Origin of the sequence: Thermosynechococcus sp., assembly GCF_046299635.1 — a bacterium.
Taxonomy (GTDB): Bacteria; Cyanobacteriota; Cyanobacteriia; order Thermosynechococcales; family Thermosynechococcaceae; genus Thermosynechococcus.
The window spans coordinates 1-56922 of the sequence record NZ_JBKBHV010000006.1; the positions used below are offsets into that span (position 1 = coordinate 1).

Genomic DNA, 56922 nt, shown 5'->3' on the forward strand with positions numbered 1-56922 from the left:
AAGCGCTGTCGGGCGGCCAGTGCTGAAAACGCCCCTGGAGAGGTTCTGGCGGGGGTGTCCTTCGGGACATCTAGCCAAGACTCGGTGAAGGGGGAATCTCCCGCTATACGAGAAGCGTTAGCGGGATGAGCGTCAATTTCCCTGTGTGACTGCTATCACTGCCTTGAGTGTGAGCCAAATTTGCCACTGGCAGTTCTATCATTGGGGATTAGCCATGGGGGTCGTGGGGGGAGCGATCGCCGGCACGTGTATAGCCGCGCGGTCACAATTCGGCAACTACAACGGGATTTGGCTGAGGGTGGCCTGTGACTGACTTTGGACGTGTGATTACCGCCATGATTACGCCATTCACAGCTGAGGGCGCGATCGCCTACGATGTGGCGGCAGAACTAGCACAGTACCTTGTGGCCAATGGCTCCGACGGCATTGTGGTCTGCGGCACTACCGGGGAATCCCCCACCCTCACTTGGGAGGAGGAATTTCAACTCTTTCAAACGGTGCAGCAGGCGGTGGCGGGCAAGGCCAAGATTATTGCAGGAACCGGTTCCAATTCCACCCAAGAAGCGATTCAGGCCACGGCCAAGGCGGCGGAGCTGGGTCTCGATGGTGCCCTCTTGGTTGTCCCCTACTACAACAAACCGCCTCAGGAGGGACTCTACGCCCATTTTCAGGCGATCGCCAAGGCGGTGCCGGACTTTCCCCTCATGCTCTACAATATCCCCGGTCGCACAGGGCAAAACCTCCTCCCGGAAACAGTAATTCGCCTTGCGGAATACTCCAACATTGTGGCCATTAAAGAAGCCAGTGGCAGCCTAGAGCAAGCCAGTACCCTGCGCGCTGCCCTACCGCCAACATTTCGCATTTACGCCGGCGACGATTCCCTGACGTTGCCACTCCTGGCCGTGGGTGGTTATGGTGTAGTCAGTGTGGCCAGTCACTTGGTTGGCTCACGCATCCAAGAAATGATCCAAGCCTTTGTCCAAGGAGAGACGGCCAAAGCTACCGCTATTCATTGTCAACTATTGCCCCTGTTCAAGGTTTTATTTGTGACGACAAATCCGATTCCGATTAAGGCGGCTCTCAGCCTCCAAGGTTGGCCCGTGGGTGAACCCCGACTACCCCTCACGTCTGCGAGTGACGCTGTGATCGGCCAATTGAAGACCGTTTTAGATCACCTTGGCCTACTGAAGTCTTAAGACAACGCTGGGCATGTCCCAAGCGACACCTTTTTTGTTCGTTTCATTGTAAGGAGACCTATGAGTCAATCCGCTGCAACTGCTGCCCTAAAAATCATTCCCCTCGGTGGGCTGCACGAAATTGGCAAAAACACCTGTGTCTTTGAATTCCAAGATGAAATCATTTTGCTAGACGCAGGGCTAGCCTTTCCCACCGATGGCATGCACGGGGTAAATATCGTGCTTCCTGATATGACCTACTTGCGGCAAAATCGCGAAAAAATCAAGGGAATGATCGTCACCCACGGTCATGAAGATCACATTGGGGGCATTGCCTTTCACCTCAAGCAGTTGGATATTCCCGTCATCTATGGTCCTCGCCTAGCAATGGCCTTGCTCCAGGGGAAACTTGAAGAAGCGGGGGTGGCCGATCGCACCGAACTTCGCACAGTCCAGCCTCGAGACATGGTGCGTTTGGGTAAAAACTTCCTTGTGGAGTATATCCGCAATACCCACTCCATTGCTGATAGCTTCTCGGTGGCGATTCATACCCCCATTGGCGTCATTATCCACACCGGGGACTTTAAGTTTGACTTCACCCCCGTTGATGGCGAGTGTTTTGACATTCAGCGGCTGGCGGAGCATGGAGAAAAGGGCGTTCTCTGCCTCATCAGCGACTCCACCAACGCAGAAGTCCCCGGCCACACTCCCTCGGAGCGATCGGTGTTTCCCAACTTGGATCGTGCCTTTAGCCAAGCCAAGGGGCGGATTATCTTTACCACCTTTGCCTCCTCGGTGCATCGCCTCAGTATGGCCTTGGAATTGGCGCAAAAATACAGCCGTGTGGTCTCGGTGTTGGGGCGATCCATGCTCAATGTCATTGCCCATGCGCGGCAGTTGGGCTACATTCGCTGTCCCGATGACCTCTTTGTGCCCCTGCATATGATGCACAAGTACCCCGATCATCAGGTGATGTACTTGACCACCGGCTCCCAAGGGGAACCCCTCTCTGCCCTAACGCGGATTTCTAAAGGGGAACATAACAAAATTAAAATTCGCCCCGGTGATACCGTCATTCTCTCGGCGCACCCCATTCCGGGGAACACGATTGCTGTGGTGAATATGATCGATCGCCTGATGATGCAGGGCGCCAATGTCATCTACGGTCGTGAACAGGGCATTCACGTCTCCGGCCACGCCTGCCAAGAGGATCAGAAACTGATGCTGGCCTTGACGAAGCCCAAGTTCTTTTTGCCCGTGCATGGCGAGCACCGCATGTTGGTAAAACACGCCCAAACAGCTCAAAGCATGGGCATTCCCCCTGAGAACATGGTAATTATTGACAACGGTGATGTGGTGGAACTCACCCGTGACTCGATTCGCGTGGTAGATAAGGTGCCCGCAGGAATTGAACTCCTAGATCACGGTGGCATCGTCAAAGCCCATGTGCTGCAAGAGCGGCAACAACTGGCGGAGGAAGGGATTATCACCGTGGCGGTAGCGGTGGGGACAGATGGGATGCTAAAAGCCACGCCCGAAGTGCACCTGCGGGGAGTAGTCACGGCCATTGAGCCACAGGCTTGGCAGGCTTGGGTGCATGCCACCGTCGAAACCGCCTTGAGCGATCGCTGGAGCGAGTACGCCCGCAACGGCGACATTGATTGGGCAGGGGTCAAAGCCCACATTGAGCGGGAACTCGTGCGACTGGTGCGCCGTGAACTTCAGGGCAATGCCTCAGTCCTGTTGCTCCTGCAACCTATCGAAGTCACCCCCCCTGTGACCACAGGAATTCGACGGCGGCGCAGCACCGCTTCTGTGGTGGGCTAGCCCCTCAGCCTTAGCCATGGCTGCTTCTTTTCCTCTGCTCTACACGGGGGTTGCCGGTTCAGTTTTCTCTGGCCGCAGGGAACAACGCTCCCTGTCCTTAATTTTGCCGGCTGCTCCCTAGCACCTCTCTAGAAGAGACTGGAGGGCACAAAAGCGGACTTTTCCTTGGGGGGTGCGGGGAATGTGGGGCACAGCGATCCATTTCTTGGGGCATTTGTAGGCACTGCATTGCCGTTTGAGCCAGGTGCTGAGTTCCTCAGGGGAGGAGTTTCCCACATAGAGGGCAATGACCTGTTCGCCCCAAAGGGGATCGGGTGCCCCATAGATGTAGATATCCTGGACAAGGCCGCTGTCAAGGAGTAAAGCTTCTAACTCTTCGGGGTAGATATTCTCGCCCCCACTGATGATTTTGCGGCTTGTGCGTCCCAAGATGTAGAGGCGATCGCCCCGCCATTGACCGCGATCGTCGGTTTGGAAGGGTTGGTCAGGAAATAATTGGGGATAGTAGCCGAGGGCAAGGGAGGCTGCCTGAATCTGAATCTCACCCGTAGCGCTTAAATCAATGCGGGCATGGGGCAAGACCTGACCGCAGGAGCGATCGCCCGCCAAAAAGTCTCCCCGTCGCTGGGCACAGATCATGCCGGCGGTTTCTGTCATGCCATAGCTGAGACACAAGGGCAATCGCTGCGCTGCTGCTTCCTCCAAAAGTTGCGACCAAGTGGGGCCACCGCCAATAAAAATCCCCCTTAGCTCTCTGAACCACGGTAGCGGCTCTGTGAGCACCTGTTGCAGTTGCCGAGGCACCAGCGAGAGCCAGAGTTCCAGATTAGGGGGTGGAGCCGTTTGCCGTAGATGCCGTAAATGGCTTGCCAGATAGAGTTCTCCCCCCGTCCAGAGCGATCGCACCACGGGCATCAGGCCACTGACATGGTACAAGGGCAAAATACTCAGACAGTGAATCGTCCCCTCTTGCAAATGGCGTTGCAGCCCCATCACTGCTGCCTGAAGGGTCGCCACCGTGTGAATTGCCCAACGCAACCGCCCCTGCGTCCCGCCGCTGGGAATGAGAATCCAGCCCGGCGGCAATGGTTCTGCGGTACCTTGGGGGTCTAGGGGGGGCACCGTTCCCCACGCCATAAAATTCCGGGGCAGGATTGCAGCCACCTGTTGCCACTCGTGGGACTGCCATTGGGGATTGGCCAGCAATAAGGGCGTGCCCGTGGAGAGCGCCGCCAGAAAACCCCGCAGAAAAGACAGGGGATCGGCTTCGGCCAGCAGGAGGAGCGTCGGCTGCCGCTTTTGGAGTTGTTCTTGATCGCCGGCCACTTGTTCGAGGACTTGAGCGGTCGCCGCCTGCCATTGTCCGTTGTGGGGAGACCACAGCCAGCGGGGGGCAATGCTTGTAAGGTTTTGTAACAAACTTCTCCTGCGCCTCCCTAGACCAATAGATAAAATCAAAGGAGAAAGGAGTGCGTTTAGGAGACAGCAGCCTGACTATTCCACAGATGCAGCGGGTAGCCGAAATTACCGACCCTAGCCTTAAACTAGCATGGACCGCCGCCTATGCCGCCGACGATCGCAAGGGAGTGGACATTTGCCTTTTGGATGTCAGTGGCGTGTCCTACCTCACCGATTACTTTGTGATCATTACGGGACTGTCAAAAAACCAAGTGCGCGCCATTTACCAAGGGATAGAAGAGGCAGCCCGCGAACATTGCCAGCGCCAGCCCCAGCATATTGAAGGCCAAGCAGACTGTTCATGGGTGTTGATGGACTACGGCGATGTCATTGTCCATGTCCAGTTGCCCAAGGAACGTCAATACTACAACCTTGAGGCCTTTTGGGGGCACGCCCAACGCATTCCCTTTGAGTCCTTGGTGACCCCCTAGCCGATGCAGTCCGCCGGCAGGGCAGGGAGTCTTTACCCCTGTCGTCACCCCTTAGATAGCAGCCGGCGGAGGTGGGTGGAGGGAAGAGCTTGCTTGCCAGATGTTTTGTACCCCTAAGGGAAGGGCAGCGTCGGCCCCATGGGTCGCCATTAAAGACACAATGAAATAGAGTCCCTCTTTTTACGAACATGACTTCTTTTCCTCCTCCTGCCAAAATTGAGCTTGAATCGGTGTGGCATGCCCTTAGTACTGATGAAGTTATCAGCCGTCTTGGGAGCGATCGCCAAGAGGGGCTAAGCCTTGCAGAGGTTCAACGGCGACAGGCAGAATACGGTCGCAACGAACTCATGGATAGTGGCCGCCGGGCGCGCTGGCAGATTTTGCTCGATCAGTTTCGCAATGTGATGCTGATCATGCTCTTGGTGGTGGCCGCTATTTCGGGAACCTTGGATATTCTCGATGCCCTAGAGGAAAACACGGTTTCCGTGCCCAAGGATGCAACGGCCATTCTTATTGTTGTCATCCTCAACGCCATTTTGGGCTATGTCCAAGAATCCCGTGCCGAAGAGGCCCTAGCAGCCCTGAAAAATATGGCTGCTCCCAAGGTGCGTGTCCTGCGGGAAGGAAAAGTCATGGAAATTGATTCCCCGGATCTTGTCGTCGGGGACATTTTCTTTCTGGAGGCCGGGGTGAAAGTCGCCGCCGATGGTCGTCTGCTTGAGGCTGTGAATCTGCAAATTCGCGAAGCTGCCCTCACGGGGGAGGCAGAGGCCACCAGTAAAACCGCCGAGAAAGTGCTGCCCATTGATACAGAAGTGGGCGATCGCGTCAATCTGGTGTTTGCCGGTACGGAAGTCAATCAAGGGCGAGGGATGGCCGTCGTTACGGCGATCGGCATGGACACCGAGCTGGGGAAAATTGCCGCGGCTCTGCAAGGGGTAGAGCAAGAACCCACGCCGCTGCAAAAACGGATGACGGAACTGGGCAATCGCTTGGTTGCCATTGCCTTGGTGCTGGTGGGCATTGTTGTGGTTGCCGGCAGTCTCTACGATCTTTCCCTCCTAAGGGAACTGGTTGAAGTGTCCCTCAGTATGGCGGTGGCAGTGGTGCCCGAAGGCTTGCCCGCCGTCATTACCGTCACCCTCGCCTTGGGAACGCAGCGGATGGTCAAGCGCCACGCCCTGATTCGTCGGCTGCCGGCCGTGGAGACCCTAGGAAGTGTCACGACCATCTGCTCTGACAAAACGGGTACCCTCACCCAAAACAAAATGGTGGTGCAGGCGGTGGCCACCAGCTCCTATCGCGCCAAAGTGAGCGGCAATGGCTATGAACCCAAGGGAGAATTTTACGACGCCAATACCGACGAGGCCTCAGCCCTCTACGAACGGCAACTGCTCCTGCTTGCGGGGGCGCTGTGCAACGATGCGCTGCTCAAACAACACGCAGCCGAATGGGTAATTCTCGGCGATCCGACGGAAGGCGCCCTGCTGCCCTTGGCCGTCAAGGGGGGCATTGATCTTAAGGTGTTGCAGGAAAAGGCTGAGCGGGTGGTGGAATTCCCCTTCGATGCCGATCGCAAGCGGATGAGTACGTTCTACCGCAGTGAGTCGGTGTCTGAGATTCCCGCCACGGCACCCTACTGGATGATTACCAAAGGCTCACCGGAACTGACACTGGAACGCTGCCAATGGCGACAGGTGGGGCACGCCATTCAACCCCTGACCCTCACAGATCGCCAAGAGATTCTTGCCGAAAACGATCGCTTTGCCGCTCAGGGGCTGCGGGTCTTGGGCATTGCCCATCGCTACTGGTCAGAGCTACCGGCGGCGGAGAGTGTAGAGAGTAGCGAGCAGGACTTGATTTGGCTGGGGTTAGTGGGCATTCTCGATCCCCCTCGTCCGGAGGTGCTGGAGGCCGTTGCCACCTGTCGCACAGCGGGGATTCGCCCGATCATGATCACCGGAGATCATCAACTGACGGCGCAGGCGATCGCCAGTCAAATCGGCATCTGTGGGTGGGGCGATCGCGCCCTTACCGGCCGTGAGATTGAGAAGCTAACGCCGGCAGAATTGGATGCCCTCACTCCCCAGATCAACGTTTATGCGCGCGTCTCACCGCAACACAAGCTGCGCATTGTCAAATCCCTGCAACGCCACGGTGAAATTGTGGCCATGACCGGGGATGGCGTCAACGATGCCCCTGCCCTCAAACAGGCGGATATCGGCGTAGCCATGGGAATCACGGGCACCGATGTCACCAAGGAAGCCAGTGATATGGTGCTGTTGGACGATAACTTTGCCACCATTGTGGCCGCCACCGAGGAAGGGCGGGTTATTTACAGCAACATTCGCCGCTTTATCAAATACATTCTCGGCTCCAACATTGGGGAAGTAATCACCATCGCCTGCTCTCCTCTGGTGGGATTGGGGGGAGTACCTCTCACGCCGTTACAGATTCTCTGGATGAATTTGGTTACCGACGGCTTGCCTGCCCTTGCCCTTGCCGTTGAGCCGGGGGATCCCGATGTCATGAAGCGTCCACCTGTGAAGCCAAATGAGAGCATTTTTGGGCGGGGCTTGGGGTCTTACATGATTCGCGTCGGTTTGATTCTGGCGATCGTCGGCATTTCCCTAATGGTGTGGGCCTACAGCTACACCGCCGACCATGTGGAAGGGGGACTTGAGCCGCAGCGTTGGACAACCATGGTGTTCACCACCCTCTGCCTAGCCCAGATGGGTCATGCCCTGGCCGCTCGTTCCAGCACACGGCTAACAATTGAAATGAACCCCGCCTCCAATCTCTTTGTTTGGGGGTCAGTCATTGTGACAACGATCCTGCAACTGTTGCTGATTTATGCTCCACCTCTGCGGCGGTTCTTTGGCACCTATCTGCTTTCGGGAACTGAGCTAGCTGTGTGTATTGGCTTTAGCACCCTTGTCTTTGTGTGGGTGGAGCTAGAGAAGCTGGTGTTGCGGCTATTCAATAAAGACCATGCCCTGAAATTGTTAGAGTAACGTCCCTAGACGGACTCAAGGCCGGGGTGGATGCGCATTCTTTTTGCAGAAGATGACCGAGAGCAACTAGAACCCCGGCGGCAGGGGGTGGATGGGGTACAGGACGGGCAAACAACCCAATTGCTGATCTTGGAGTGGATGTTAGCGAACGTGAGTCGTCTGGAGCTGGGTAGCCGCTACCGCCGGCAGGGTAAGCGCACGCCGATTCTGTGGCGGATGGCCAAGGACACCACGGCTGACAAGGTGATGGGGTTAGATGCGGTAGCTGATGATTATTTGATCAAGGCGGTGGATGGGATGGAACTGTTGGCACGGGTGCGTGCCCTTGGCCGCAGATGCCCACAATGGCAAGGAGATCAATTGCAGCTGCAAGATGGGGTTTTAGGTTTACCTTCCACGACCCTCCCACGGGGTGATCGCGCTCTCCCCCAAGGAATGCCGGTGTTTGAGGTTTTTTCTACGCCAGCCGAGGCAAGTCAGTTGTCGGCAACAATTGGAACTGAACCTTTGGGAGTGGGACAATCAACCAAAGGGCACTGCCGTGATCAAGGCTCGCGACTCTGCCCCTAGCAGCCTAAAGTCCCTGTGGTTGCTATTCTTGGGGTATCGGCGCTAGAGGTGCAACCTATGCTTCGACAATACCGCTCTCTTTTAGGGGCAACCCTTGCTGCCTTTGTTTTGCCCTTGGTCGTGGTGCCCACTGTAACTGCCCGTCCTCGCTTTCCAGGGGCAGCGGTGATGGATCGTGAAGCGGAAAAAGCAATTCGCGATTTATCCAAAGCCCAATATGAAAGGATGCGGGCAAAATCAACCCCCAATGCCGACGGCGAGCTTCTACAGTTGGGCGATCGCCTGCTCGCTTCAGCCCAGCAATTCCAGCAAAGCGGCAACCACTTCCAAGCCAAGGAAACAGCCAAGGCGGCCACCCGCGTCTATGAAGCCGATCGCAATCTTGGTGGAGCCCGCACAGGTCAAGCGGCTCTCTCTCGCAGTTACTTTGATGCCCCTTTCCAAGTGAGTCGTGAGTTAACCCGCACCGAAGCAGAAATAGCTTACTTTCGTGGGGGGAATCCCACTGTGCGCGATTTGTTTAGCCGTGCCCAGCAGCTCGCCCAACCCGCCGACTTAACCGCACCTGCCCCCACTACCGCTAATGTTGCCAACTTAGCCACTAATCGAGCTGCCGTCCAACTCTTGAAAGCCAGTCGCCACCTGATGCGCGCACAGCGCGGCTTCTAAAAGCCCATCACCTTGGCCACGGTTTGCTCTGTGGGTTCAATGTGGCGGTGAAAGCGATCGCTCTGTTGCTGGAGTGCCGTTTCCGGATCCTTGAGGCCATTGCCCGTGAGCACACAGACCACCGTGGCACCCCTCGGCACCTGATCGGCCAGTTTCAAAAGCCCTGCCACCGAAGCTGCACTGGCGGGTTCACAGAAGATCCCTTCCTCCGAGGCCAGCAGGCGATAGGCATTGAGGATTTCTTCATCTGTAACGGCATTAAAAGCCCCTTGGCTGGCCTCCTTGACGGCGATCGCCCGCTGCCAGTTGGCAGGATTGCCAATGCGAATTGCCGTGGCAATGGTTTCTGGATGGGTGACAATCTCACCCTTGACAAGGGGAGCCGACCCCGCCGCTTGAAAGCCCATCATGCGCGGCAGGCGATCGCAACGATTTTGTTCCCGATACTGGCAAAAGCCCATCCAGTAGGCAGTGATGTTCCCTGCATTCCCCATCGGGATGCACAGCCAATCGGGAGCATTGCCCAAGCTATCCACCACCTCAAAGGCGGCGGTTTTTTGCCCTTCCAGCCGATAGGGATTGACCGAGTTCACCAGCGTTACAGGATAAGTTTCCGCCATCAGCCGCACGATCTCCAGCGCTTGGTCAAAATTGCCCTCAATGGCAATGACTTCAGCACCGTAAAGAAGCGCTTGGGCGAGTTTCCCTTGAGCAACATAGCCTTCGGGCACCAAGACATAGGCGCGCAGTCCGGCCCGTCGTGCATAGGCGGCCGCAGCGGCTGAAGTATTGCCTGTGCTGGCACAGATGACGGCTTCGGCGCCCGCTTCCTTGGCCTTGGAAATGGCCATTGTCATGCCGCGATCTTTGAAGCTCCCCGTCGGATTGAGGCCATCGTACTTGACATAGACCGAGACATTACGGCCAATCCGAGCAGCAATCTGAGGCACGGGAATCAGGGGGGTATTGCCTTCATAGAGGGTGACCACCGGCGTGCGATCGCTCACGGGCAAAAAGTCGCCGTAGGCATGAATCAGGCCATGCCAAGCAGGACGGATGGGGGGAGCAGAGAGTGTTACAGGCACAGGTACGCAGTCAAGAAATATGAATAAATTTGAGGCTGAGGATAGAGTGCAGCCACGCAGTACGATAATTTTAGCGATCAGGGGTTGCACTTGCCAATTGCTGCCTTAGGGGAGGCCAATAGATGCGTTTAATTTTGATCCGCCATGGTGAAGCCGTTGGGAATGCCTCAGGGGTGATGCTGGGACGGCAAGATGTACCCCTCACCGAACGGGGACGGCAGCAAGCCCTTGCCTTGCGCGAAAAACTCCCGCCGCCAGATGCCATTTACACCAGTCCCCTGCAGCGCTGCCGCGATACGGCAATACTGATGAACCCCTGTCCTGACCTGAAGATTCAGGAGTTGGCGGAGCTAATTGAAATTGATCAGGGGATTTTCACCGGGCTAACTTGGGCACAGGCGCAGGCACAACATCCCGACCTTTGTGAGGAGCTAGAAGAAAGCGATTACCTGATTCCCGTACCTGAAGCAGAGTCAATGGCCATGGCTTGGCAGCGGGCAAAACAGGCTTGGAAACAACTCCGCCGCCACAGCGATGAAGACTGTGTGTGGTGTATTAGCCATGGCGGCTTTTTGCAGTGTCTGATTAGCGTTGTGCTGGGAAGCGATCGCCTGTGGGGGATAGAGATTCCCCCGGCTACTTGGTTTGACTTTTCAGTACGGGTGGATTTAGACGGGCGCTTTGAAGCAGAAAATCTCCGCTGGTGGCGCATTAATACCTTCAATCAATGCCTCTAGGCTCAAAACTCTACTGCCCACTTGCAAATAAACCCGACTTTTTGGAGGAAAGCCATTGGGGTCACCGCGATCGCCAAGGCAGTCATCAGCACCATGTATATTTGCTTGACTGTCCCATTCACGCTCTTTGTAATTTTACAAGCAAGGAGATAAACAAAGGGTGACCGTAGCCACCCTCTATCACATGACTTATCGTTTCTGAGCGATCGCAGACTTCCTAGACGATCACCGTTTTTTGAGTTACTTGCTTCAGTTCACCTTTGGCATATTTGGCGGCATAGTCATCGAGGCTCAGTTGCTTGATTTTGCTGGCGTTGCCGGCAGTACCAAATTGCTGATAGCGATCGGCACACACTTTTTGCATGTATTTAATAGACGGCTTCAGGAAGTGACGGGGGTCAAATTCTTTGGGTGCCAAGGCCAGAGCTTCGCGCACCGCAGCGGTAATGGCTAGGCGGTTATCGGTATCAATGTTCACCTTGCGCACGCCGCTCTTGATGCCTTTTTGGATTTCTTCCACCGGCACACCGTAGGTTTCAGGAATCGTGCCACCATACTGGTTAATGATGTCAATCAAGTCTTGGGGCACTGAGCTAGAACCGTGCATCACCAAGTGGGTGTTGGGCAAACGGCGATGGATCTCTTCCACGCGGCTTATGGCGAGGATTTCACCGGTGGGTTTACGGCTAAATTTGTAGGCACCGTGGCTGGTTCCAATGGCCACTGCAAGGGCATCCACTTGGGTGCGCTCCACAAAATCCACGGCTTGATCAGGGTCGGTGAGGAGCATCGAGTGATCGAGGGCACCTTCAAACCCGTGGCCATCTTCGGCTTCCCCTTTACCGGTTTCCAAGGAGCCAAGACAGCCTAGCTCGCCTTCCACAGAAACACCAATAGAGTGTGCCACTTTCACCACTTCACTGGTGACGGCCACATTATACTCGTAGCTAGCGGGGGTTTTGGCATCGGCTTCGAGGGAGCCATCCATCATCACGCTGGTAAAGCCATTGCGAATAGCGGAGTAGCAGGTGGCAGGCTCGTTACCATGGTCTTGGTGCATAACAATGGGGATGTGGGGGTAGGTTTCCACCGCAGCCAAAATCAGGTGACGCAGAAAGTTTTCCCCAGCATACTTACGGGCACCCCGCGATGCTTGCAAAATCACGGGACTGTCGGTTTCATGGGCCGCCTGCATGATGGCTTGGATTTGCTCCATGTTGTTGACGTTGAAGGCGGGAATGCCGTAACCATTTTCGGCTGCGTGATCCAGCAGCAAGCGCATGGGTACGAGTGCCATAGGGTTATGTCCTCCTTAATAGAGCGGATGTATCGCTTCGTTAACCTTACCGATAATCTTAGGCTATGTTTGCTCGTTTATGTTACAGGGGAGCGATCGCTGGCCTATTGAGAATACAGTCCTTTTCTATAGATAAGCAGTGCTCAAAGAAGGCAAGGGTTAAAAAATCTCGCGTACGGGAACTTCAATGCCGTCAATCACTGGTACAGGAATCCCCCGGGAGACATGGAAATAGATCCAATCCTCCAAGAGTTCGGAGAGATGCTCGCGGCATTCGAGCACTGTTTTCCCACTGGCCTTGACCCCCTCTAGGTCAGGGATTTCACCGTAGATGAGGCCATCCTCTCCATTGAAGTGATAAACAGCCCGCTCAAGTGCCGCATTCATATAGTTCGACAGCGACATCCCTAGGGGTGGCCTCCTGAAAGGTAAGCGGCAACAGCAGCAGCGGTTTGATTGCCATGTTCGACGCGATCGCCCAAGGCGACACCCTCAGCATAGTTACTACACAGGAAAAGGCCGGGGGTTTGACGGAGGGCATGGGTCACCTGCTGCCACTGCTCAGGATAGCCCACCATATATTGGGGAATTGCCCGTCGCCAAATCTTCGTGCCCAGTAACCGTGCCTTGGCGGCGGGTAACTCAAGGAGTTGGGTCAAATCCTGCTGCACTTGTTGGACAATGGCTTCTTCGCTAAGGCTAGCCAAATCAGGATCCGTAGCACCGCCAATGAAACTCGTAAAGACCTGCCAACCGGCAGGCGTACGTTGGGGAAAAAGACAGGACGACCAAATGGTGCCAAGGGTGCGGATGCCCTGACCGCGCGGAATGAGTACTCCAAAGCCGGGGCGTACGCTGCGCCCGAGTCCAGCGGGATAGGCCAAGACCACACAGGCCACAGTGGGATAGGGGATGGTGGCTAAAACACGGGCGATTGCCGGCTGAAAGGATGCCACCAACGCTGCACTTTGATAGGCGGGGGTAGCCAAGACCACACTGCGAGCCTGCCACGTTTGCTCACCACTGCGCAGCAGATAGCCCCCCTTGGGTTCGGGGGTGATTTCTTGAACAGGGGTTTCTAGGTGAATCGGTGACTTCAGTTGCTGGGCGATCGCCCGAGGGAGAGCAGCTAAGCCTTCCTTGAAAGAGCCAAGTTCGCCGGAGCGCATCTGCACACCCGCGGGGGGCTTTGGTTGAGGGGGTTGTTGCCGCCGTAGGCGCAGGGCACCGGCAATGAGGCCACCCCCAAGTTTTTCGAGGTGAGCAATACGGCGAAAAGCAGCAGCGGCACTCAATTGTTGCGGATCACCCGCGTAAACTCCAGAGACAAAGGGTGCTACTAGTCGTTCAGCCACCTCTTGACCCAAATGGCGGCGGAAAAAAGAATTCACTGACTCATCACCCCTGCCCAGATAGGGAGGGACGAACCCAAGGGCACCGAGGGCGGCTCGCACTTTTCCCCAAGGGCTGAGGAGATTGGAGGTGGCTAAGGCAAGGGGACGGGTGGGTTCTAGAGGGTAGAGTTGTCCCCGCCAGTAGATGTAGCGCGGCAGGTGGCGATCGCCCCGAATCAGCTCCGACTGCAAGCCCACCTCAGCAATGAGTTGCAATAGAGCAGGGGTCGGCGCAAAACTATTCGGCCCCAATTCCCAGACGAAGCCTTCTGATGCTTGGGTGGTAATATTGCCCCCTAGGCGATCGCCGGCCTCTAGGAGAACCGCACTGTACTGGGGGGCGCTTTGCTGCAACCGCCAAGCCACACTGAGGCCACTGAGGCCACCACCGACAATTGCGACATCTACCTCACTCACCCGTTTTGCTTCCCTCTAGAACGTTTAGGATCGCTTGAACAACGAGTCAAGATAGACCCGTGCCGTGCGGCGATCGCATTCTCCATTTTGCAGCAAAAAGAGCGACAGTGCGGCTACAAAGACGCGATCCTGATCCCAGTCAGGATGCCGCTCCAAATAGTATTTCAGGGTTTCGTGTAGCTCCTCTGGAATCTCGGCCAAAATACTAATCGTGGCTTGAGCGTTCATACCGTGAGTTACCTCAATAAAACCAAGACAAAATTGCAGGCGCCATCAGCTCGCCCTGGATCAACCTGTGGAAAACTCCCCTAAAAGTCCTAGCCAAATCCCCAAACCCCTGACTCGGAGCGGGATTTAGCCCTCCATTCACAAGGTTTCAGAGCAAGTGAATCTCTATCCGTGGAACTCCATTGTCTGGGTTGTCCTAGGGTCTGTCAATCCTTGTTTTCACCCATCTTGGCGATCGCAATCCACGACAGAATCAGCGTTTCCAGACTTTTGACGCTGCTCACGTTTTCCCCAACCCCGCAGCGCCAGTTATCCCCAGAAATGTCTTGAAATCCAATCACACCGTAAAGGCCTGTGGAAAACCCTGCCTCAATCTGTGGAAAACCTTGGGAAAATTGGGGAATTTTTGGGGAAAGTTAGGGGAAAATTAAGCTTCTATTAAGGTTTGCTTCAGAGAAAATAAAAGTGGCAAAAGTCAGGGATTCATGACTTTATTAAAAACGAGCTTCAAAGACGGGCTTCACGGGGCGGCCAATCATCATCCTCAGGGGGAGTATGTTCTGGGTTTTCAATGGTTGTCTCCTCTGGCGTTGCTTCGTCCTCAACATCACCACTGTCGGGAATATCCCCTAAGAGATCGGCGGCAGAAGTGGGTGATTCTGAAGCTGCTGCGGCAGCAGGCATTGCTTCTGTGTGTTCAGGAATCGGTTCAGCATTGGGAGTAGCTTCAGAGACGAGAGGCGGTTCTTCCACTGCTTCAGGGGTCACCGTAGGTTCCGGAGTCTCAACTGCTGTTTCAGGAGATGCTTGTTCTTGTGAGCTGGCCACAAGTTCTTCCGAGGGAGCAACCGTTGGAGGTTCTGGCTCTTCTGAAGTGGTCGCAGTTGGCGGCTGCGGCGTTTCAACACTGGATGCTTCTGGGGCAGTAACTGTGGGTAACGTTTCGCCAACCCCTTCATGATCAGCCGCTGTAGCTGTGGGAGGGGCGGCGGTTGGGCTGGCTGTGGTTTCTGCAACTGGGGTCGGTTCAGATTTCACAGATTCTTCTGGGACTGCGGCAGCTTCCTCCGTGACTGGGGTAGGTTGTTCGGCAACAGTACTGGGGGTCTCTCTCTCCACTGTCCAAAGATCTTCCTTGATATCCCCGGTATCCATCGGTGGGGGCGGGGTATCCACGGGGGGCTGCGGGCGATCCGGCTGTTTCTGGAGGCGATCGCGCAGGCGAGCAATCAGGCTTTGCAGTTGCTCAGCGATGTTTGCAAAGGTGCCTTCGGGCAGCAGAGACTGAACTTTTTGCCAGAGGGCTTGGGCTTTTTGGGTATCGGTGCGATCGCCGGGGTAGGTGAGTTGCCAGCGATAGCTGAGGGTCTGCCAGCCAAACCAGAGAATCAAGGCCACTGCGGCTGCCGTTCCGAGGAGCAAGCCACCGCCAAGGCGATCGCCGTAGATCCACAAGGTCAGCGCAAAGAATAATCCTGCGCCACTGGCGATCAGATCAAACCGACGGTACAGTTCCGGTAGGAAGAAGCCCAGCAGATACAAGCCTAAACTGGCGATCGCCATACTCCAAGCCAGTAAGTTCGTCAGCATTCCCAATCCTCAGTAAGATAACGGCACACCGACAAGGCGGTATCAACCTTCTACCTTACACCGCACTGAATTTGTCTCTGCTAGAGTTTATTCTTTGTCGAACTGCTGATCGCCAACGACGAGGGTGCTCCGGGCTGAATAAACTGTTTGCAAAAAATTTTTGGCTCAGGATGACATATTTGCCTTGGATCTGCCAGTATTAGCCCATGAGGATTGAGGGCGAACTGCTATGATGTGCCTAAGGATTTATGCCTATTGATACTAATCTATTGATATTAACTATTGATTCAGGGTATTTCTTTTTGGTGGAGCAAAGGAGTTGTTTGTGGCAAATCAGCCAGTGATGGAGTTCAGTGAGCGTCCATTCCACTTCATTGGCATTGGGGGTATTGGGATGTCAGCGCTTGCCTACATTCTCGCCAAGCAGGGCTTTAAGGTGTCTGGCTCGGATTTGCGTCCCAACCGTTTGACCGAGCAACTGGCCGAGTTAGGTGTGCAGATCTTTATCGGTCAGCGTGCCACAAACCTTGAGAACTATCCCTTTGCTGCTCTTCCCCAAGTGATTTGCTCCACCGCCATTCGCCGGGATAACCCTGAATATCAAGCGGCTCAACGGCTAGGCTGTCCCATTTTTCACCGCTCTGATGTGCTGGCGGCACTGATGCACCGCAGCCAAAGTATTGCCGTTGCCGGTACCCACGGTAAGACCACCACCAGCAGCATGATTGCCTATCTCCTGTTGCAGGCGGGGCTGGATCCCACAATTATTGTTGGGGGTGAAGTGGCAGCTTGGCAAGGCAACGCCCGCGTGGGTCAAAGCCCTTACCTTGTGGCCGAAGCGGATGAGTCCGATGGTTCCCTGCGCAAATTCCATCCCCACATTGCCGTAATCACCAATATCGAACTCGACCATCCCGATCACTACCGTTCCTTGGGCGAGGTGGTGACCACGTTTCAGCGGTTTGCCGATCAGGCGGAGCGGGTCATTGCTTGTGCCGATTGCCCGAATGTTCGCGATCGCCTCCACCATCCGCGCCTAGTGACCTACAGTCTCCACCGCCAAGCCAATGTGGACTACTGCGCGGATCATATTCAATACACCGCCGAAGGAACAACCGCACGGGTTTGGGAGCGGGGCAGATCCCTTGGGATTTTGCAACTGAATGTCTTGGGCGCCCACAATCTGCAAAATGCCCTGGCGGTGATTGCCGTGGGACGTTATCTGGGCATTGACTTTGCCACCATTGCGGCTGCCCTTCTGGAGTTTCGCGGTGCCCGCCGCCGCTTTGAGGAACGGGGACAGGTAAATGGGATTCGCTTCGTTGATGACTATGCCCACCACCCCAGCGAAATTACTGCAACCCTAGAGGCAGCCCGCCTGCAAGTAGGTACTCAAGCCCCTTGGCAACGGGTTGTGGCGGTGTTTCAACCCCATCGCTATAGCCGCACCCAAACCTTTTTAGAGGCCTTTGGCCGCTGCTTCACCGCAGCGGATCATGTCATCTTGACGGATATTTATAGTGCCGGCGAACCCAATCCCGGCACAATTAGTGGTGCCGATGTCGCCATCTGTGCCCGTCAGTATCATGCTTCAGTGGATTACTGTCCCACCCTTGAAGCGGTAAAAACTCGCTTAGCACAGGTGCTTCAAGCGGGGGATCTAGTTATTTTTCTTGGGGCCGGCAATTTGAATCAACTCATTCCGGCGGTGATGGCAGATCAAGAACAATTAAGTGTCTCTTCCCTCACTGAGGCGATCGCCCTATGAGCTTGGCCTGCTTGCCCCAAACCCAGTGCCCCCTACAACGTCAAGTTTCCCTTGCGGCGTTTACCACCCTCGGTGTGGGGGGAGCTGCCGAATGGTTTGTGGAACCCCGGACGGTTGCCGAAGTGCAGGTGGCCTATACTTGGGCGCAGGGGCAGGGTCTGCCAATTACCGTTTTGGGGGCAGGGTCTAATCTACTGGTCAGCGATCGCGGGGTGCCGGGGCTGGTGATCTCCACCAAGCATCTTCGCCCTCTCCACAGGGATCCGGAGACGGGACAACTCACCGTGGGGGCCGGCTATCCCTTGCCCAAGTTGGCCCACGATGCGGCTAAACTGGGTTGGCGCGGTCTAGAGTGGATGGTTGGTATCCCCGGCAGCGTCGGCGGGGCAGTGGTCATGAATGCGGGTGCCCACGGGGGGTGTACAGCGGAGCGGCTGGTGTCGGCAGTCATTTTGGAACCCGATGGCACCTTGGCGGTGGTGTCGGCAGCGGAGTTGGGCTATGCCTACCGCACATCGAGTCTTCAGGATACGCCGCGCTTGGTCTTGCAAGCCACATGGCAATTGGAACCCGGCCATGATCCTGCCCAAGTCAAGGCAACGACGCAAAAACACCTGAGCGATCGGCGGCGGACGCAGCCCTACGATTTGCCCAACTGTGGCAGTGTCTTTCGCAATCCCCCAGAGCAAACAGCGGGTTGGTTAATTGAGCAAACGGGCTTGAAGGGCTACCGCATTGGCCAAGCTCAAGTTTCTGAAAAACATGCCAATTTTATCCTTAACTGTGGCGGGGCAACGGCCATGGATGTCTATCGGTTGATCCACCATGTGCAAACGGCGGTGGCCGATCGCTGGTCGGTGTGGCTGCAGCCTGAGGTCAAGCTCATCGGTGACTTTGCCTAGTGCCTATGGCCATTACCCTCTGCATGATTGTGCGCAATGAGGCGGCACGCCTGCCCCAGTGTCTTGCCAGTGTGGGGGGTGTAGTGGATGAAGCTGTGATTGTGGATACGGGGTCAGAGGATGATACGGTGGCGATCGCCCGCAGTTGGGGGGCACGGGTCTATGAAGTCCCTTGGCAAGAGGATTTTGCTGCCGCTCGCAACATTGCCCTCGGTTATGTAACCACAGAGTGGGTGCTGGTCTTGGATGCTGATGAAACCCTCACCCCTGCCTTTGCTGCCCTGGTGCCTGAGATTTGCCGACAGCCGGATTGGCTTGTGGTTACGCTGCTGCGACAGGAGCTAGGGGTTGTTCCTCCTTATACCTATGTCTCCCGCCTGTTTCGTCGCCATTCCGACCTGCGCTTTGAACGCCCTTACCACGAAACCATTGATGACAGTGTTTTGGCGTTGCAACAACGGGAACCCCACTGGCAAATTGCTCAAGTGAACGGGGTGGCAATTGTCCACAGTGGCTATCTGGGCACGCAGCGACAACAAAAACTGGAGCGCGCCGAGCGGATCATGCGCCGCCACCTTGAGCAGCACCCTGAGGATGCCTACCTGTGGAGTAAACTCGCCGGCGTCTATCTGGCCACAGGTGACTTGCAGCAGGCTCAGCAGTGTTTAGAACAGGGCTTGAAGGCTAAGACGCTACCCTCGGCGATCGCCCACGAACTCCACCATCAGCAGGGAAATCTCTACGCCGAACGCGGTCAATGGCAAGCAGCCATCACAGCCTATGAGACGGCGCTGAAAACCCCTCTGCCGGAGGTGCTGCACCTTGCCACCTATCTGCGGTTAGCGGAGGCTCAAAAGCAACTAAAACGCTGGGGAGACGCCCTTGCCACCTATGAGCGGGTTCAACAGGTGGATCCCCACTGTGCCTTGGCCTATCAAAATCAGGGGGCACTGCTGCTGCGGCTAGGACAGGTGAGCGCTGCCTTGGACAAACTGCGTCAGGCCATTTGCTTGTTGCAAGAGCAAAATCCTGCGGAAGCCCGGCGCCTCACCCAAGAACTCCAGGCCATGGGATGGCTTTCCCCTTCAGCTTGGGTTAGGTAGACCACTGGGCGGCGATCGGCATCCGCCAACCCGAACCAAAGGCGCGATCGGTAATTTTTAAGCCCGGTGCCGCCTGCTGGCGTTTGAATTCGGCGCGTTGAACCATCCGTCGCACCTGCCGAACAAGGGCTAGATCGTAGCCTGCCGCGGCAATTTCCTGATCCGACCGGTGGCGATCGATCATGAGCGCCAAAATGCCATCGAGAATCTCGTAGGGGGGGAGGCTATCCTGATCCGTCTGGCCGGGCTTGAGTTCGGCACTGGGGGCTTTGGTGAGAATATGGGGGGGAATCACCACAGAGCCTGCGATCGCCAGATCGGGAATGGGCTGTCCTTGGGCGGCCTGGCGATTCAGCCAGTGGCAGAGTTCATAGACACGGGTTTTCGGGACATCGGCAATGGCCGCCAGCCCGCCGTTCATGTCGCCGTAGAGGGTGCAGTAGCCCACCGCCAGTTCCGATTTATTCCCTGTAGAAAGCAGCAGGTGGCCAAACTTGTTGGCGATCGCCATCAGGAGGGTGCCGCGAATGCGGGCTTGGAGATTTTCCTCGGCCACCCCACTGGGAGTACCGGCAAACAGCGGCGCCAGCACCTCACGGTAGGTTTGCATCAGGGGGGCAATGGGTAAGACTTGGGTGGCAATGCCCAGATTGGCGGCCAACTCCTTGGCATCGGTGATGGAGTGATCGGAACTGTAGGGGGAGGGCATCAACACCCCTAGCACCTGTTCTTTGCCTAGGGCCGCTGTGGCAATGGCCGCCACCAAGGCGGAATCAATCCCTCCACTCAGGCCAATGACTACCTGCCGAAAGCCGCACTTGCGGGCATAGTCGCGCACCCCCAAAACTAAGGCTTGCCAAATTTCCTCAGGTTCACTCCTTGCTGGGGGGGCGATCGCCGTCGGCTGGAGGTCTCCCCCTTCCCAACGCAGGGGGAGGAGATCTTCTTGAAAGCCCTTGGCTTGACTCACGATCTGCCCTTGACGATTCACCGCCAAACTGCTGCCATCAAAAATCAAATCATCGTTGCCCCCCACCTGATTGGCATAGATCAAGGGGCAGCCATACTGCCGTGCCGTATGTTCAATCAATGCCTGCCGTAGCTTCGGTTTACCCACACAGTAGGGGGATGCCGAAAGGTTGACAATCAAATCGGTGCCTTGGGTCACCAATTCGGCCACGGGATTTTGCCCGTAATGCCGCTGACCCCAGAACTCCTCGTTATTCCACAGATCCTCGCAGATGGTGACGCCGATCCTCAGCTGATTGCCGGCCGTGGTCAACGTAAAGAGATTCTCAGTACTGCCGGGGGCAAAATAGCGACATTCATCAAAGACATCGTAGGTGGGCAATAACCGCTTGGCAAAGACCTGGTGCACCCGTCCCCCCATCAGCAGCGCGGCGCCGTTGTAGAGCGGCTTTTCCCCCTTCACTCCCGCAGTGGGATTGGGCAGCACCGTCCCCACCAAAACCGCCACCTCAGGCGGCAGGGCAGCGGCAAGATGGTGGAGTTCCGCCTGCATGGCTTCAACGAAATAGCGGTTAAGCAGCAGATCCTTGGGGGGGTAGCCGCACAAAGCAAGCTCAGAGGTAATCAGTAGATCCAAAGGATGCCGGCCGTGGATTTGCTGAACGGTAGCGAGGATGGCTTGGGCGTTGGCCTTGAGACTGCCCACGGTGGGGTTAAGTTGCGCAATCCACAGATGCACGGCCATCGGCAATGCCTCAGAAGGGTTAGACGAAAACAAGGGGCTTATCCTTGAGGGGGGCAAAGGCCTCGCGATCAAAACGGTAGAGGGTTGCCGGCCGCCCCGCCCCGCGGATGACTTTTTGGTGGGTATTTTGCAAAATGCCCAGTTTCAACAGTCGGGAGCGGAAGTTGGAGTAGTCAGAAAAGTTTGCCCCCAAAACCGTGCTGTAAAACCGGTACAGATCATGGAGGGTGAAATATTCAGGCAACACATCAAAGGCCACAGGGCTATACTCCAGCTTATTGCACAGGCGGCGATGCCCGTAGGCCAGAATTTTGCCGTGATCAAAGGCCAACTCCGGGCAGGCATTGAGGGCAAACCACTGCACTGCTCTCTCCTCTGCTCCAATCAGTTCCGCATCGGCAAAGCGCACCAAGGCAAAGTAACTCACCGAGAGATAGCGCTTGCCGGAGGCGGTTTCGCGGGGATCTCGCCCCGGTTCGCCAAAGGTGTACAGCTGCTCCAGATAGAGATTACTGACGCGAATTTTTTCCGCTAGGGTGCGATAGGCAGCCGCTTCTAGGGACTCCCCCTGCCGCACGAGGGTGCCGGGAAGACTCCAATACCCCGCAAAGGGCGACTGTCGGCGCTGCACCAAGAGCACAAGGAGGCGATTTTGATCCGCATCCACAGAGAAAATGACATTGTCTACGCCGACAACAAATTCCGCAAGGGACAAAGGGGAGGCGCTCATGAGGGGGTGTAGAGTCCTTGCTGCTGAATATACTGGGCGATCGCCGGCAGGAGTTGCTGCTCGTCCCGCTGTTGCCGATAGGTGGTGGAGGAGACCGCCGGCCCGTGATAGTCGGCCAGTTCCACCTGGGGACAGCGGTGCTGCACAGCTTGCCAATCCTTGGGGTCAATGACAACGCCGCAGCGCGGCAAAACCAAGAGCTTGACTTGGGCAAGGAGCCTGTCCACCTGATACCACTGCGGCAGTTTCGCCAAAACATCACTGCCCACCACCAGGGTCAGGGTTTCATGCGGCCACTGCTGCTTCACCTGCTCGACGGAATGGAGGGTGTAGGGGTGACTGAGGTCGGGGCGATGCTCGATATTGGGGCGGTTGAGGTGGCGCACCAGCAGACCGAGCATGGTTTGGCGATAGGGCAAGGGGGTTTGCTTCCCTTTGAAGGGGTTGTCGGCGGCCCACACCAGAACGCGGTCGTAGCGATCGCTGAGCCATTGGAGAATATCCCCATGGGCAGCAGTGGGGGGATCGGCACTGGTACCAAAAAGGGCAATGGTCATGGGCGGTGTCGTAACTGGTGAATCAGGGCTTCTAGGGCAGGGGAATAGACCACCGGCTGGCTCACCTCTAGGAGGGTATCGGGCAATTCCGCAAGGCTGGCGCGGTGGCGATCGCGAATTGTCGCCAAGGACTCCGGTGCGCAAAGGGGACGCCCTTCCTTCATCACCAGTTCGAGGAGGGGTTTGCCCCATACGTTTTCCTCGCTGGCCAAGGCAAGGCAATCGCCACTGGGGCGGCGGTAAATTTGCTTACGGCCGGGGAGGGTCATTTTGCCGCTGGAGACCTTCATTACCCCCTGCCCGTTGATCTCCACCAGCTTATAGACACCGTTGACAGGCTCTCCTGTGACCAGCTTGGTGCCGATGCCATAGGCATCAATACAGGCGCCGCCGGCAATTAAGCGGCGGATTTCCCCCTCATCGAGATCGCCACTGGCAATGATTTTGGTGTGGGGCAGGAGTTGGCGAATTTTTTGGGAGAGGGCCAGGAGATCCCCCGAATCAATGCGCACGGCTTTGACCACGATTTCTCCCGCCGCCTGGCGATCGGCAAGGGTGGCCACGGCAGCCAGGGTATCGTAGGTATCCACCAACAGCGCTCCTTCGGGGTAATAGTGCAAGAAGGCCGTAAAAGCGTCCTGTTCGCTGCCGACAAGGGTGGCGATCGCCATCACGAGGGAATGCGCCATGGTGCCCGTAGGAGAAACCCCCAATTGCTGGGCTGCCAACACGTTAGAGGTGGCCGTAAAGCCGGCGGCGAGGGCAGAACGGGCTGCCCACAGGGAAGCTTGCGGACTAAAGGCGCGCCGCGTGCCGAATTCCAACAGATCAATGTCTTCTCCCACCAACCGTCGCAGCCGCGAAGCACGGGTGGCCACAAGGGTTTGGTAGTTCACGATATTCAGCAGACAGGTTTCCAGCCACTGGGCCTGCCAGAGGGGCGCCTCAATCCGCAGCAGGGGTTCTTGGGCAAAAACAACGGTTCCTTCGGGAACGGCCCAAACATCGCCGCGGAACTCACTCTGGTGCAACAGCTCCCAAAAGGCAGCGGGTGAGCGCTCAAAGACCGTCAAACTTTTCAGGTAATCAATTTGCTGGGGGGTAAACTTTACCTGTTGTAAGTATTCCAGGACTTGAGCCAACCCCATGGCCACCAAATAGGTGCATCCTCGGGGCAATCGCCGCACACTCAGTTCAAAACACGCCGGCGTCCAGGCCAACTCCTCACCGGCATAGGTGGCCGCCATTGTTAGTTGGTAGAGATCCGTCAGCAAGCTGTAGTCACTGGCGGCCAAGGTGAAACCGGTCATGTTAAGGGCACATAAAGGATGGGTCAATTATAGTAGATTTTACCATAATTGTCAAGGCGATGCCATTCGGCGCTGTAATCGGCAAGGGAGGTCAAGAGGGGCACCGATCGCCAGCGCTCCACCCCAAAGCCCAGGGCACGACAGGGCTGCCATGTTTCAAAGAGCTGAAAAATTGCCGTGCGGGCGATCGCCCCTTCCAAGGCAGAGGAAAAGACCAGCCGCTGCGGTTCCAAGCCTTGACGCAACAGCAGACTCAAGCGGTCTGGAGAGCCAAACAGCGCCGGCTTAATCACAAACAGTCCCGGCCAACCCCGCTCTAACCAACGCTGTAATTCGCTTGCCCTGACCACACTCTCATCGAGGGCAATTGGGGTTGTCACCCTGTGGGCAAGAGTCAGGAGGGCTTGCCACTGCGCCGGGGGAAGGGGTTGCTCCACATACTCAATTCTGCCGTTTCCATGGCGCTCAAGCCAGTCCAACCACCGTTCGGCGGTTGTTACATCCCAGCCGCCGTTGGCATCAAGGCGTAGTTTGGCTCCTTGGGGTAGGGCGGCCAGTAGCGCCTTCAGGATTCCTTGCTCCTCTTCGGGGGATAGAACCCCCACCTTCCACTTGAAGATGGTGTGTCCCTGCCGCCACGGCTGCTGCCACTGCTCCAGAGCTGCTCGACCCCTGCCTAAAAGGGCACAGATCGGCCACGGGCGCAGGCGGTAGGGGAGTTGCCCCACACTCTGCCAAGCGGTGCTAAAACCAAACCGGGCCGCCGCTAACGTCTCCGGAATTGCCGCCATGATTGCCGGCGTCAGGCGATTGGGTAACCGCCGACACAGCGCAAGGTCGTCAGCGAGGGTTTCGCTGCCCCAGCCGGGAAGGGGGGCGATTTCCCCGTAGCCCAAGTGGCCGTCGTCATCTTCTAGGCGCAGGAGAATGCCGCGGCGCGATCGCCAGACCCCCTGTGCCGTTGCCAAGGGTTCCCGAAGGGGTTCTTCGTAGATACGCCACTGCCAGCGCATCCCCACCATCGGCTAGACCCGTTCAAGGGTTGCCTCGAGTAAATGTTTGAGCTTATGGCTGTTGTGGACGCCGCTAAGGAGGGCGTAGTGATTGGCATCCAGTTGCCAGTAGTGCTCAAAGCCCGTACAGCGGTTGGCATTCCCCAGCAACATAAACTGCTGCACGATCGCGTGGGGGGTAATCCAGCCTTCCCCCTCCAGCCGCCCCAAAAGGCTGTGTTGGAGCACATAGGTAAACACCTGCTCCTCCAGTTCCAACTTCCCCCGCGACTGCAACACTAATTCTGGCTTGACTTGATCGGGAAATGTGATCTTGGCCGCCATCGAAAACCAGTCATCTTGGCCGTAGGAGACGAGAATCCTCCCCGTTACTGGAATTGGTTCTTGATTGGCCTCTAACCACGTGCCCTTGAGCAGCCACCGCCCCCCATCAACTAAAAATGTATGATTCACGTTTCTCATATCCCCAATGGCTGTCCTGATTGTATCTTTCCCCAATTTGCAGGGGGAGAAAGCAGCAGGAATTGTTGCCGATGTCCGCAGCCTGTGCGGGCGATCGCTATGATCAAAGAATATCTTGGTTGCCTTTATCTCGGAATTGACTGAATGCAGCGTCCTTGGCAACTCTATTCTTCTGACCCTGCCCCTTTAGACTTCATTGAGGAAGTGAAGAGGCTCCACCCCGATGCCGGCGCCATCACCGCTCAGTTACTTTGGCAGCGAGGCTATCGTGACCTTGATCAACAAGTGCGAGTTTTTTTAGATTGGCGCTACTATGAGTCAGCCTCCCCCCTAGAGTTTCCAGAAATGCCCGCCGCCCTAGGGCGTTTGCAACAGGCACTCGATCAACAGGAAAAGGTTGCCATTTGGGGAGACTTTGATACTGATGGGGTCACGGCTACCGCCGTCCTCTGGGAAGGCCTAAAACCCCTCCTAGGAGCGCAATTGGTGGACTTTTATATTCCCAATCGCCAACACGACTCCCATGGTCTGTCGTGTCACGGCCTTAAAGCGCTTCAGCAAAAAGGGGTCTCCCTAATCATTACCTGTGATACGGGCTGTACCAATGGTGCTGAAATTGCCTTTGCCCGTAAGTTGGGGATGGATGTGATTGTCACCGATCACCACACCCTTGACCCCGCTCCCTTGGAGGCTGTGGCGCTGATCAATCCTCGGCAGTTGTCCTGGGAGCATCCCCTACGTCATTTATCAGGGGTTGGCGTCGCCTACAAGTTTTTAGAAGCAGTCTATGCCAAATGGCCAGAGAAAACCCAAGGGTATGCCCTAGAGAATCTCCTTGATCTGGTGGCCATTGGCCTCATTGCCGACTTGGTTGAATTAAAAGGAGAGTGCCGCTATCTTGCCCAGCGCGGCTTAGAATACCTCGGAAAACGTCAGACCCTACGCCCAGGGATTGCTGCTCTTTTGAAAGGGTCGTCCAACACAACGGCTCGGCAACGGGAGATTAGTTTTACCGTGGCACCTCGCCTCAATGCTGTAAGTCGCGTAGAGGGAGATGTGCGATCGCTAATCACGCTCTTGACCACCCAAAATTGTCGCGAAGCGCAGCAGTTGGCAGAGCACATTGAACAAGTGAATGCAGACCGGCAGCGACGCCAAAAAGAGATTGCTAAGATGGCCCATGCCAAAGCGGCTCAGTTGGATCTCTCAGCCTCGCGGGTGATTCTCCTCACCGATGACACTTGGCCGTTGAGTCTTTTGGGGCTGGTGGCGAACGACATTGTCAAAACCTATGGCCGCCCCGCCATTTTGCTTCAGACTAATCCAGAAACAGGAATGGCAGCAGGTTCAGCGCGCTCCGATGGCTTTGTGGATCTTTACGAGGCACTGCATAGCCAACGGCATTTATTTGAGAAATTTGGTGGGCATCCCTATGCAGCGGGCTTTAGGCTGAAGATAGATCATATTCCCCTGTTGGCAGCAGCCCTCAACCAATTCTTGGCACAGCAAGAGGGCACAGCCAGCGCCACACCGAAACCGTTGATGATTGACTTAGAAGTGACCTTGGATCAACTCAAGGTGGACTTGCTCAAGGAACTGGAAGTGCTTGCCCCCTTTGATTCTACCCACCATCCCAGTCCGCGATTGTTGGTGCGCAATGTAGAAATCACGCAACCTAAGGAGAACAATAACAAGGGGAATCAGAACACAAGAAAATACCTCTCAATGGTGCTCTACGATCGCCAGCGACAGTGCACCTTTCCTGCCAAGTGGTGGGATCATCAAATCAGCGATTGCCCCAAGGGATGCTGTGATCTGGTAATTGAGCTAGAGCAGTGGCAAAGCTATTTATCAGCGGTCATTAGAGAGCTGCGACCTAGCGCAACCAATGTGATCCAAGCGGCATCTTTTCAGTCCCTCATGGATTATCGCGATCGCCCCTACGAGGCAAGCGTCAAGGGTCTGCGCGTCGAAACCTGCCCCACCTCACGGGAAAGCTGGCGCCAATGGCTTCAGCGAGCGAACAGGGAACAGCAACCCTTGATTTTGGCCTACTCCCCTCCTCAAGAGCAGGATGCCCTAAAAGTGTGGCAGGAATTCCTAATGCTGTGCCAACAGGCCAGTCAACAGGGAAAACATTTACAGCGAGAAGAACTACGGGAACACCTTGGCATTGAAGCAGCCACCTTGAACTATGCCCTCAATGTACTTGAGACACTGGGGGTCAAGGTTCTCCATACCGCAGAGGAATTCTGGTGTGAATGGCCACCACAGGTGAAATCTTCCCTGCAAACGGCGGCGGCCTTAGAGACGTTCACAGCAGCGATCGCCGAGGAGAATTTTCGTCGTCGCTATTTTGCTGCCGCCTCGCTACAAGCCCTTCAGGAGACACACTAGAAACGGGTTACAACTTTCCTTAACAGGGAACATAAGGAACACACACGAGCCGACACAGGAAACACAGAGGCGATCAACGTTGATTGAGAGAAGAAGAGCGATCGCTCTGAGGAGAGCCTCAATCTGGTTACACACAACGTGCCTCGGTGCAACGCTTGCAACCGTACTTTTATGCTCCCACAGGCGACTTTAGCTGCCTACCGTGTTTCCACTCAAGTTTGCCAACCTGAATTCTCGGGAAGATCCCGTAAAACCACGGATGCCTAGACGTACATCGCCTCCATGAGGGCATCGCTCATCGTGACGTTGGTGGCCACACTTTGAATATCATCGAGATTTTCGAGGGCATCCATGAGCTTAAGGACGCGCCGCGCCGTGTCTTCATCGGTAATTTCTACGGTATTCATTGGAACCCAGCGGCTTTCGGTGTCGAGAACAGTGTAGCCGTGTTCTTTGAGGGTTTCGCTGACGGTTTCAAGGGCGGGCACAGGACAGCGCACTTCCGCCACCCCCTCTAGGATCTCATAGGTTTCGACATCAGCTGCCAGTAGTGCTTCGAGGAAGGTTTCCTCATCTGTAGGGGCGGCAACGGTAACAATGCCCCACTGCTCAAACATCCAGCCCACACAGCCCGTTTCACCGAGGTTACCTCCCTGCTTATTAAAGGCTGCCCGCAGATCTGCCGCCGTGCGATTGCGATTATCCGTCAGAGCTTCAATCAAAAACGCCACGCCCCCCGGCCCATAACCTTCGTAGCGGATTTCTTCTAGGGGAGCATCACTGTCGAGGGTACCGGTGCCCTTGGCGATCGCCCGCTCAATATTTTCGCTGGGAATCCCTGCGGCTTTGGCCTTCTCAATGGCGCTGCGCAGTTGAAAGTTGCCCGCTGGATCCCCTCCCCCATGCCGCGCCGCAATAATAATGGCTCGCGATAGCCGTGCAAAGATCTTGCCCTTTTGGGCATCCACCCGCGCTTTTTGCCGTTTAATGTTTGCCCACTTACTGTGACCTGCCATAGGGGAAGCATATGTAAAAAGCCAAGAAGAACCCCGCTGAAATCAACGGGGCACATCAACAGGGTTATTTGCTTAAGGATACCTTTAACGGAAACCGACAGCGGCTTGCCAAACAAAGGCCAAGGCCAAAAAGAGCACAGGAATCACCGGCAGCACATCCACGAGGGGATCAAAAATGGCGTAGGCTTCCGGCAACTTTGCAACTAAAACCAAAGCATCAATCATGGTGTTTTCCTAAAAGAATTCAGCGATCGCAAGAGAACTGAAAAAATAGTACCATAGCCGCTGCGGCAACGGGATCGCCATGCCGGAGATTCTCCTTTTATCACAAACAGCACAACATGACTTTTGGATGCAACAGGCGATCGCCCTCGCAGAGCAGGCAGGCGCTGCCGATGAAGTGCCCGTCGGTGCGGTGATTGTCAGTGCTGAGAATGAACTGATTGCCACGGGGGAAAATCGCCGCCAACGCGATCATGACCCCACTGCCCATGCGGAAATCATTGCTTTGCGCCGCGCCGGTCAACGCTTAGGGACGTGGTATTTAACCGGCTGCCGCCTCTACGTGACGCTAGAACCCTGCCCGATGTGCGCTGGTGCCATTGTCCAAGCCCGCATCCACACCCTCATCTATGGGGCGAGTGATCCCAAAGCAGGAGCCATTGATTCGGTACTACAACTTCCCCAAAGCCCGGCCGTGTTTCACCGCCTTCAGGTCATTCGTGGGGTTCAGGCAGCGGCCTGTCGGCAGCAGTTGCAAACGTGGTTTCGCCAACATCGTCAGAAAAAACGGCAATGATGCCCACATCACCCACCCGCTCCCGCAGCGTCTGGATGGTTTCACCGAGGAGGGGGTGTCGCCAGTGGGGGGCGATCGCCGCAAGGGGCACAAGGACAAAAGGCCGCTCGGCCAGTCGAGGATGGGGCACGGTGAGTTCACTTGTGGCGATGAGGCGATCGCCATAAAGCAGCAGATCTAGATCAAGGGTGCGCGCTCCCCAGTGCGCTTGGCGTTGGCGACCAAACTGTGCTTCAATCGCCTGAAGCGTTGCTAGCAGTGCCCAAGGGGAAAGTTGGACACGGGCAATAAGGCACCCATTCCAGTAGTCCGGTTGCGGGGGGCCTACAGGGACAGTGCGATACCACGGCGAGCAGGCTAAAACTTGGATTCCCGGCGTTTGGGCAAGCAGCCGTACCGCCGAGCGCAATTGTCGTAACGGCTCACCCAAGTTGCTTCCGAGGGCGATCGCCACGAGGGGGGTCTCAGACGGGGATATACTTAAGTCAGTGCATTCTGCCATCGCACCTGTGTAGAGTGCCGCTCACTCCTCCTGTTATACCTGCACCGTTCACCTATTGCCGAAGTCGTTGTGGATCTCCGAACTCTCTTTCACACTGCAACCCCAGTCATTGGTGTTGTCCATCTCCTTCCCTTACCCACCTCCGCCCGTTGGGGAGGGAGTCTTAAGGCGGTGATTGACCGCGCAGAACAGGAAGCCACTGCCCTCGCTTCAGGGGGAGCCAATGCCATTATTGTTGAGAATTTCTTTGATGCCCCCTTCACCAAAGAGCGGGTAGATGCCGCCGTTGTCAGTGCCATGACCTTGGTGGTGCAGCGGTTAAAGAATTTGGTGGCCTTGCCCATTGGCCTCAATGTGCTGCGCAATGATGCCTTTAGTGGTCTGGCGATCGCGGCTTGTACAGGGGCACAATTTATCCGCGTCAATGTGCTCACAGGGGTCATGGCCACGGATCAGGGCATTATTGAAGGCCAAGCTCATCAACTCCTGCGCTACCGCCGTGAACTGGGACAAGACATCAAAATTTTTGCCGATGTAATGGTGAAGCACGCCCAACCCCTCCACAGTCCGAACTTGGCCACTGCGGTGCGAGATACGTTGGAACGGGGACTGGCCGACGGGGTGATTCTCTCCGGTTGGGTCACAGGACACCCCCCCAGCGAGGAAGAACTCTCCATTGCCGCCAGCGCTGCCAAGGGACACCCCCTTTTTATCGGCAGTGGTGCCTCTTGGGACAATGTTGAGCAGTTAGCCCCCTACGTCAACGGCGTGATTGTGGCCAGTTCCCTGAAGCGCAACGGTCAGATTGAACAGCCCATCGACCCCATTCGCGTCAGCCGCTTTGTTGAAGCATGGCAGCGGGCACACCACAAAATTCAGGAACTCAATCGCGCCAATGGCAACTGTCGTGGGTCTAGCGGTGAACCCCTGCCAGCCATGTTTGTGCACGGCCAAAAGTGATCAGGCGATCGCCCCTGTTAACTGCGGAACATAGTTTCCCAAACCATTGAGGTTGAGGCGATAACTGCGGGGATGGGCAATCAAGTAGGCAGTGCTCGTAAAAATTTGCTCTAACTCCACAAGACCATTTTCCTTAAGGGTGCGCCCCGTTGACACCAAATCCACAATTGCCTCCGCCATACCCGTCATCGGCCCCAGTTCCACCGAACCGTACAAAGGCACAATATCCACCGGCAAATCCAACTGCCGGAAAAAGGCATCGGCACAGCGGACAAACTTTGAGGCGACGCGGCAATGGGGTGGCAAATCGCGGGCACTGCGGTAGGGGCTAGAGGCTTTGACGGCCACCGAGAGGCGACATTGACCAAAACCCAGATCCGCCAGTTTGGCCACGTGGGGATTTTTTTCCCGCAGCACATCGTAGCCGACAATGCCCAACTGTGCTTGACCATACTGCACGTACACAGGCACATCTTGGGCACGAACCAAAAGAGCGCGGGCACGGCCATCTTGAGAGAGAACCTGAAGTTGGCGATTCTCCGGCTCTAGGAGCGCCTCAAAATTTAAGCCTACCCGTTGGAAGTAGGCAATACTGTCCTTGAGCAGGGCACCTTTGGGGAGGGCAATTGTTAGCATGGCCTAGACACTCTGAATCTGCAAATAGGTTGCCCCATCACTGAGGGCTTCAATCTGCGGTGGTGCATCACTCTCAATCCAGGCAATATAGGGAATCTGGCGATCGCGGGCATAGGCACGAGTTTGCTCCGGCGTTAGATCAAGCAGTGCCAACTCCACGCGGGTAGAACCCTCCAAACGCAGCGTTTGAGCATGGTGGAGAGCGGCCGCGAGGGCATCGGGCGTGCGGGGCACCACAAGCCATTGACTACGGGGGGCGAGGAGGACGGCTGGGGGAATGGCGATCGCTTGCAGGAGCGCCTCCACGTTAAAAACAAAACCAATCCCCGGCACAGGGACACCGTCGGGATGGTAAATACTGAGCAGTTGATCATAGCGTCCCCCTTGAGCCACCAACCGCAGTTCCGTTTCCGTGGGAATCAAGACCTCAAAGATAATTCCCGTGTAGTAATCAAAGGACTGGACAAGGCTCAGATCAAGGGTAATGGCAAAGGACTCAGCCACTAAGCCCAACAACTGTTGAAGTTCTGCAAAGCGATGGGCCACCCCTGCAACCTCAGACCACTGAGCCAAACGTTCCCCCACTTCCTGCGGCGTACCCCGCAGATCAAAAAGAGCAAGGGCGCGATCGCCCCAAGGGGAGCCTAGAGCCTGCAAACTCACGCGGTCTAAGTTGGCCAAGCATTGGCGCACCGTTTTTTGCAATTCCGCTGGAAAGGTACTGAGCAACTGTTGCGTTAGGTGAGCATCCCCCACCAAGAGATAGGCCTCCTCAACTGCTAACGCCCCAAGGCACTCCTGTACCAGCCAGAGAATTTCTGCATCTGCCGCTAAACCCGTTGCCCCCAGTAGCTCTACACCTGCTTGGAAAAATTCCTGCTGGTTGCCCAACTCTGCCACCGTCGTCCGCCGAAAGACATTGGTTTTGTAATAGAGCCTTTGGGGCAGTTGCCTTCCTACCATGCGAGTCACAGCAGCGCGGGCGATCGAAGCCGTTAATTCTGGCCGCAATCCCAAGGGTTCATCACTGCTCCCCTGTACTTGAATGACCGTCTCTGGACGGACAGTGCCCCCTGCCGTTAGGGTTGCTAGGGTCTCGATTGTGGGTGTGATAATTTCTTGGTAGCCCCAGCTTTGAAAGACCCGCTCCAACCGTTGCTCTAGCCACCGTTGCCGTGCCACGTCAAGGGGCAAAATATCGCGGGCACCACAGGCAGGTTGATACACCATAGTGAATTATTTTTTCCCAAAAAGACCAAAGAAAGAAGATTTCTTTTTCTCCGGTTTTGGCGGCTCAGTACTTTTTTGCTGCTGCTGTGCCTTGCGCTCTTTCTTGCTAATTGCTTCGAGTCCCTGTATGGCCGTCACCTCTTGGGGATTGAGCTTCAGGGCTTGATTAAAGTGAACTTTGGCCATACTGAGGGAGCCTTGTTGCAGATACACCTTGCCTAGTAGGGCATGGCAGCGAGCACTGCGGGGGTCAATTTTCAGGGCATCCTTCAGTTCTTTGATGGCCTCCAGATAAATGCCTTTATTGAAAAGTTCCTCTGCCCGTCGGAAGTATTGCTCTGTAAATTGCTCGGTTTTTGGCGTCTCTGCGGGCGGTGTCGTCGCCGTGGCTGCACGCACTTGCGTTTCATCTGGTTTGGGTTGCGGCGCAGGTGCAGAAACTATAGGTGTGGCTGCTGTTGCTTTACCCCCTGCCGATCGCCACAAATAAATCAAATTCAGTTCGCTAATTTGTTCACTGATCTTAAGGGCATTGCTTAAATCTGTGTATTGATCTTGGGCAAGGGTATTGAGCGCCTTTTGATAGGCCTCTTCAACGTTGGCAGCGTTAAAGACTTCCCGCGCCAAATCAAAGGTAGGCGTGGGCACAATATTGGCTGTTAGCAGTTGCTTTTCAAGCAAGCGCAAAATGACTTGATATTCTTCCCGCTCTTTTTCTTGGGACAGTACTTCATAGGCAGGATTTACAAACTTGGAGAGTAAATCACTGGCCATTTTTTTACCCGATTCATCATCACGGCTATCGGGGTGCAGTGTCTTGGCAATTTTGAGATACCGCTTGCGAATTTCCCCCGGTGCTGCTGATAATGGAACCCCTAGGGCAGCATGGAGATCTCGTTGAGAGTTAAAGCGACCCAAACCGTGATTGATCTCGAAGGGCATAGTCAGTGAAACCGCAGGGGTAGAACATCCTTTGATTATACCTGCTCATAGAGGGGGTTGGTGACCCCCTGCAATCCTTGAAGACAAGACATCCGAAACTGTGAAAGACCCTAGGCAAAGACTGCGGTGCGATTGCCATACACGAGAATCCGATTTTGCAGATGCAGCTGCACCGCCCGCGCCAACACCACCCGTTCCAAATCCTTGCCCTTACGAATCAAATCCGCCACCGTATCGCGATGACTCACATGTACAACTGCCTGCTCAATAATCGGCCCTTCATCCAAGTCCGCTGTGGCATAGTGGGCAGTGGCGCCAATGATTTTCACCCCCCGCTCATAGGCACGGTGGTAGGGATTGGCTCCTGCAAAAGCAGGTAAAAATGAATGGTGAATGTTGATCACTTGGGGAAAGGCCTCAATAAATTCAGCACTGAGCACCTGCATATACTTGGCCAGTACCACCAGATCAATCCTGTAGTCTTTGAGCAGTTGCAGTTCCTTGGCCTCTGCGAGGGGCTTGGTCTCTGGTGTCACGGGGATATAGTGAAAGTCAATGCCAAACTGCTCGGCAATGGGACGCAAATGCTCATGGTTACTGATAATTAGGGGAATTTCGGCAAAGAGATCCCTTGCCCGCTGCCGCAGTAGTAGATCCCACAGGCAGTGATCTTGGCGACTCACCCAAATGGCCAAGCGATAGGGAATATCCGACGGCCGCAACTGCCAGCGCACCCCCTGCCAACTGGCAAAGACCTGTTCTTGCTGTGCATAGTTAACAAAAGTGGCGGCAATCTGATCGCGGGGGATCTCAAAGCCCTCCAGTTCCCACTCAAGGCGCGAGAGAAAAATGCCCGCAACGGCATCGGTGTGGTGGTCGGCATGGACAATGTTCCCATTGTGGCGATAGACAAACTGTGCCAACTTGGCCACCAGCCCCCGCTGATCGGGACAGGAAATGGAGAGGGTCATCGTTGGCATAGGCGGAACCGAACGCAGGGCAGCCTGTATTCTACTACTGCGAATTAGAAGCAGCGCGACTTAAGACCTTGGTGAGATACTGCCCCGTATAGGATTGGGGCACCAGAGCCACCGCTTCAGGGGTACCAGCGGCCACCACCTCTCCGCCGCGATCGCCCCCCTCTGGCCCTAGATCAATAATCCAATCGGCACAGCGAATCACATCCAAGTTATGTTCAATCACCAAAACCGAGTTGCCCTTGTCCACCAGCCGCTGCAACACCTCAAGGAGTTTGTGCACATCGTAAAAGGATAACCCTGTTGTCGGCTCATCAATCAGATAGAGGGTTTTGCCCGTGGCGCGGCGCGACAGCTCCGCCGCCAATTTAAGACGCTGGGCTTCTCCGCCGGAGAGAGTGGGAGCCGTTTGTCCCAATTTCAGATAGCCCAAGCCCACATCCACAAGGGTTTGCAGCTTGCTCACCGCCTTGGGGATATTTTCAAAAAAGGCCAGCGCCGTCTCGGCGGTCATGTCCAATACATCGGCGATCGAGCAGCCCTTGTACTTCACTTGCAGCGTATCGCGGTTGTAGCGCGTCCCCTTGCACACCTCGCACTGGACATAGACATCGGGCAGAAAGTTCATGGTAATCACGTTGACCCCTTGGCCGGCGCAGGCTTCACAGCGGCCACCCTTAATGTTGAAGGAAAACTGACCCGGTTTATAGCCCCGTGCCTTGGCCTCAACGGTTTGGCTAAAGACCTCACGGATGACATCGAAAACGCCGATGTAGGTGGCCGGATTCGAGCGGGGGGTGCGACCAATGGGCGATTGGTCAATGACAATCACCTTATCAATGGCGCTTAGGCCTTCAATCGATCCCAGTTCCTTGGGCAGGGGCACCCTGTGACCCAAATGGTGCTGTAGGGCAGGATAGAGCACTTCGTGCATGAGGGTGGATTTGCCCGACCCTGAGACCCCCGTCAGACACACCAGCTTGCCAAGGGGAATTTCTACGGTGATGTTCTTCAGGTTGTTGCGAGAGACATTTCTCAGGATCAGGGATTGACCATTCCCCGGTCGGCGATCGCCGGGGGTCTCAATGCGCTTGCGCCCCGACAGATAGGCGCCGGTCAGTGAGTCGGGATGGTTGAGAATGTCCTCTAGGCTGCCTTGGGCCACAATTTGACCGCCATGGATCCCTGCCCCTGGGCCGATATCCACGATGTAATCCGCCGCCCGGATGGTCTCTTCGTCATGTTCGACCACAATCAACGTATTCCCTAGGTCCCGCAGGCGAAAGAGCGTTTTGAGCAGGCGATCGTTATCCCGCTGGTGTAGGCCAATGCTCGGTTCATCGAGGACATAGAGCACCCCCGTCAGGCCAGAGCCGATTTGGGTGGCCAAGCGAATGCGTTGGGCTTCACCGCCGGAGAGGGTGGCCGCACTGCGATCTAGGGTTAGGTAATCTAGCCCCACATCAATTAAAAATTGCAACCGGGCTGTCACTTCCCGCAATGCCAGCTCCGCAATTTGCTGTTGACGCGGGCTAAGCCGAAGCGATTGAATTCGAGCCAAGCACTCGCGAATCGAGACACTTGTGAGATCGGGGAGGCGATATTGGCCAAGACGCACCGCTAGAGCCGCCGGTTTTAGGCGTTGCCCGCCACAGGCGGGGCAGGTTTGATTCACTTGGTATTCTTCCAGTTTTTGGCGATAGGCATCGGAGGTGGTCTCGCGGTAGTGCCGCTCTAAAATCGGGATCACCCCTTCAAATTGGCGATAGTAGTCCCTTTTGCGATAGCGAGAGTCGGCAGGGATGCGAATGGGGGTATCGGTGCCGTAGAGGATCACCTCCCGCTGCAATTCCGTCAGGCGGTACCACGGGGTATTGAGGTCAAAGCCAAAAGCCTCGGCAACGCCGCAGAGCAGGGCAAGGTAGTAGTCATGTTCCTTCTCTGCCCAGGGGGCGATCGCCAGATAGACGGGCAGTTCCGGATTCGGAACAATCAACTCCGGGCTAAATTTGCGTAGGTAGCCCAAGCCATGACACTCTGGACAGGCGCCATAGGGAGAGTTAAAGGAAAACAGCCGCGGCGATAGCTCATCCATCACGGCCCCATGCTCAGGGCAGGCAAAATTCTCGGAAAACAGGAGCGTTTGTGCTGTCGCCTCAGCCTCACGGGGCACTACACTGACCATGGCGGTACCGTTGGCATGGTGCAACGCCGTTCGCAGGGAATCGGCTAAGCGTTCCTCAATCCCCGGCTTGAGCGCAAGGCGATCGACAACAATTTCAATCGTGTGAGCTTGGTTTTTGTCCAGTTCAATAGCATCACTGAGTTCGCGCACCTCCCCATCAATGCGAACCCGCACAAAGCCTTCACCGGCCAGACTCGACAGCAGTTTTTTGTAGCTGCCCTTTTTGCCCTTGACCACGGGCGCCAAGACTTGAAAGCGGGTCTGGGGCGGCAGCTGCATCACCTGATCCACCATCTCATCAACGGTCTGTGGGCGAATCGGGCGATCGCACTGGGGACAATGGGGTTCCCCGGCACGACCATAGAGCAGCCGCAGGTAGTCATAGATTTCCGTGACCGTGCCTACTGTCGAGCGAGGATTGTGGGAGGTGGACTTCTGATCAATGGAAATTGCCGGACTCAGCCCCTCAATGGCATCCACATCGGGCTTATCCAACTGGCCGAGGAATTGCCGCGCATAGGCACTGAGGGACTCCACATAGCGGCGTTGCCCCTCGGCAAAAATCGTGTCAAAGGCAAGGGAGGATTTGCCGGAACCGGAAACCCCCGTCATCACAATCAGGCGATCGCGGGGCAGATCGAGGTCAATGTTTTTTAGATTATGCTGCCGTGCACCCCGAATGCGAATTTCACCCGTCGGCACTGGATCGCCCATATTTGAATAGTGTTTTGAATAGTGTAGCGTATAGCAGTTCTCTCTTAAGTATGTAGTTTCTTGTAGTGGCTGGCGATAATTCCATTTTCAATTCGTAAGCAGGGAATATCGTCAATAATAGGATAAATCATCAATCCTTCAGGACTAAATAGGACGTTACCTATCTTTTCCAAATGAGTTTTGAATTTAGGGCATGCAAGAATATACGGAGAACTTGTTTTTTTAACTTCTTTTTCGATAATAGTAATTGCAGTAGGGTTAAGAGGATTACCAATGACTGGAAAAAGTTCATGTACTAAAACTTTACAACCGAGCTGAGAAGCTATCTCTTTCAAATTGCGACAGTAGCCATGAAAATCCATTCTCTTGCGAGCCTCTTCGCCAGCAAGCTCATAACCCGGTTCTAGTAAGATTAAGTATTTTCTTGTGACTCTAAGTAGCTCTTTTAATATTGTCTCTTCTTTACCTCGATTAGGTTCTATGGAATGAGAAGTGTAAACAATGTCAATAGATTCATCTGCAAAAGGTATAGATAACAAACTGCCTGTACAAAGAGTTACGTTTGGTATTCCTTGCTTTTCCAGATATTTCTTTCCATATGCTACTCTTGACCAGCTAATGTCAAATCCAAAAGCATCTACCGGAATTTTTAAGTGCTTTAAAACACCAGCTAATGTTGTTGATTCACCCACACCAGCTTCTAAAAGTGAACTAGGCCGAAAAAGGGAAAGAATAACATTAGCTATTTCAGATGTGTACCTCTCCTTTAAGTTAGAACCTTCTGGTGTTTCACTTAAGGCAATATAACTACCCGCTTGCAGATCATAAGCGACTTCAATAATTGATTCAGTGTTCCATGATATTCCCTGTTGTTCACGTAAAAACGCTGAAATATTAACGCCCGACTCATATAATTCCTGAAGGTAACGCGGACTTGGTGGGTTTTGTTGTGAGTTATTCATATGTTTTCATATGTTTCAGAAAAAAGCTACAGCAAACTTAGTCACTCTGGTAAGTTAGCTAGGGCGGTAGTCTAGCGCTAATTATACTACAAAAAAGCGGGGTAGCGTTCCCCCGCTCTCAGTGACATCTAGGTAGAGATGCAGTGAACCCTTAGAATTTAAGTAGAATTTAAGGGATTACCGCTAGGCTGGGTTTAGTAGTCGAAGTCACCGCCCATGCCGGCACCGGCGCCCGCAGGATTGTTTTCCTTGGGTTCGGGCTTGTCAACAATGATGCACTCGGTGGTCAGCACCATACCGGCAATGGAGGCCGCATTTTGCAGCGCCGAGCGGGTGACCTTGGCAGGGTCAACGATACCGGCATCGAACATGTTGACATATTCATCTTTGGCAGCATCATAGCCCACATCGAAGGGTTTTTCTTTGACCCGTTCGACAATGATGGCACCATTTTGACCTGCATTTTCGGCAATGCGACGCAGGGGAGCGCTAAGAGCACGCTCAACAATGTTGGCACCAATGAGTTCTTCACCCGTTAAGCGCTCAGCCGCCCAGTTGCTCAACTCAGGAGCCAAGTGAGCCAAGGTGGTACCGCCACCGGGGACAATCCCTTCTTCCACAGCAGCTTTGGTGGCGTTGATCGCGTCTTCCAGACGGAGTTTGCGATCCTTCATTTCAGTTTCGGTGGCCGCACCGACTTTAATCACCGCCACACCACCGGCCAGTTTCGCCAGCCGCTCTTGCAGTTTTTCTTTGTCGTAGCTGGAATCGGTTTCTTCAATTTGGCGACGGATTTGCTCGCAGCGAGCTTTGACGGCTTTTTCATTGCCTTCGGCCACAATCGTGGTGTGATCTTTGGTGATTGTGATGCGGCGAGCTTTACCGAGCATATCCAGCTTGGCATTTTCCAGCTTCAGACCGGCATCTTCGGTGATCACTTGACCCGCTGTGAGAACGGCAATATCTTCCAGCATCGCTTTCCGGCGATCGCCAAAACCGGGCGCTTTCACCGCAGCCACGTTCAAGACACCGCGCAGACGGTTGACCACAAGGGTCGCCAAGGCTTCTTTTTCGATGTCTTCAGCAATGATCACCAACGGTTTGCCGGCGCGGGCGACCTGTTCAAGAATCGGTACCAGATCTTGCACTAAGGTAATTTTTTTGTCGGTGATCAGCACGAAGGGTTCATCGAGCACCGCTTCCATGCGCTCGGTGTCGGTGGCAAAGTAGGGGGAGATGTAGCCTTTGTCAAAGCGCATCCCCTCAGTGACCTCCAGTTCGGTGGTCATGGATTTGCCCTCTTCGAGGGAGATCACGCCTTCTTTACCCACTTTATCCATGGCGTCGGCAATCATCCGACCCACTTCTTCATCGTTACCGGCAGAGATCGCCGCCACTTGGGCAATGGCTTTGGAATCTTCTACAGGACGGGCGTGCTCAGCAATTTTTTCGACAAGGAACTGGGTGGCTTTCTCAATCCCGCGTTTCAGGGCAATGGGGTTCGCACCGGCAGCAACGTTGCGCAGCCCCTCTTTCACCATGGCATGGGCGAGAACCGTCGCCGTAGTGGTACCGTCACCGGCAGCATCGTTGGTTTTCGAGGCGGCTTGGCGGATGAGAGCCACACCCGTGTTTTCAATGTGATCTTCTAGTTCAATTTCTTTAGCAATGGTGACGCCATCATTCACAATTTGAGGGGCGCCAAATTTTTTCTCGAGCACCACATTGCGCCCTTTGGGGCCAAGGGTCACGGCGACGGATTCAGCCAAGATGTCCATCCCTTTTTCGAGGGCACGACGGGCATTTTCGTTGTAGATAATGCGCTTCGCCATAGATGTTTCCTACCTCAATCGTTCAACAGTGATGAAAAATCGCACAGAGATGAAAAGGGGTCAGCGACCTAGCCAACAATGGCCAAGATGTCTTTTTCCGAGAGCAGAACGTAGTCTTCGCCCGCCAGTTTCACTTCGGTACCGGCGTATTTGGAGTACAGCACTTTGTCACCCACTTTCACATCCATGGGCTGACGCTTGCCGTCCTCAGTGAGTTTGCCAGGACCCACGGCGGTCACTTCACCCACTTGCGGCTTTTCACGGGCGTTGTCGGGCAGGAGGATCCCCCCTGCGGTACGTTCTTCACTTTCGCTGACTTTGACAAAAATGCGATCGCCTAACGGCTTCACAGTTGAAACGCTTAGAGATACGGCTGCCATAGCGTACTGTTCTCCCAATTGTAAGAGTATGGACTAATATCACTCACTGCACAGCTTATCGTGCAGTCTCTAGAGGATAAGAGCCTGACTTGTGATTGTTTAGCACTCTCACCCTTCGAGTGCTAATGTAGCGAGAGACGGCTGGCGATCGCAACTCCTAGGGCAGTACGGTTTTCCGAACGGAACTTCAGTTCTTTAGCCCTGTGGTGGCAATGCCGCGAATCAGTTGCCGCTGACCTAAAATAAACAAGATCATCACCGGTACCGTGGCAATCACGGCTGCCGCCATCATCAACGGCCAATCATTGGTGAACTGCTCCTGAAAATTGGCTAGGGAAAGCTGCACCGTGATCAGTTCTGGCTTGGTGGTAAAGACCAAGGGCTTAAAGAGATCATTCCACTCCCCGATGAAGGTAAAAATAAAGAGTGTCACCAAGGCCGGTCGGCTCAAGGGCAAGAGAATATGCCAGAGCACTTGCCAGCGAGTTGCCCCATCCAACAAGGCTGCCTCCTCAAGGGCAACAGGCAAGGTGAGAAAAAATTGCCGCATCAAAAAGACGCCAAAGCCATTGGCCGCCGTCGGCAGGATCAATGCCCCATAGGTGTTGATGAGATGACCCGCCTTGAGGATTAGGAAAACGGGGATCACCAGCAGTTGAAACGGGATCACGAGTGTTGCCAGCATCAGCAGCAAAATCGTTTGTTGCCCCGGAAACGTAAGCCGCGCAAGGGCGTAACCCGCCAAGGCTGAGGTCAGCAACTGAAGCGCTGTCACCGCCAAAGCCACAAAGGTTGAGTTGGCAAAGGCCAAGATAAAGTGTCCCTGCTGCCACGCTGCCCGATAGCTTTGCCATGTCCAGCCTTGGGGGGGCAACAGTTGACTAGGTAGGGTTCCCGGTGGCCAGCCCGATGTACAGATCACCACTACTAGGGGGCTAAGAACCAGCACTGCCCCCAGCGCCAATACCAGTGTTAAACCTATCCTAGGAGCAACCACTGCTGGACATCCGTTTTAGTAAATCCACAAATCCTTTGACTTCTAATCTTTCCCGAATCTACCTTTGACTATACGTATTCCACAATACAAAAACTTGGGTCTCTGCCTCAATTCTGCATAGGAACCAAGCTGTGCCAGTTAAGGAAGTTGCAATTGTCCACCCTTGTGGAGTGTCTAGGGATGACTCATCCACCCTACCCAAATTCTGCTGTTGTCCGCCGTTGGCCGATATGGCTGATTAGTTTTGGACTCGTCACTTTGCAACTGGTGCCTGTACATGCTCAAATTGCCGTCTATGAAGGGCGGCGGGTTACCGGCGACGTAACCATGACCCTTCCCGATGGCAGCACCTACAAAGGGGAGTTGCTGAATGGCCGCTTTAATGGTCAAGGCATCCTGACAATGGCCAATGGCAACCGCTACGAGGGGGAATTCCGCAATGGCCGCTACCACGGTCAAGGGGTGCTCACCTATGCCGATGGTGGACGCTACGAAGGCGGCTTTGTGGATGGCATCTTCAATGGCAAGGGAGTTTTGCAACTGGCCAACGGCCAACGCTACGAGGGCACGTTTCTCAATGGGCAGTATCACGGGGAGGGGGTGCTCACCTTTCCCGACGGCACCCGCTATGAGGGTCAGTTTCTTGCGGGCAAGTATCATGGAAGTGGAACGCTCTCCTTTGGCGATGGCACGAGCTATGCCGGACAATTTCGCAATGGCTTATTTGAAGGACAGGGGGTCTTTACCCTACCGGATGGCTCCCGCATTATTGCCACATGGCGCAATGGTCGCCGCGAACCCCGTTAGTCTTCAATCTTGCTAGTCGTGACTGATCTGCTGACGGCGGCGTTGCGTCCCTACGCCCGGTTTGGAGTACGCCTTGGCTTGGAACCAATCCAAGCGCTGCTGAGTGCCTTGGGGTCTCCCCAGTTACAGGTGCCCTTGATCCACGTTGCGGGAACCAATGGCAAAGGCTCTGTGTGTGCCTATTTGGATAGTGTTTTACGCGCAGCGGGCTATCGAACGGGTCGTTATACTTCGCCCCATTTGTTGAGTTGGTGTGAGCGCATTTGTGTCAATGGCGACCCCATTCCCCCTGAAGTTTTTTTGAGCTTGATTCAGAAAATTGAAGCGGTATTGCCAGAGCTTGCTTATCCCCCCAGTCAGTTTGAAGTAGTCACAGCGGCGGCATGGCTTTATTTTGCGCAGCAGCAGGTGGATCTCGCAGTAGTGGAGGTGGGTTTGGGGGGACGCTTGGATGCAACGAATGTGTGTCAGCCCCCTTTGGTGAGTGTGATTACCTCCATTGGTTGGGATCACTGGCAGCGGCTGGGCAATAGCTTGGGGGCGATCGCGAGCGAAAAGGCCGGCATTCTCAAGCAGGGTGTACCCGCCGTCATTGGCCCTGTGCCGCCAGAAGCAAAGGCCGTGATTGCCCAGCGTTTAGAAGCTTTGGCGTGTCCAGCCCTCTGGCCAGAACCGGCGCAGTGGTGTGCCGATCGTGCTGGGTGGGCGACTTGGGGTGGCATCGAGTACCCTTTGCCCTTAGCCGGCGAGATGCAGTTGGTCAATTCAGCGATTGCGATCGCTACCCTACAACAGCTCCAATCTCAAGGCTGGCAAATTTCCCTAGCAGCACTTCAAGAGGGGATGGCACAAACCCGCTGGCCAGGACGACTGCAATGGTTAGATTGGCAAGGGCGAAAACTGCTCATTGATGGTGCCCACAATGCTCCTGCTGCCGCCTACCTAAGGCAATACGTGGATCAATTGGGCTGGACAGAGGTGACTTGGGTGGTGGGGATGCTGGCCAATAAGGATCATGAGGGGATTCTCAAACATCTACTGCGAGGGGGCGATCGCCTGTGGTTGGTGCCCGTACCGGATCACGCTAGCGCTGATTTAGAGCACTTGCAGGCACTTGCCCACACCTGTTGCCCTGAGTTAGGGGAGTGCCGACGTTTTAACGATGTGACCAAAGCACTCGATAGGGCGGGCGATCGCTGTGTCGTCTGTGGCTCCCTTTACTTGATTGCTCGCGTTTTGGGGGCGATCGCGGGCTATGCCGTCACAGTGGTGGATGCCTCTCAAGTGGGACTTGCAAAGACACAGCGCTTAGCGAAGGAACGAGGGGCTTCCACTATCACCGGTCAGAGCGATCTGCGGGATTTTGACCTCAGTGAAAACACCTAGGATGGAATTATTGCTATTTTTCATTTGCCGCCAGAACTGCGCCCCCTAGTCAACCAGCGCATCGTTAAGGCTCTCAAACCCCAAAGCCTATACCTCAGTGAAACCTACAGCAAGAAACAACTGGGGATGGGCCTAGGGGGGCTGCCTACCTTAGAAGTGCTCCACGATCTAGCAAGACAGAGCTGGCCGGTCTAGCGTGGCTCCACCCCGTTGAAACCCAGCGGGAGATTTATGAAGGCCAAGGCCATCGCGGGCGTGGCTGGGTGATCCAAACTGATTGGCTGCAAGTTCTGATCGTTAGGCCAAAGGTAGCTGCAGGGGTGAGGGTAAGATCATAAGTAAGGTTGTTTGATTGCTATGCCGCGGCGACGTACCCGTAGCCAAATCATTATTCTCGATGCTCTTAAAGCCAGTGGCCGATCACTCTCGGCGCAGGAACTTTTTTTGGAACTGCGGCAGCGGCAGACCCCCCTTGGCCTGGCAACCGTCTATCGCACTTTAGATCACTTGCGCATCAATGGTGAGGTGCAAACACGCTCCTTACCCAGCGGGGAACTGGTCTATAGCTTGGTACAGCAGGATCAGCACTATCTCACCTGTTTGCAGTGTGGGACATCGGTGAAAATCGATCGCTGTCCGGTGCAGCATTTAGAAACGGAACTACAAGAGTCCTATCAGTTCGAGATTTTCTACCATACCCTTGAGTTTTTTGGCCTCTGTGCCAACTGCCAAATGCTGGCACAACGCTAAAGCAGTATTCTGGATTAGGCGCATCTTCAGGAAGCAGAATGTGATTGAATTTGCCAACTGTGCTTGGACGCGGGCGATCGCCCAAAGCTGGGAGAATCCCTACCGCGTTCGCTACGCCAGCAATCTGGATGATGGCCCATGGCATGGAATGCCCCTCGGTGGTTTTGGCGCCGGCTGCATTGGCCGTTCCCCCGCCGGGGACTTTAACCTCTGGCACCTTGATGGCGGAGAGCACCTCTTTGGCACCCTACCCGCCTGTCAATTTAGTCTTTTTGAGCAGGGAGAGCAGACACAGGCCTACGCCCTAGGAACGCCCCCCACCGATGGCCGCCTCAGCAGTTGGCAATGGTACCCCGCCGGTCAAGGCCTCTACGCCGCCCGCTATCCCCGTAGTTGGTTTGTCTATGAGGGGGTCTTTAGCGCCCAGATTACCTGCGAACAGTTTTCACCGATTCTGCCCCACAACTACCAAGAAACCAGTTACCCTGTGGCGGTGTTTCTATGGACGTTCACCAATCCCACGGATCGGCTCCTCACCCTGAGCTTGATGTTTTCGTGGCAAAACACGGTCGGTTGGTTTTGCAATACTACCCCTTCCTCCGCCATTGAGATCCGCGACGATGGCAGCCCCGTCTATACCTACACCCCCCGCTGGCGTCAAAGTGAGGGCAACTTTAATGAACTGATTCAAACGGAGTGCTATCAAGGTTGGCGACTGCGCCATACCCCCCACCCCAACCCACCCCAAGAGGGCGATGGCGAATGGGCAGCGCTGATTCCGACAGGTCTTGGTGAATTCTTTGGCTGTAGTCGCTGGCAGCCAGAGGGGGATGGGGCAGAACTGTGGCAACCGTTTTCTAAGGATGGTTCCCTGCCCTTTGTCAATGATCCGACCCCCGCAACGGCAGGAGAACAGGTGGCTGCCGCCTTTGCCCTGCGCTTTTCCTTAGCAGCCGGAGAAACCAAACAAATTCCCGTGGTCTTGGCGTGGGACTTTCCCGTAACTGAGTTTGGCAAAGGGGTGATCTATTACCGTCGCTACACGGATTTTTGCGATCGCCACGGCACAAATGCCGTCACCCTTGCCGCTAGGGGTCTTGCCGCCTATGCCACATGGCAAGCGCAGATTCGGGCTTGGCAGGAACCCCTCCTCACGCACCCCGATTGGCCCGACTGGTTCAAGATGGCTCTCTGTAATGAGCTGTATGTGCTCAGTAGTGGCGGGAGTCTGTGGAGTGCGGCCAGCGATCGCGATCCTGTGGGGCAGTTTGCCGTCTTAGAATGCCTTGACTACCGCTGGTATGAAAGCCTCGATGTGCGGCTGTACGGCTCTTTTGCCCTTCTGCAACTGTGGCCGGAGCTAGAAAAATCCGTGATGCGTGCCTTTGCGCGGGCAATTCCCACAGCAGATCCAACCCTGAGGATCATCGGCTACTTCTATCGCGGTGATCCGGAAACCGCCTACAAAGCACCCCGCAAACTGGCCAATGCCGTTCCCCACGACCTCGGCGCCCCCAACGAGCACCCTTGGGAAAAGACCAACTACACGGCCTACCAAGACTGCAACCTCTGGAAGGACTTGGCCTCAGACTTTGTTCTTTTGGTCTATCGCGACTTTTTGTTTAGCGGAGGAACGGATCTCGATTTTGCCCGTGAGTGCTGGCCGGCCGTGGTAGCGGCTTTGGCCTACTTGAAACAATTCGACCGCGATGGCGATGGCCTGCCGGAAAATGGCGGTGCTCCGGATCAAACCTATGACGATTGGAAATTGCAGGGGGTGAGTGCCTACTGTGGTGGCTTGTGGTTAGCTGCCCTAGAGGCGGCGATCGCCCTCGGCACGATTCTCCAAGAACCGCAGGTGGAGACCTACCGTCAGTGGCTGAATCAAGCTCGCCCCCGCTACCATCAACTGCTGTGGAATGGCGAGTACTATCGTCTCGATACGGGCAGCGGCTCGGAGGTCGTCATGGCGGATCAGCTGTGTGGTCAATTCTACGCTCGGCTTTTAGGCCTTGAGGATATTGTGCCGCCGCCCTGTTGCGATCGCGCCCTGCGGAAAATTTACGACACCTGCTTTCTCAAGTTTCAGAACGGCCAATTGGGTGCTGCCAATGGCCTATTGCCCAACGGTCAACCCGAAAACCCCAACGCCACCCATCCCCTCGAAGTCTGGATCGGGATTAACTTTGGCTTGGCCGCCTTTTTGTGGCAGCGGGGAATGACCCACGAAGCATGGCGCTTAGCTGAGGTGGTAGTACGCCAAATCTATGAGAATGGCCTGCAATTTCGTACCCCAGAGGCGATCACGGCCAATGGTACCTTCCGTGCCTCTATGTACCTGCGCCCCCTAGCAATCTGGGCACTGGCACTGGTGAGCCGGGGATCACAACTCAATTAAAATTTTTGTAGCTTAGTTTACACTGCTTCGCTTTATGAACCCCTCACAATGGTGACCAATGGTCTGCCCGTTTATGATAGGGGGTAGCGCGTCCACAGCCATTTCTTTAGATCACCTATGGATAACCTCAGCCAACGTTACCTACGTCTGTGCCAAGCCTATACCCAACTGGCAGAACGCTATACCAAACTCGATATTGACCACATGACGCTACGGGAAAAGCTCGTCCCTTTTCTGATGGCGTTCAAATATTACAAGCAAATGACAGAGCAGCTTGCTGCCGAAAAAGAGGCCATGCAGCGGGAACTCAATGACTTGCGCGATCGCTACCAGCTTCTCGTCAGTCAAAACGGCAGTGCTCCCGTTCACGAAGAACTCCTCAGTGCCCTTGCCGAGGCCGAGGAACAAATGGAGCTGATCGAGGAAACCCTAAGGGAGCAGGAGGCCGACCCCGACCCCAACCTGCTGCCTGTTGAAAAGCAGCTGCTGGAAGAATACACCAAGGGGAGTGGTGACTTTCAAGCCCTGCTGCCGCAATCGTCGAGTCACCCCGAGGTGACTGCCTAGATGCTCTGGCCGGCCAGTGAGGAATTTGTTGCCCTCTGTCGCACCCAGTTGGAACTTATTGTCAACAGTTTGGGAGCCTCTTCACTGGCGGTTTATCTGAGCGAAACCCTCAATGACTCCCCCTCGTGGTCTCCTGTTGCTGTTTATCCCGAGGCGGCAGCCTCCCTAGGCTTTCCGGCTCCTCCACCCCTACCACCGCCCACCCAAGCGCCGGCGACTCCTTTAAGCCATCCCCCTCAACAGGTGGTGTCGTCCTTGGCCCATCAACTGATCCTGCCCCTGATGTACCAAAATTGGGTCTTGGGGGTACTGGTGGCACAACGGCAGCAGCGGCCTTGGCTGGCGGCAGAGCAGGTTCAACTGCAACAGGTGGCTCAAACACTGGCGATCGCCTGCGTCTTGGATCAACGGCAACAGTGGCTTAGCCACTCCCCATCTAGCCTGCCGGCGCAACAGCAGCAACGCTTTGACGATCTGCTCCATCAACTGCGCAATCCCGTGGCCGCCATTCGCACGTTTGTTAAGCTCCTGCTTAAGCGGTTGGAACCCGATCACCAAGGGCGCCCTCTTGCGGAGGGGATCGCGCGGGAAACAGAGCGGCTCATGACATTGTTGGAGGACTGTCGCCAACAGCACAAGGATGTTCCCCCCCTCCCGGGCAGCCAACCTCTGCCTCTTGCCGGTAAACCCCTAGACTTGGCCGAAGCCCTCTCCCCCTTGATCACTGCCGCCCAAGCCCGCGCGGAAATGGAGGGCAAAACCTTTGTGGTGGAGATGCCGCGTCAACTGCCCCCGATCTGGCTGGAGGCACGGGTGCTTCAGGAGGTCGTCGGTAATCTGCTGGATAATGCCTTTAAGTACACCCCGCCAGGGGGCACGATTGGGCTGCGCCTGACGCTTACGCCCCCCGATTTAGAATTAACAGTTTGGGACACCGGCTGTGGGATTCCTAAGGAGGTGCAGTCGCGCCTCTTTGAACGGGGGTATCGCGGCATTCAAGCCGATGGCGAAATTGAGGGCAGCGGTCTAGGGTTGGCGATCGCCCAGGATTTGCTGCGTCCCTATGGTCTTAGCCTACAGGTCACCAGTCCCTACAGGGGCGATCGCGGTACCGCCTTTATGTTGACGATTCCTCTGCCAATGAAGGTAGAACGATGAGTGCTCTGAAACAGCGTCTGACAAAAATCAGCAGTCAAGGGCATCAGTTCTTGGTTTTGATCTTTGCCCTTCCCCTCTTGATCTCCACCACCACGGGAATTGCCCATCGCCTTGGGCGCAGTTGGTTGGGGCTATCTAAGGACTTTGGGCGGGCGATGATGACCCTCCATGAAGGCCGCTATCTGGGGGAATGGGGCGTGCCGCTGTATGTGTTGGTCATCGGTCTTGGCCTGCTGGGAATCATTGCCACCGGCTTGGGTCTGTTGTGGGGGCGATCGCTCCCGGCGCAGTGGTCGGCACGGCGGTTGCATCATCTTTTGGCTGCCGTTGCCGCATTGCCCTTGCTCGTGAGTGCCACCACAGGCATGGCCTATCGCCTTGGGCGCAACTGGTTTGGCCTCTCCAAAGAAGAGGCGGCGATTTTCCTAAGCCTGCATCAGGGAACCTATTGGGGGGAAGTGGGGCGTCCCTTCTACGTTCTCTTGGTGGGGCTAAGTTTGCTGACACTTCTGGGGACGGGACTCTCGATGCTGCCGATTCTACGACGGCTGCCCCACTGGCGTCCTAGGATCACCCCAGAGACCTAGCTGCCAAATGTTACAAACTATGAGCAAGCGTTGCCAAAGGGAAGCGCCTATGGGGTAATAAATACAGCACTTGATCGCAACTGTTATTCCCTAAAGGAGTTGTTCATGGCGCTGACCGATACCCAAGTTTACGTTGCCCTTGTGATTGCACTGCTGCCTGCGGTGCTGGCATTTCGGCTGTCCACTGAGTTGTACAAGTAGTTGCACCTGTTATCGCTAACTGGCTGCATCACTTCATTTCGCCAACCTAAAATTTATGAGGCGGTTCCCAATGTTGTTGGTTAGAGAAGGGGGCTGCTTTTTTCTTTTTATACTGATAGACAAATCGCCGTTCACGGTTGAGTCATGGCTCACTCTCCTCGTAAAATTCCCGCGATCGCCTGGGAAGCCGCTGCCAAAATTACGGTGAATCTGGTGCTGCTTGCCTTTGGCCTTGGGGCGATCGCCAAGCTGGTGCCCTATCAGCTCACTCAACTGCAAAAACTCCATGCCCTCGAAGCCGAAGTGGCGCAACTGGAGGCGCGCGTCCAAGAATTGCAACGGGAACTGGAGCGCGATCGCCGGCCCCAAGCCCGGCAGCGCATTGCCCAAGAGGAAGCCAATTTAATTGCTGCCAATCAGCGGCGGATCATCTGGGTACAACCTAAAAACCCGAAGCAAGAACCTGACTAAAACAAGGCCAAGACCAAACCACAGACACCACAGAGGGCGGCACTCAGGGAAGCATAGGTCATTTTCCGTTTTTGTTGTTTATACTGCTGGGTAAGCTGATCCTCAACACTCAGGGAAATGATGAATTTTTGGCTCCTGCTTTGCGGCTTTTGCAGGCGGAGAACACCCCCTTGATCCGAGGCCATGCCCACCACGGCAACAGGTTGCCCCAAGGGCAGCACCCACTCCTGATAGCGATAGCCGAGCGTTGTAGTACTACCAAAGCGCCAATTTAATGACAAAAACCCCAAGGAGAAGGCAAAGGAATGGGGTTTATCTGTTGGTCGCAGTTCGTCTAAGACCTGCACCGCTTCAATGTCAGCGCCGAGAGGGTTCACCTCAATTTCCCCCTGATGATCTCGCAGAAAAAATAGGGTTGACTGCTCATGGCGGCCAATGATTTCCGACTGGCGTTCTCGACGATTGCGGCGATCGCGACCCTCTTTTTCGTACTCGCGGCTGATAATTGTTTTGTAATAAACACAGGGAATGCGCTTGACTTCCGAGAGCAAGGGCTGAGACGTGGTCACTTGACCAACCACCTGCACGTACTCGCGCCAACTGCCACTACCAATTTCCTGTGCCACCCGTTGCTGGCATTGCTGTAACTCACGAATGGAGCTAGGGCTGGCCACCTTCATTCCCTTTAGCTTCAGCCGATAATAGCCCTCAAGGGCAAAGAGAAAGGCCGAACCCGTTAAACAAAGGTGCGCAAAAACCCCCATGGCTGCCGTTGAATCCCTCTGTGCTGACTTTAGAGAGAACTGTCTTAACTCAAGGATAATAAGCCAATGGTAAGGCCAAACAGGCCATCTACAATGAGCGTACTCAAGACAGCACCCATAAATCCCCACACGGGCAAGACCGAAGGATAGCCGCGACGAATCTGGGATTCAAAGAGGGGCAGCAAACCAATGAGAAGCAAACTTAGGCTCAAGAGAACTCCCCACACTTGGCCACTGAAGGTCTCCGCTTGAGCAATCGCCTGCGCCAGCATCTCCTGAACTGCAATGACATCCCCTTCGAGGTACATGATGGCTCGCCAATGGGGAATCACATCAATCAGGTAAAAATAGGCATCGGTGAAGGCGGTGCCCAGAAACGACCCGAAAAAAAAGAACACCCCCACCGGTTGCTGCCGCTGCCGTAGGTGCCAGAGCATGAGGGGAATAGGTAGCGCCTCAATGGGTAAGTGCCACAGGGGTTCCCAGCGCAACCACCCCCAGTACAGCGAACCTGCCCCCCAGCACCAACCAAATCCATAGAGCATCTCCCCCCAATAGCGGAAGTAGAGCTGGCGTTGGAGGTAGAGACCCAAGCCGAGGAGTAGCGGCGTCATACCTAAACTCAGCCAAGGCATCGTTCGCACGAGGGGCGCTTCAATAAAAACGGGAATCGACACCAAGAAGGCAGCAAAGCCAAAGAGGAACCACGCCGGCCGGGAGCCAAGGCGCAGCGAGGGGAAAACAGAGGGGGAAGTCAGCGCAGTCAAGGGAATATCGGAAATTGTTAACTTTTATTTCTTTCCTTAAGGTATCACAGGCGGGAACCGCGGGGGCGGGGCGATCGCCGCCGGGATTGGGAACGCGCCTGGCGCCGCAGGGTCTGCGACAGATCAACAAAAACATCCCGCTGCAAGATCGGATAGGTGCCTACCCACAGACGATGGCGGGGTAAGAAGACTTCTGAAATCAGCTCAATCTCGGCCAAATCAGGACGGCGGGAGAGAACCAGCATTTCCGCTGCATCGCCGGGGCGAATGACGCGGTATTGACGCAGCAACTTGGCACGCACTCTGGTTTCAAAGCCACTTTGATCGCCAATCTCCAGATTCAAGCAGCGCTCACGGTTCTCGATGATCACCAGTTCTCCCTTGTCGTTAACAGTTTCCTCTTTGCCGATTAACTCTTCGCTGACATAGACATCCAAGACGCGCCCGCGCCAAAAGCCCCCATAGGGAAACCGCCGATGGCGACGATTGCGGAATGTGGCCAATACCGCCGGTGCCCAGAGCCAATAGAGACCGGCAATGAGTCCTAAAACCAGTTGGGTGCTATCTCCCACAAAGTTCAAACCAAAGGCAACCAGGGCCACCGCCACCACGGAGAAGGTTAAGCGCCGCAGAAAGTCCTGCAGCTTGCCCCAGACATAGGCATACTGGGAACCCGTGGCCACCAGCGGCACCAATTGGCGGACTTTCTCTTGGGTGAGGGGAATGAGCACAATCGGTTAGGGGGTCGGCGTTGTCTCCAGGGTATTCGCCGCAGCCCGGGGCGGCCGGCGATCGCGCCACCAAGCAAGGAGGGTACTGGCAATAAAAATACTGGAATAGGTGCCCGTCGTGAAACCGATGATCAACGCCAAGGCAAAATAGCGCAGCGTGTCGCCGCCAAAGATAAAGATGGTTATCAAGGGCAGGAGCGTCGTGAGGGTGGTATTGAGGGAGCGACCCAGGGTTTGCACAACCGCCTGATCCACCACCTCCTGAATGCCGAGGTTAGGATTCAGCTTTAGGGTTTCCCGCACGCGATCGTAGATGACCACCGTATCGTTCACCGAAAAGCCAATGATCGTTAGCAGCGCCACGATGAAAAGACTGTCAATTTCCACCCCCGCCACAAGTCCCAAAACGGCAAAGACCCCTGTGGTTACCAGCACATCATGGACAAGGGCAACAAGGGCAAAACAGGCATAGTCAAACTGGAAGCGCAGCGTGAGATAAATCGTAATGCCAATAAACGACACCAATAGCGCCAGCAGTCCCGATCGCAGGATTTCTGCCCCTAGGGTAGGGCCGACGGTTTCAATCTGCGTTTTCTGGGGGTCAAAGTCACCGATTTTCTGCCTGAGGGCATCCCGAAGACGGGTGCGCCGCTCCCCATCGAGGGGCACCGTGCGAATACTCACCCCGTAGCGATCGACAATTTGCAGGCTGCTGTTGCCCAATCCCTCTTGGTTGAGCACTTGACGCACCACATCAATTGCAATGGGCTGCGAGCAGGTTCCCATGGCACTACAGGCCAGTTCAAATTGCAGCCGCGTCCCCCCGATAAAATCCAAGCCCAACCGCAGGGGACTCCCGAGGGACGCCCAAGAGAGGGCCATGGCAACCAAGCCGGCGAGAATGACACCAAGGGATACCCCCCACCAGAGCGATCGCCGGCGATTGACCCTAAAGCTCATCGGAAGCTCTCCAGTTTTGGACAAAACCATTGTGGCTGACGCAGCCTAGGAATGCTAATGGCATAAAACAGGAACGTGCGACTACAGGTGAGGGCGGTAAACATACTAATGCCGATGCCGATGGCCAAAGTCACAGCAAAACCGCGCACAAATCCCGTTCCCAGGGCAAAGAGGGCCGCACAGGCAATGAGGGTGGTGACATTGCTGTCGAGAATACTGGCAAAGGCGCGATCAAACCCCGATTCAACGGCACGGTAGAGGGTTTTTCCGGCCCGCAACTCCTCACGGGTGCGCTCAAAAATCAGCACGTTGGCATCCACCGCCATGCCAATACTGAGGATAAAGCCGGCAATCCCCGGCAGGGTCAGCGTCACCCCAAACAGGAGAAACGCCGCATAGGTAAAGATGGCATAAAGCATCAATGCCATATCGGCAATCAATCCCGGCAGGCGATAGTAGGCCACCATAAAGATCAACACCAAGGCCAAGCCCGCCACACCGGCATAGAGGCTATCGCGAATGCTATCCTGACCCAAGGAGGCGCCCACCGTGCGGTTTTCCACCACCTCTAGGGGCACCGGCAGCGCCCCCCCTTGCAACTGAATCGCTAGATCATTGGCACTCTGGGCATTAAAGCCACCGGAAATTTCGGCACTGCCCCCTACGATCCCCGTTTCCGCATAGTCTACGGCTACCGTTGGCGCACTAATCAGGCGATCGTCAAGAAAAATCCCAAGACTGCGCCCCGTACCGGCAATTTCTTTTGTCAGCTGGGCAAAGAGTTCCGCCCCTTGGCTGTCAAAGCGAACGATGACGCTCCAGTTGGGGGAGCCGGGGGCGACGGGGCTGGCAAAGGCTTCCCGCAGCATTGCGCCTGTTAACTCCGAAGGCTGGAATAGGCTGGCGATCGCCTGCTGGCTTTTTTCAAGGGATTCCCGGTTTTTGGCCAGCTTTGCCTCAATTTCCTTGAGAGCCTCAGGATTGTTGGCGTTTTGCGCCTGCTCGGCCAACAGTTGAGCCTGCTCCAAAAGCAGTTGTGACTGAAGTTGTCGCTCGATGTTCAGTTGAGCCTCTGTGCCCGGCTTCTGGGAAGCAAAGCGCAGTTGTGCCGTCCCTTTGAGAACCCGCTCCGCCTGCTGGGGATCCGTTACCCCCGGCAATTGCACCAAGAGCTTGTCCTCCCCTGCCGTTTGCACCACTGCTTCGGCAACCCCCAGACCGTCAATCCGCCGCTGCACCACCCCTTGAACGGCCGTCAGCACTTGGGGAGTAATCTGCGGCACCTTGTCCGTGGTCTGCACCTGCAACGTCAGTTGGGCACCCCCCCGCAGATCTAACCCCAGTCGAGCCGGGGTGCGTACAATGACCCATGTGGCGGCCATCAGCAACACCACAATGGCAATCAGCCAGCCGCGATATTTGCCCATGGTTAAACCTGTCCTTGCACCAGCTTCTCTACTGCCGCCACAATCTGCGGCGGTTGCACGATGGTGAGATTCTCGAGGGTGCCGTTGTAGGGTGTGGGCACATCTTGGGAAGAAAGACGGATCACCGGCGCATCCAGCTCATCAAAGTAGCGCTCCATAATCGAAGCGGAAAGTTCGGCACCGATGCCCCCCGTTTTCATGCACTCTTCGACAATAAGCACGCGGTGGGTTTTACGAATTGAGGCCCCAATCGTCTCAAAGTCCAAGGGTTTCAGGGAAATCAGGTCAATCACTTCCGGGTCGTAGCCCTTTTTTTCTAGGGTTTTCACCGCCTGCAGCACATGGTGGCGCATCCGTGAGTAGGTCAAAATGGTAACCTCTTCCCCCCTGCGGACTATCTCAGCCTTATCTAGGGGCAGCAAGTATTCTTCTTCTGGCAAGTCTTCCTTGAGGTTGTAGAGGAGCACATGCTCAAAAAACAGCACCGGATTGGAATCGCGAATTGCCGACTTGAGCAAGCCCTTGGCGTTGTAGGGGGTGGAGCAGGCCACAATTTTTAAGCCCGGCACCGCTTGAAAGTAGGCTTCTAGCCGCTGGGAGTGCTCTGCTCCCAATTGGCGGCCGACACCGCCGGGACCGCGAATCACAAGCGGGATTTTGAAGTTGCCGCCCGAAGTATAGCGCAGCATCCCGGCATTGTTGGCAATTTGGTTGAAGGCCAAGAGCAAAAAGCCCATGTTCATGCCCTCGACAATGGGACGCAGGCCCGTCATTGCTGCCCCGATCGCCATCCCCGTAAAGCTGTTTTCGGCAATGGGGGTATCCAACAGGCGCAGTTCACCGTACTTTTTGTAGAGGTCTTTGGTCACTTTGTAGGAGCCGCCATAATGTCCCACGTCTTCCCCTAGCACAAATACGGTGGGATCCCGTTCCATTTCTTCATCAATGGCAGCCCGGAGGGCATTAAACATGAAGGTCTCGGCCATGGTTGCGCGGCATACACTCAATTAAGGACTATTTCCTAGGGTAGTTGAAACTGCACTGCTTGCGATCACGCTTATCAGACTCATTATTAAATGCAATCTTTTTTCAACTTCCCCTACGACCTCCTCGCCATAGACTACAGATCAAGGGAAAAATGCCCTGCTGCTGTTCTTGGAGTCTTTAACATGGCCACCTTGGCACGATCGCTGCCCGCCGATACCCGCAGTTTTCCAACCATTCAAGCCCACTTAGCGCAGGATCAGGTCATCATTCTGCCAATGGCCACAGTCTATAGCTTTGTTGTCAACGGCACAAGTCCGGGGGCGATCGCGAACCTGCGCGCTCTCAAGAACTTTAGCACCGAGCAACCGCTTGCCATTCTCACACGGGGCGATCGCGCGGCGGAAGTGGCAGACCTCTCCCCAGAGGCAAAAACAATGCTGGCCCACTTTCCCTACCCCGTCACCATGATTGTGAAGGGCAAACCCCATCTCGACCCCCAGATTATGCAGGGGTTTGATTGCGTCTATTTAGCTTGTCCAGATCGCTTTATTTACGATCTGGTGGGCGCTCTTCCCTTCTTTCTGGTGGCAGCCACGGTGAAAGTAGGCACCGAACTCATTGTCACCTTTGAAGATGCCCAGAAATACTACGGTGAGCACGTGCCCCTGATTGTGGATGGGGGGCGCTGTCTGTATGGGCGCAGGGGAACCCTTGTGGACTTTACCCTTGAATATCCCACCATCATGAACTTTGGCCCTGTGTCTGTGGACGATTTGCGACCCATATTGCCCAATATTATTTTGCCGTCCCATTTAATGAAATAGATATAATGATTGAGCCTTTTCGCATGAGGGGGGAATCACCATTTCTCAGCACTGCCGGTCTCTCCTAATTACAGGGGTGGATACCGCCGTGGGCAAAACAAGGATCACGCGGGCGCTGTGGTCTTATGCCCGTCGCTATCGCCCCCAAGAACGCTGG

The 56922-nt window shown here is 55.3% G+C and carries 57 protein-coding genes (1 of these 57 only partly in view); 25 read left to right on the plus strand and 32 right to left on the minus strand.

What is annotated here, in order from left to right; all coding sequences use genetic code 11:
- Positions 1-145: 145 nt before the first annotated feature.
- From ACK4IR_RS03610 to ACK4IR_RS03620, 3 genes are read left to right on the plus strand one after another with little or no spacing between them, the layout of a single operon-like run.
- A complete protein-coding gene (locus tag ACK4IR_RS03610) occupies positions 146-313 on the plus strand; it encodes a hypothetical protein (protein WP_409872602.1) in 168 nt (55 codons plus the stop codon).
- The gene (dapA, locus tag ACK4IR_RS03615; protein ID WP_409872604.1) at positions 306-1196 is read left to right on the plus strand and encodes a 4-hydroxy-tetrahydrodipicolinate synthase; all 891 of its coding nucleotides are present in this window, start codon (positions 306-308) and stop codon (positions 1194-1196) included. The genes ACK4IR_RS03610 and dapA overlap by 8 nt, the downstream gene beginning before the upstream one ends.
- A 60-nt stretch (positions 1197-1256) precedes the next feature.
- Complete coding sequence (locus ACK4IR_RS03620; protein ID WP_409872606.1) at positions 1257-3002, plus strand: ribonuclease J; 1746 nt, start codon at positions 1257-1259, stop codon at positions 3000-3002.
- Between the two features lie 117 nt (positions 3003-3119).
- Here ACK4IR_RS03620 and ACK4IR_RS03625 read toward each other — a convergent pair whose 3' ends face one another.
- Positions 3120-4421: an AMP-binding protein gene (locus ACK4IR_RS03625; RefSeq protein WP_409872608.1), complete on the minus strand. Its 1302-nt coding sequence runs from the start codon at positions 4419-4421 to the stop codon at positions 3120-3122.
- 50 nt (positions 4422-4471) lie between these two features.
- On the opposite strand from ACK4IR_RS03625, the gene rsfS reads away from it, so the two are divergent.
- The 4 genes from rsfS to ACK4IR_RS03645 all read left to right on the plus strand — a co-directional run bounded on the left by rsfS (position 4472) and on the right by ACK4IR_RS03645 (position 9144).
- Positions 4472-4891 (plus strand): ribosome silencing factor, encoded by a 420-nt coding sequence (gene rsfS, locus ACK4IR_RS03630; protein ID WP_409872611.1) that lies wholly within the window; start codon positions 4472-4474, stop codon positions 4889-4891.
- Positions 4892-5079: 188 nt separating this feature from the next.
- Positions 5080-7905: a cation-translocating P-type ATPase gene (locus ACK4IR_RS03635; RefSeq protein ID WP_409872613.1), complete on the plus strand. Its 2826-nt coding sequence runs from the start codon at positions 5080-5082 to the stop codon at positions 7903-7905.
- Between the two features lie 412 nt (positions 7906-8317).
- The gene (locus tag ACK4IR_RS03640) at positions 8318-8521 is read left to right on the plus strand and encodes a helix-turn-helix domain-containing protein (RefSeq protein ID WP_409872615.1); all 204 of its coding nucleotides are present in this window, start codon (positions 8318-8320) and stop codon (positions 8519-8521) included.
- 11 nt (positions 8522-8532) lie between these two features.
- Positions 8533-9144 (plus strand): hypothetical protein, encoded by a 612-nt coding sequence (locus ACK4IR_RS03645; RefSeq protein WP_409872616.1) that lies wholly within the window; start codon positions 8533-8535, stop codon positions 9142-9144.
- Here the strand turns inward: ACK4IR_RS03645 and thrC are convergent.
- Entirely contained in the window at positions 9141-10229 is a 1089-nt protein-coding gene (thrC, locus tag ACK4IR_RS03650; protein ID WP_409872617.1) for a threonine synthase, read from the minus strand. The two genes, ACK4IR_RS03645 and thrC, sit on opposite strands and share 4 nt — an antisense overlap.
- Positions 10230-10351: 122 nt before the next feature.
- Between thrC and ACK4IR_RS03655 the strand changes: the two genes are divergently transcribed.
- Entirely contained in the window at positions 10352-10966 is a 615-nt protein-coding gene (locus tag ACK4IR_RS03655; RefSeq protein ID WP_409872618.1) for a histidine phosphatase family protein, read from the plus strand.
- 217 nt (positions 10967-11183) lie between these two features.
- Here the strand turns inward: ACK4IR_RS03655 and fba are convergent, their stop codons facing one another.
- From fba to ACK4IR_RS03685, 6 genes are all read right to left on the minus strand, one after another.
- Entirely contained in the window at positions 11184-12263 is a 1080-nt protein-coding gene (fba, locus tag ACK4IR_RS03660; protein WP_409872620.1) for a class II fructose-bisphosphate aldolase, read from the minus strand.
- A 159-nt stretch (positions 12264-12422) separates the two neighbouring features.
- Positions 12423-12650, minus strand: coding sequence for a type II toxin-antitoxin system HicB family antitoxin (locus tag ACK4IR_RS03665; RefSeq protein WP_409872622.1), 228 nt, complete (start codon positions 12648-12650; stop codon positions 12423-12425).
- A 20-nt stretch (positions 12651-12670) separates the two neighbouring features.
- On the minus strand, positions 12671-14074 hold the full coding sequence (hemG, locus tag ACK4IR_RS03670; protein ID WP_409872624.1) for a protoporphyrinogen oxidase: 1404 nt from the start codon (positions 14072-14074) through the stop codon (positions 12671-12673).
- 24 nt (positions 14075-14098) lie between these two features.
- Entirely contained in the window at positions 14099-14302 is a 204-nt protein-coding gene (locus tag ACK4IR_RS03675) for a DUF2811 domain-containing protein (RefSeq protein WP_011056228.1), read from the minus strand.
- Positions 14303-14508: 206 nt separating this feature from the next.
- A complete protein-coding gene (locus tag ACK4IR_RS03680) occupies positions 14509-14643 on the minus strand; it encodes a hypothetical protein (RefSeq protein WP_409872626.1) in 135 nt (44 codons plus the stop codon).
- A 166-nt stretch (positions 14644-14809) separates the two neighbouring features.
- Positions 14810-15892, minus strand: coding sequence for a Ycf66 family protein (locus ACK4IR_RS03685; RefSeq protein WP_409872627.1), 1083 nt, complete (start codon positions 15890-15892; stop codon positions 14810-14812).
- 343 nt (positions 15893-16235) lie between these two features.
- On the opposite strand from ACK4IR_RS03685, the gene murC reads away from it, so the two are divergent.
- Genes murC through ACK4IR_RS03700 form a run of 3 tightly spaced genes read left to right on the plus strand, consistent with a single transcriptional unit; the run spans position 16236 to position 19665 of the window.
- Entirely contained in the window at positions 16236-17660 is a 1425-nt protein-coding gene (gene murC / locus ACK4IR_RS03690) for a UDP-N-acetylmuramate--L-alanine ligase (protein WP_409872819.1), read from the plus strand.
- Positions 17657-18562 carry a UDP-N-acetylmuramate dehydrogenase gene (gene murB / locus ACK4IR_RS03695; RefSeq protein ID WP_409872629.1) on the plus strand — a complete coding sequence of 302 codons (906 nt, stop codon included), beginning with the start codon at positions 17657-17659 and terminating at the stop codon, positions 18560-18562. Before murC ends, murB begins: the two co-directional genes overlap by 4 nt.
- A gap of 5 nt (positions 18563-18567) precedes the next feature.
- Positions 18568-19665 carry a glycosyltransferase gene (locus ACK4IR_RS03700; RefSeq protein WP_409872631.1) on the plus strand — a complete coding sequence of 366 codons (1098 nt, stop codon included), beginning with the start codon at positions 18568-18570 and terminating at the stop codon, positions 19663-19665.
- On the opposite strand, the gene ACK4IR_RS03705 is transcribed toward ACK4IR_RS03700, so the two are convergent.
- Genes ACK4IR_RS03705 through ACK4IR_RS03730 form a run of 6 tightly spaced genes read right to left on the minus strand, consistent with a single transcriptional unit; the run spans position 19658 to position 25451 of the window.
- Positions 19658-21379, minus strand: a complete 1722-nt coding sequence (locus tag ACK4IR_RS03705; protein WP_409872633.1) for an NAD+ synthase — start codon at positions 21377-21379, stop codon at positions 19658-19660. The two genes, ACK4IR_RS03700 and ACK4IR_RS03705, sit on opposite strands and share 8 nt — an antisense overlap.
- A gap of 19 nt (positions 21380-21398) precedes the next feature.
- Positions 21399-22109, minus strand: a complete 711-nt coding sequence (locus ACK4IR_RS03710) for an NUDIX hydrolase (protein WP_409872635.1) — start codon at positions 22107-22109, stop codon at positions 21399-21401.
- A complete protein-coding gene (locus ACK4IR_RS03715; RefSeq protein WP_409872637.1) occupies positions 22106-22666 on the minus strand; it encodes a nicotinate-nucleotide adenylyltransferase in 561 nt (186 codons plus the stop codon). Before ACK4IR_RS03715 ends, ACK4IR_RS03710 begins: the two co-directional genes overlap by 4 nt.
- Positions 22663-23976: a nicotinate phosphoribosyltransferase gene (locus ACK4IR_RS03720; protein WP_409872638.1), complete on the minus strand. Its 1314-nt coding sequence runs from the start codon at positions 23974-23976 to the stop codon at positions 22663-22665. Before ACK4IR_RS03720 ends, ACK4IR_RS03715 begins: the two co-directional genes overlap by 4 nt.
- A 23-nt stretch (positions 23977-23999) precedes the next feature.
- Positions 24000-24998 carry an o-succinylbenzoate synthase gene (locus tag ACK4IR_RS03725; RefSeq protein WP_409872639.1) on the minus strand — a complete coding sequence of 333 codons (999 nt, stop codon included), beginning with the start codon at positions 24996-24998 and terminating at the stop codon, positions 24000-24002.
- A 3-nt stretch (positions 24999-25001) separates the two neighbouring features.
- The gene (locus tag ACK4IR_RS03730; protein WP_409872641.1) at positions 25002-25451 is read right to left on the minus strand and encodes a hypothetical protein; all 450 of its coding nucleotides are present in this window, start codon (positions 25449-25451) and stop codon (positions 25002-25004) included.
- A 144-nt stretch (positions 25452-25595) separates the two neighbouring features.
- Between ACK4IR_RS03730 and recJ the strand changes: the two genes are divergently transcribed.
- Complete coding sequence (gene recJ, locus ACK4IR_RS03735) at positions 25596-27848, plus strand: single-stranded-DNA-specific exonuclease RecJ (RefSeq protein ID WP_409872643.1); 2253 nt, start codon at positions 25596-25598, stop codon at positions 27846-27848.
- A gap of 263 nt (positions 27849-28111) precedes the next feature.
- Here the strand turns inward: recJ and ACK4IR_RS03740 are convergent, their stop codons facing one another.
- Both ACK4IR_RS03740 and ACK4IR_RS03745 read right to left on the minus strand, forming a co-directional pair.
- Complete coding sequence (locus ACK4IR_RS03740) at positions 28112-28864, minus strand: YebC/PmpR family DNA-binding transcriptional regulator (protein ID WP_409872645.1); 753 nt, start codon at positions 28862-28864, stop codon at positions 28112-28114.
- An 84-nt stretch (positions 28865-28948) separates the two neighbouring features.
- The gene (locus tag ACK4IR_RS03745; protein WP_011056031.1) at positions 28949-29089 is read right to left on the minus strand and encodes a photosystem II reaction center protein K; all 141 of its coding nucleotides are present in this window, start codon (positions 29087-29089) and stop codon (positions 28949-28951) included.
- 79 nt (positions 29090-29168) lie between these two features.
- Here ACK4IR_RS03745 and tadA point away from each other — a divergent pair, with 79 nt between their 5' ends.
- Positions 29169-29663, plus strand: a complete 495-nt coding sequence (gene tadA, locus ACK4IR_RS03750; protein ID WP_409872647.1) for a tRNA adenosine(34) deaminase TadA — start codon at positions 29169-29171, stop codon at positions 29661-29663.
- On the opposite strand, the gene folK is transcribed toward tadA, so the two are convergent.
- On the minus strand, positions 29581-30165 hold the full coding sequence (folK, locus tag ACK4IR_RS03755; RefSeq protein WP_409872649.1) for a 2-amino-4-hydroxy-6-hydroxymethyldihydropteridine diphosphokinase: 585 nt from the start codon (positions 30163-30165) through the stop codon (positions 29581-29583). The genes tadA and folK overlap by 83 nt on opposite strands.
- A gap of 69 nt (positions 30166-30234) precedes the next feature.
- On the opposite strand from folK, the gene btpA reads away from it, so the two are divergent.
- Positions 30235-31125 (plus strand): photosystem I biogenesis protein BtpA, encoded by an 891-nt coding sequence (btpA, locus tag ACK4IR_RS03760; RefSeq protein WP_409872651.1) that lies wholly within the window; start codon positions 30235-30237, stop codon positions 31123-31125.
- Here the strand turns inward: btpA and hisG are convergent, their stop codons facing one another.
- The 9 genes from hisG to ACK4IR_RS03805 form a co-directional block, all read right to left on the minus strand.
- Positions 31126-31761 (minus strand): ATP phosphoribosyltransferase, encoded by a 636-nt coding sequence (gene hisG, locus ACK4IR_RS03765; RefSeq protein WP_409872652.1) that lies wholly within the window; start codon positions 31759-31761, stop codon positions 31126-31128.
- Between the two features lie 3 nt (positions 31762-31764).
- Entirely contained in the window at positions 31765-32991 is a 1227-nt protein-coding gene (locus ACK4IR_RS03770) for an ATP phosphoribosyltransferase regulatory subunit (RefSeq protein WP_409872654.1), read from the minus strand.
- Between the two features lie 6 nt (positions 32992-32997).
- Positions 32998-33933 (minus strand): DnaJ domain-containing protein, encoded by a 936-nt coding sequence (locus ACK4IR_RS03775; RefSeq protein ID WP_409872656.1) that lies wholly within the window; start codon positions 33931-33933, stop codon positions 32998-33000.
- Positions 33934-34043: 110 nt separating this feature from the next.
- Entirely contained in the window at positions 34044-34913 is an 870-nt protein-coding gene (purU, locus tag ACK4IR_RS03780) for a formyltetrahydrofolate deformylase (protein ID WP_409872658.1), read from the minus strand.
- Positions 34914-34947: 34 nt separating this feature from the next.
- The gene (gene uvrA, locus ACK4IR_RS03785; protein WP_409872660.1) at positions 34948-37809 is read right to left on the minus strand and encodes an excinuclease ABC subunit UvrA; all 2862 of its coding nucleotides are present in this window, start codon (positions 37807-37809) and stop codon (positions 34948-34950) included.
- Positions 37810-37853: 44 nt separating this feature from the next.
- The gene (locus ACK4IR_RS03790) at positions 37854-38771 is read right to left on the minus strand and encodes a methyltransferase domain-containing protein (RefSeq protein ID WP_409872662.1); all 918 of its coding nucleotides are present in this window, start codon (positions 38769-38771) and stop codon (positions 37854-37856) included.
- Positions 38772-38965: 194 nt separating this feature from the next.
- A complete protein-coding gene (groL, locus tag ACK4IR_RS03795) occupies positions 38966-40603 on the minus strand; it encodes a chaperonin GroEL (RefSeq protein ID WP_409872664.1) in 1638 nt (545 codons plus the stop codon).
- 68 nt (positions 40604-40671) lie between these two features.
- Entirely contained in the window at positions 40672-40983 is a 312-nt protein-coding gene (gene groES, locus ACK4IR_RS03800; RefSeq protein WP_149820030.1) for a co-chaperone GroES, read from the minus strand.
- A gap of 187 nt (positions 40984-41170) precedes the next feature.
- Positions 41171-41980, minus strand: coding sequence for a carbohydrate ABC transporter permease (locus tag ACK4IR_RS03805; RefSeq protein ID WP_409872665.1), 810 nt, complete (start codon positions 41978-41980; stop codon positions 41171-41173).
- Between the two features lie 180 nt (positions 41981-42160).
- Between ACK4IR_RS03805 and ACK4IR_RS03810 the strand changes: the two genes are divergently transcribed.
- From ACK4IR_RS03810 to ACK4IR_RS03850, 9 genes are all read left to right on the plus strand, one after another.
- Positions 42161-42787 (plus strand): MORN repeat-containing protein, encoded by a 627-nt coding sequence (locus ACK4IR_RS03810; RefSeq protein WP_409872667.1) that lies wholly within the window; start codon positions 42161-42163, stop codon positions 42785-42787.
- Between the two features lie 27 nt (positions 42788-42814).
- Positions 42815-44173 (plus strand): bifunctional folylpolyglutamate synthase/dihydrofolate synthase, encoded by a 1359-nt coding sequence (locus tag ACK4IR_RS03815; protein WP_409872821.1) that lies wholly within the window; start codon positions 42815-42817, stop codon positions 44171-44173.
- A gap of 357 nt (positions 44174-44530) precedes the next feature.
- A complete protein-coding gene (locus ACK4IR_RS03820) occupies positions 44531-44923 on the plus strand; it encodes a Fur family transcriptional regulator (RefSeq protein ID WP_409872669.1) in 393 nt (130 codons plus the stop codon).
- 40 nt (positions 44924-44963) lie between these two features.
- On the plus strand, positions 44964-47321 hold the full coding sequence (locus ACK4IR_RS03825; protein WP_409872671.1) for a GH116 family glycosyl hydrolase: 2358 nt from the start codon (positions 44964-44966) through the stop codon (positions 47319-47321).
- 117 nt (positions 47322-47438) lie between these two features.
- Complete coding sequence (locus ACK4IR_RS03830) at positions 47439-47888, plus strand: hypothetical protein (protein ID WP_409872672.1); 450 nt, start codon at positions 47439-47441, stop codon at positions 47886-47888.
- Complete coding sequence (locus tag ACK4IR_RS03835) at positions 47889-49046, plus strand: ATP-binding protein (RefSeq protein WP_409872674.1); 1158 nt, start codon at positions 47889-47891, stop codon at positions 49044-49046.
- Positions 49043-49633, plus strand: a complete 591-nt coding sequence (locus tag ACK4IR_RS03840) for a PepSY domain-containing protein (RefSeq protein WP_409872676.1) — start codon at positions 49043-49045, stop codon at positions 49631-49633. Before ACK4IR_RS03835 ends, ACK4IR_RS03840 begins: the two co-directional genes overlap by 4 nt.
- Positions 49634-49738: 105 nt before the next feature.
- Positions 49739-49834, plus strand: coding sequence for a photosystem I reaction center subunit XII (gene psaM, locus ACK4IR_RS03845; protein ID WP_011056052.1), 96 nt, complete (start codon positions 49739-49741; stop codon positions 49832-49834).
- A gap of 144 nt (positions 49835-49978) precedes the next feature.
- A complete protein-coding gene (locus ACK4IR_RS03850; RefSeq protein WP_409872677.1) occupies positions 49979-50305 on the plus strand; it encodes a hypothetical protein in 327 nt (108 codons plus the stop codon).
- On the opposite strand, the gene ACK4IR_RS03855 is transcribed toward ACK4IR_RS03850, so the two are convergent.
- The 6 genes from ACK4IR_RS03855 to ACK4IR_RS03880 are packed head-to-tail and all read right to left on the minus strand — an operon-like array spanning position 50302 to position 55940.
- Positions 50302-51069, minus strand: coding sequence for an E3 ubiquitin ligase family protein (locus tag ACK4IR_RS03855; RefSeq protein ID WP_409872678.1), 768 nt, complete (start codon positions 51067-51069; stop codon positions 50302-50304). The genes ACK4IR_RS03850 and ACK4IR_RS03855 overlap by 4 nt on opposite strands.
- 44 nt (positions 51070-51113) lie before the next feature.
- On the minus strand, positions 51114-51836 hold the full coding sequence (locus tag ACK4IR_RS03860) for a DUF3120 domain-containing protein (RefSeq protein ID WP_409872680.1): 723 nt from the start codon (positions 51834-51836) through the stop codon (positions 51114-51116).
- A 44-nt stretch (positions 51837-51880) separates the two neighbouring features.
- A complete protein-coding gene (locus tag ACK4IR_RS03865; protein WP_409872682.1) occupies positions 51881-52567 on the minus strand; it encodes a phosphate ABC transporter permease in 687 nt (228 codons plus the stop codon).
- A gap of 6 nt (positions 52568-52573) precedes the next feature.
- Positions 52574-53527, minus strand: coding sequence for a protein translocase subunit SecF (secF, locus tag ACK4IR_RS03870; protein ID WP_409872684.1), 954 nt, complete (start codon positions 53525-53527; stop codon positions 52574-52576).
- Entirely contained in the window at positions 53524-54954 is a 1431-nt protein-coding gene (gene secD, locus ACK4IR_RS03875; protein ID WP_409872685.1) for a protein translocase subunit SecD, read from the minus strand. The genes secF and secD overlap by 4 nt, the downstream gene beginning before the upstream one ends.
- Positions 54955-54956: 2 nt before the next feature.
- Complete coding sequence (locus ACK4IR_RS03880) at positions 54957-55940, minus strand: alpha-ketoacid dehydrogenase subunit beta (RefSeq protein ID WP_409872686.1); 984 nt, start codon at positions 55938-55940, stop codon at positions 54957-54959.
- A gap of 183 nt (positions 55941-56123) precedes the next feature.
- Between ACK4IR_RS03880 and ACK4IR_RS03885 the strand changes: the two genes are divergently transcribed.
- Together ACK4IR_RS03885 and bioD are read left to right on the plus strand one after the other, a co-directional pair.
- On the plus strand, positions 56124-56765 hold the full coding sequence (locus ACK4IR_RS03885; protein WP_409872688.1) for an L-threonylcarbamoyladenylate synthase: 642 nt from the start codon (positions 56124-56126) through the stop codon (positions 56763-56765).
- Positions 56766-56832: 67 nt separating this feature from the next.
- A protein-coding gene (gene bioD, locus ACK4IR_RS03890; protein WP_409872823.1) for a dethiobiotin synthase crosses the window boundary here: on the plus strand, positions 56833-56922 show its 5' portion. It continues 579 nt past the right edge of the window; the window shows 90 of its 669 coding nt (coding positions 1-90); its start codon is at positions 56833-56835; the stop codon falls past the right edge of the window.

Bases quoted from the DNA above. Each gene is read 5' to 3' on its own strand.
- ACK4IR_RS03710 (WP_409872635.1), bottom strand. From the start codon at position 22,109: ATGAGCGCCTCCCCTTTGTCCCTTGCGGAATTTGTTGTCGGCGTAGAC.
- ACK4IR_RS03720 (WP_409872638.1), bottom strand. From the start codon at position 23,976: ATGACCGGTTTCACCTTGGCCGCCAGTGACTACAGCTTGCTGACGGAT.
- ACK4IR_RS03835 (WP_409872674.1), top strand. From the start codon at position 47,889: ATGCTCTGGCCGGCCAGTGAGGAATTTGTTGCCCTCTGTCGCACCCAG.
- ACK4IR_RS03855 (WP_409872678.1), bottom strand. From the start codon at position 51,069: ATGGGGGTTTTTGCGCACCTTTGTTTAACGGGTTCGGCCTTTCTCTTT.
- ACK4IR_RS03740 (WP_409872645.1), bottom strand. From the start codon at position 28,864: ATGGCAGGTCACAGTAAGTGGGCAAACATTAAACGGCAAAAAGCGCGG.
- ACK4IR_RS03715 (WP_409872637.1), bottom strand. From the start codon at position 22,666: ATGACCATTGCCCTTTTTGGTACCAGTGCCGATCCCCCCACTGCTGCC.
- ACK4IR_RS03745 (WP_011056031.1), bottom strand. From the start codon at position 29,089: ATGATTGATGCTTTGGTTTTAGTTGCAAAGTTGCCGGAAGCCTACGCC.
- ACK4IR_RS03675 (WP_011056228.1), bottom strand. From the start codon at position 14,302: ATGAACGCTCAAGCCACGATTAGTATTTTGGCCGAGATTCCAGAGGAG.
- ACK4IR_RS03775 (WP_409872656.1), bottom strand. From the start codon at position 33,933: ATGCCCTTCGAGATCAATCACGGTTTGGGTCGCTTTAACTCTCAACGA.
- tadA (WP_409872647.1), top strand. From the start codon at position 29,169: ATGCCGGAGATTCTCCTTTTATCACAAACAGCACAACATGACTTTTGG.
- ACK4IR_RS03700 (WP_409872631.1), top strand. From the start codon at position 18,568: ATGGCCATTACCCTCTGCATGATTGTGCGCAATGAGGCGGCACGCCTG.
- ACK4IR_RS03850 (WP_409872677.1), top strand. From the start codon at position 49,979: ATGGCTCACTCTCCTCGTAAAATTCCCGCGATCGCCTGGGAAGCCGCT.
- ACK4IR_RS03655 (WP_409872618.1), top strand. From the start codon at position 10,352: ATGCGTTTAATTTTGATCCGCCATGGTGAAGCCGTTGGGAATGCCTCA.
- secD (WP_409872685.1), bottom strand. From the start codon at position 54,954: ATGGGCAAATATCGCGGCTGGCTGATTGCCATTGTGGTGTTGCTGATG.
- ACK4IR_RS03730 (WP_409872641.1), bottom strand. From the start codon at position 25,451: ATGAGAAACGTGAATCATACATTTTTAGTTGATGGGGGGCGGTGGCTG.
- ACK4IR_RS03840 (WP_409872676.1), top strand. From the start codon at position 49,043: ATGAGTGCTCTGAAACAGCGTCTGACAAAAATCAGCAGTCAAGGGCAT.
- hisG (WP_409872652.1), bottom strand. From the start codon at position 31,761: ATGCTAACAATTGCCCTCCCCAAAGGTGCCCTGCTCAAGGACAGTATT.
- secF (WP_409872684.1), bottom strand. From the start codon at position 53,527: ATGAGCTTTAGGGTCAATCGCCGGCGATCGCTCTGGTGGGGGGTATCC.
- ACK4IR_RS03685 (WP_409872627.1), bottom strand. From the start codon at position 15,892: ATGCTGACGAACTTACTGGCTTGGAGTATGGCGATCGCCAGTTTAGGC.
- purU (WP_409872658.1), bottom strand. From the start codon at position 34,913: ATGCCAACGATGACCCTCTCCATTTCCTGTCCCGATCAGCGGGGGCTG.
- recJ (WP_409872643.1), top strand. From the start codon at position 25,596: ATGCAGCGTCCTTGGCAACTCTATTCTTCTGACCCTGCCCCTTTAGAC.
- ACK4IR_RS03830 (WP_409872672.1), top strand. From the start codon at position 47,439: ATGGATAACCTCAGCCAACGTTACCTACGTCTGTGCCAAGCCTATACC.
- ACK4IR_RS03770 (WP_409872654.1), bottom strand. From the start codon at position 32,991: ATGGTGTATCAACCTGCCTGTGGTGCCCGCGATATTTTGCCCCTTGAC.
- ACK4IR_RS03705 (WP_409872633.1), bottom strand. From the start codon at position 21,379: ATGGCCGTGCATCTGTGGATTGCGCAACTTAACCCCACCGTGGGCAGT.
- ACK4IR_RS03810 (WP_409872667.1), top strand. From the start codon at position 42,161: ATGACTCATCCACCCTACCCAAATTCTGCTGTTGTCCGCCGTTGGCCG.
- ACK4IR_RS03620 (WP_409872606.1), top strand. From the start codon at position 1,257: ATGAGTCAATCCGCTGCAACTGCTGCCCTAAAAATCATTCCCCTCGGT.
- murB (WP_409872629.1), top strand. From the start codon at position 17,657: ATGAGCTTGGCCTGCTTGCCCCAAACCCAGTGCCCCCTACAACGTCAA.
- folK (WP_409872649.1), bottom strand. From the start codon at position 30,165: ATGGCAGAATGCACTGACTTAAGTATATCCCCGTCTGAGACCCCCCTC.
- ACK4IR_RS03880 (WP_409872686.1), bottom strand. From the start codon at position 55,940: ATGGCCGAGACCTTCATGTTTAATGCCCTCCGGGCTGCCATTGATGAA.
- fba (WP_409872620.1), bottom strand. From the start codon at position 12,263: ATGGCACTCGTACCCATGCGCTTGCTGCTGGATCACGCAGCCGAAAAT.
- ACK4IR_RS03645 (WP_409872616.1), top strand. From the start codon at position 8,533: ATGCTTCGACAATACCGCTCTCTTTTAGGGGCAACCCTTGCTGCCTTT.
- psaM (WP_011056052.1), top strand. From the start codon at position 49,739: ATGGCGCTGACCGATACCCAAGTTTACGTTGCCCTTGTGATTGCACTG.
- ACK4IR_RS03665 (WP_409872622.1), bottom strand. From the start codon at position 12,650: ATGAATGCGGCACTTGAGCGGGCTGTTTATCACTTCAATGGAGAGGAT.
- uvrA (WP_409872660.1), bottom strand. From the start codon at position 37,809: ATGGGCGATCCAGTGCCGACGGGTGAAATTCGCATTCGGGGTGCACGG.
- ACK4IR_RS03885 (WP_409872688.1), top strand. From the start codon at position 56,124: ATGGCCACCTTGGCACGATCGCTGCCCGCCGATACCCGCAGTTTTCCA.
- ACK4IR_RS03790 (WP_409872662.1), bottom strand. From the start codon at position 38,771: ATGAATAACTCACAACAAAACCCACCAAGTCCGCGTTACCTTCAGGAA.
- ACK4IR_RS03635 (WP_409872613.1), top strand. From the start codon at position 5,080: ATGACTTCTTTTCCTCCTCCTGCCAAAATTGAGCTTGAATCGGTGTGG.
- groES (WP_149820030.1), bottom strand. From the start codon at position 40,983: ATGGCAGCCGTATCTCTAAGCGTTTCAACTGTGAAGCCGTTAGGCGAT.
- ACK4IR_RS03725 (WP_409872639.1), bottom strand. From the start codon at position 24,998: ATGGTGGGGATGCGCTGGCAGTGGCGTATCTACGAAGAACCCCTTCGG.
- groL (WP_409872664.1), bottom strand. From the start codon at position 40,603: ATGGCGAAGCGCATTATCTACAACGAAAATGCCCGTCGTGCCCTCGAA.
- ACK4IR_RS03820 (WP_409872669.1), top strand. From the start codon at position 44,531: ATGCCGCGGCGACGTACCCGTAGCCAAATCATTATTCTCGATGCTCTT.
- murC (WP_409872819.1), top strand. From the start codon at position 16,236: ATGGAGTTCAGTGAGCGTCCATTCCACTTCATTGGCATTGGGGGTATT.